48 protein-coding genes (1 of these 48 cut by a window edge) are annotated in these 54,530 nt (G+C 65.6%); 23 read left to right on the top strand and 25 right to left on the bottom strand.

The window, feature by feature from the left end:
- On the top strand, window positions 1-1,322 hold a 1,322-nt coding region (locus tag DY467_RS10725), incomplete at its 5' end, for a M48 family metalloprotease (RefSeq protein ID WP_164635910.1).
- Between the two features lie 79 nt (window positions 1,323-1,401).
- On the opposite strand, the gene DY467_RS10720 is transcribed toward DY467_RS10725, so the two are convergent.
- Window positions 1,402-2,334: a CarD family transcriptional regulator gene (locus DY467_RS10720; RefSeq protein ID WP_349627627.1), complete on the bottom strand. Its 933-nt coding sequence runs from the start codon at window positions 2,332-2,334 to the stop codon at window positions 1,402-1,404.
- On the opposite strand from DY467_RS10720, the gene DY467_RS26785 reads away from it, so the two are divergent.
- Complete coding sequence (locus tag DY467_RS26785) at window positions 2,234-2,569, top strand: hypothetical protein (RefSeq protein ID WP_164635908.1); 336 nt, start codon at window positions 2,234-2,236, stop codon at window positions 2,567-2,569. The genes DY467_RS10720 and DY467_RS26785 overlap by 101 nt on opposite strands.
- 188 nt (window positions 2,570-2,757) lie before the next feature.
- Here the strand turns inward: DY467_RS26785 and fdxA are convergent, their stop codons facing one another.
- The 4 genes from fdxA to DY467_RS10695 all read right to left on the bottom strand — a co-directional run bounded on the left by fdxA (window position 2,758) and on the right by DY467_RS10695 (window position 7,901).
- Window positions 2,758-3,096 carry a ferredoxin FdxA gene (gene fdxA / locus DY467_RS10710; protein ID WP_011156057.1) on the bottom strand — a complete coding sequence of 113 codons (339 nt, stop codon included), beginning with the start codon at window positions 3,094-3,096 and terminating at the stop codon, window positions 2,758-2,760.
- 74 nt (window positions 3,097-3,170) lie between these two features.
- The gene (locus DY467_RS10705) at window positions 3,171-3,440 is read right to left on the bottom strand and encodes an RNA-binding S4 domain-containing protein (RefSeq protein WP_107342705.1); all 270 of its coding nucleotides are present in this window, start codon (window positions 3,438-3,440) and stop codon (window positions 3,171-3,173) included.
- Between the two features lie 29 nt (window positions 3,441-3,469).
- On the bottom strand, window positions 3,470-6,727 hold the full coding sequence (locus tag DY467_RS10700; protein WP_164635907.1) for a helicase-related protein: 3,258 nt from the start codon (window positions 6,725-6,727) through the stop codon (window positions 3,470-3,472).
- Between the two features lie 301 nt (window positions 6,728-7,028).
- The gene (locus DY467_RS10695) at window positions 7,029-7,901 is read right to left on the bottom strand and encodes a DUF3108 domain-containing protein (protein WP_164635906.1); all 873 of its coding nucleotides are present in this window, start codon (window positions 7,899-7,901) and stop codon (window positions 7,029-7,031) included.
- Window positions 7,902-8,202: 301 nt separating this feature from the next.
- Between DY467_RS10695 and rpmB the strand changes: the two genes are divergently transcribed.
- A complete protein-coding gene (gene rpmB, locus DY467_RS10690; RefSeq protein WP_107342708.1) occupies window positions 8,203-8,508 on the top strand; it encodes a 50S ribosomal protein L28 in 306 nt (101 codons plus the stop codon).
- Between the two features lie 322 nt (window positions 8,509-8,830).
- Window positions 8,831-12,055 (top strand): PAS domain S-box protein, encoded by a 3,225-nt coding sequence (locus tag DY467_RS10685; RefSeq protein ID WP_164635905.1) that lies wholly within the window; start codon window positions 8,831-8,833, stop codon window positions 12,053-12,055.
- A gap of 24 nt (window positions 12,056-12,079) precedes the next feature.
- On the opposite strand, the gene DY467_RS10680 is transcribed toward DY467_RS10685, so the two are convergent.
- The 3 genes from DY467_RS10680 to cobS all read right to left on the bottom strand — a co-directional run bounded on the left by DY467_RS10680 (window position 12,080) and on the right by cobS (window position 16,271).
- Entirely contained in the window at window positions 12,080-13,207 is a 1,128-nt protein-coding gene (locus DY467_RS10680; protein WP_164635903.1) for an esterase-like activity of phytase family protein, read from the bottom strand.
- Between the two features lie 24 nt (window positions 13,208-13,231).
- On the bottom strand, window positions 13,232-15,136 hold the full coding sequence (gene cobT, locus DY467_RS10675; RefSeq protein ID WP_164635901.1) for a cobaltochelatase subunit CobT: 1,905 nt from the start codon (window positions 15,134-15,136) through the stop codon (window positions 13,232-13,234).
- Window positions 15,137-15,275: 139 nt separating this feature from the next.
- Entirely contained in the window at window positions 15,276-16,271 is a 996-nt protein-coding gene (cobS, locus tag DY467_RS10670) for a cobaltochelatase subunit CobS (protein WP_164635899.1), read from the bottom strand.
- Between the two features lie 276 nt (window positions 16,272-16,547).
- On the opposite strand from cobS, the gene DY467_RS10665 reads away from it, so the two are divergent.
- On the top strand, window positions 16,548-17,165 hold the full coding sequence (locus DY467_RS10665) for a DedA family protein (protein ID WP_164635898.1): 618 nt from the start codon (window positions 16,548-16,550) through the stop codon (window positions 17,163-17,165).
- Between the two features lie 64 nt (window positions 17,166-17,229).
- Here the strand turns inward: DY467_RS10665 and DY467_RS10660 are convergent, their stop codons facing one another.
- A complete protein-coding gene (locus DY467_RS10660) occupies window positions 17,230-17,874 on the bottom strand; it encodes a J domain-containing protein (protein ID WP_164635896.1) in 645 nt (214 codons plus the stop codon).
- Window positions 17,875-17,995: 121 nt separating this feature from the next.
- On the opposite strand from DY467_RS10660, the gene DY467_RS10655 reads away from it, so the two are divergent.
- Window positions 17,996-18,265: a BolA family protein gene (locus DY467_RS10655; RefSeq protein WP_107342714.1), complete on the top strand. Its 270-nt coding sequence runs from the start codon at window positions 17,996-17,998 to the stop codon at window positions 18,263-18,265.
- A gap of 13 nt (window positions 18,266-18,278) precedes the next feature.
- Here DY467_RS10655 and DY467_RS10650 read toward each other — a convergent pair whose 3' ends face one another.
- Genes DY467_RS10650 through DY467_RS10640 form a run of 3 tightly spaced genes read right to left on the bottom strand, consistent with a single transcriptional unit; the run spans window position 18,279 to window position 21,447 of the window.
- Complete coding sequence (locus DY467_RS10650) at window positions 18,279-19,640, bottom strand: HlyC/CorC family transporter (RefSeq protein ID WP_164635894.1); 1,362 nt, start codon at window positions 19,638-19,640, stop codon at window positions 18,279-18,281.
- 47 nt (window positions 19,641-19,687) lie between these two features.
- Window positions 19,688-20,833 (bottom strand): 3-dehydroquinate synthase, encoded by a 1,146-nt coding sequence (gene aroB, locus DY467_RS10645; RefSeq protein ID WP_164635892.1) that lies wholly within the window; start codon window positions 20,831-20,833, stop codon window positions 19,688-19,690.
- A complete protein-coding gene (locus DY467_RS10640) occupies window positions 20,830-21,447 on the bottom strand; it encodes a shikimate kinase (protein WP_164635890.1) in 618 nt (205 codons plus the stop codon). Before DY467_RS10640 ends, aroB begins: the two co-directional genes overlap by 4 nt.
- 138 nt (window positions 21,448-21,585) lie before the next feature.
- Here DY467_RS10640 and DY467_RS10635 point away from each other — a divergent pair, with 138 nt between their 5' ends.
- Both DY467_RS10635 and xerD read left to right on the top strand, forming a co-directional pair.
- Window positions 21,586-21,732, top strand: a complete 147-nt coding sequence (locus DY467_RS10635; RefSeq protein ID WP_011156073.1) for a hypothetical protein — start codon at window positions 21,586-21,588, stop codon at window positions 21,730-21,732.
- 16 nt (window positions 21,733-21,748) lie between these two features.
- Window positions 21,749-22,762, top strand: a complete 1,014-nt coding sequence (gene xerD, locus DY467_RS10630) for a site-specific tyrosine recombinase XerD (RefSeq protein ID WP_164635889.1) — start codon at window positions 21,749-21,751, stop codon at window positions 22,760-22,762.
- A gap of 6 nt (window positions 22,763-22,768) precedes the next feature.
- Here xerD and DY467_RS10625 read toward each other — a convergent pair whose 3' ends face one another.
- Window positions 22,769-23,344 (bottom strand): cytochrome b, encoded by a 576-nt coding sequence (locus DY467_RS10625; protein ID WP_164635887.1) that lies wholly within the window; start codon window positions 23,342-23,344, stop codon window positions 22,769-22,771.
- Between the two features lie 274 nt (window positions 23,345-23,618).
- On the opposite strand from DY467_RS10625, the gene DY467_RS10620 reads away from it, so the two are divergent.
- A complete protein-coding gene (locus tag DY467_RS10620; protein ID WP_107342720.1) occupies window positions 23,619-24,581 on the top strand; it encodes an acetyl-CoA carboxylase carboxyltransferase subunit alpha in 963 nt (320 codons plus the stop codon).
- 370 nt (window positions 24,582-24,951) lie between these two features.
- Window positions 24,952-26,385: a L,D-transpeptidase family protein gene (locus tag DY467_RS10615; protein ID WP_164635885.1), complete on the top strand. Its 1,434-nt coding sequence runs from the start codon at window positions 24,952-24,954 to the stop codon at window positions 26,383-26,385.
- A 249-nt stretch (window positions 26,386-26,634) separates the two neighbouring features.
- Here DY467_RS10615 and secA read toward each other — a convergent pair whose 3' ends face one another.
- Window positions 26,635-29,475: a preprotein translocase subunit SecA gene (secA, locus tag DY467_RS10610; RefSeq protein WP_164635883.1), complete on the bottom strand. Its 2,841-nt coding sequence runs from the start codon at window positions 29,473-29,475 to the stop codon at window positions 26,635-26,637.
- A 343-nt stretch (window positions 29,476-29,818) separates the two neighbouring features.
- Here secA and DY467_RS10605 point away from each other — a divergent pair, with 343 nt between their 5' ends.
- Entirely contained in the window at window positions 29,819-30,754 is a 936-nt protein-coding gene (locus DY467_RS10605) for a peptidylprolyl isomerase (RefSeq protein ID WP_164635881.1), read from the top strand.
- 106 nt (window positions 30,755-30,860) lie between these two features.
- Here the strand turns inward: DY467_RS10605 and mutS are convergent, their stop codons facing one another.
- On the bottom strand, window positions 30,861-33,581 hold the full coding sequence (mutS, locus tag DY467_RS10600) for a DNA mismatch repair protein MutS (RefSeq protein WP_164635879.1): 2,721 nt from the start codon (window positions 33,579-33,581) through the stop codon (window positions 30,861-30,863).
- A 176-nt stretch (window positions 33,582-33,757) separates the two neighbouring features.
- On the opposite strand from mutS, the gene pcaF reads away from it, so the two are divergent.
- Window positions 33,758-34,966: a 3-oxoadipyl-CoA thiolase gene (pcaF, locus tag DY467_RS10595; protein WP_107354039.1), complete on the top strand. Its 1,209-nt coding sequence runs from the start codon at window positions 33,758-33,760 to the stop codon at window positions 34,964-34,966.
- Between the two features lie 168 nt (window positions 34,967-35,134).
- On the opposite strand, the gene DY467_RS10590 is transcribed toward pcaF, so the two are convergent.
- From DY467_RS10590 to DY467_RS10580, 3 genes are read right to left on the bottom strand one after another with little or no spacing between them, the layout of a single operon-like run.
- Window positions 35,135-36,697 (bottom strand): MDR family MFS transporter, encoded by a 1,563-nt coding sequence (locus tag DY467_RS10590; RefSeq protein ID WP_107342726.1) that lies wholly within the window; start codon window positions 36,695-36,697, stop codon window positions 35,135-35,137.
- 3 nt (window positions 36,698-36,700) lie between these two features.
- Window positions 36,701-37,870 carry an HlyD family secretion protein gene (locus DY467_RS10585; protein ID WP_164635877.1) on the bottom strand — a complete coding sequence of 390 codons (1,170 nt, stop codon included), beginning with the start codon at window positions 37,868-37,870 and terminating at the stop codon, window positions 36,701-36,703.
- Window positions 37,863-38,348: a MarR family winged helix-turn-helix transcriptional regulator gene (locus DY467_RS10580; RefSeq protein WP_107342728.1), complete on the bottom strand. Its 486-nt coding sequence runs from the start codon at window positions 38,346-38,348 to the stop codon at window positions 37,863-37,865. Before DY467_RS10580 ends, DY467_RS10585 begins: the two co-directional genes overlap by 8 nt.
- Window positions 38,349-38,543: 195 nt before the next feature.
- Between DY467_RS10580 and DY467_RS10575 the strand changes: the two genes are divergently transcribed.
- The 3 genes from DY467_RS10575 to ispG all read left to right on the top strand — a co-directional run bounded on the left by DY467_RS10575 (window position 38,544) and on the right by ispG (window position 41,429).
- Window positions 38,544-39,032, top strand: coding sequence for a Fur family transcriptional regulator (locus DY467_RS10575; protein ID WP_107354042.1), 489 nt, complete (start codon window positions 38,544-38,546; stop codon window positions 39,030-39,032).
- A 164-nt stretch (window positions 39,033-39,196) separates the two neighbouring features.
- Window positions 39,197-40,120, top strand: coding sequence for a DMT family transporter (locus tag DY467_RS10570; protein ID WP_164635875.1), 924 nt, complete (start codon window positions 39,197-39,199; stop codon window positions 40,118-40,120).
- 13 nt (window positions 40,121-40,133) lie between these two features.
- Complete coding sequence (ispG, locus tag DY467_RS10565) at window positions 40,134-41,429, top strand: flavodoxin-dependent (E)-4-hydroxy-3-methylbut-2-enyl-diphosphate synthase (protein ID WP_164635873.1); 1,296 nt, start codon at window positions 40,134-40,136, stop codon at window positions 41,427-41,429.
- A gap of 22 nt (window positions 41,430-41,451) precedes the next feature.
- On the opposite strand, the gene DY467_RS10560 is transcribed toward ispG, so the two are convergent.
- From DY467_RS10560 to DY467_RS10550, 3 genes are all read right to left on the bottom strand, one after another.
- A complete protein-coding gene (locus DY467_RS10560; protein WP_164635871.1) occupies window positions 41,452-41,745 on the bottom strand; it encodes a type II toxin-antitoxin system RelE/ParE family toxin in 294 nt (97 codons plus the stop codon).
- On the bottom strand, window positions 41,742-41,972 hold the full coding sequence (locus DY467_RS10555) for a hypothetical protein (protein ID WP_164635869.1): 231 nt from the start codon (window positions 41,970-41,972) through the stop codon (window positions 41,742-41,744). Before DY467_RS10555 ends, DY467_RS10560 begins: the two co-directional genes overlap by 4 nt.
- Window positions 41,973-42,039: 67 nt before the next feature.
- Entirely contained in the window at window positions 42,040-43,647 is a 1,608-nt protein-coding gene (locus DY467_RS10550; protein WP_164635867.1) for a Na+/H+ antiporter, read from the bottom strand.
- A gap of 353 nt (window positions 43,648-44,000) precedes the next feature.
- Here DY467_RS10550 and DY467_RS10545 point away from each other — a divergent pair, with 353 nt between their 5' ends.
- Window positions 44,001-45,584 (top strand): putative bifunctional diguanylate cyclase/phosphodiesterase, encoded by a 1,584-nt coding sequence (locus DY467_RS10545; protein ID WP_502706444.1) that lies wholly within the window; start codon window positions 44,001-44,003, stop codon window positions 45,582-45,584.
- A gap of 16 nt (window positions 45,585-45,600) precedes the next feature.
- Window positions 45,601-46,044: a BLUF domain-containing protein gene (locus tag DY467_RS10540; protein ID WP_164635863.1), complete on the top strand. Its 444-nt coding sequence runs from the start codon at window positions 45,601-45,603 to the stop codon at window positions 46,042-46,044.
- Between the two features lie 9 nt (window positions 46,045-46,053).
- Here DY467_RS10540 and DY467_RS10535 read toward each other — a convergent pair whose 3' ends face one another.
- Together DY467_RS10535 and DY467_RS10530 are read right to left on the bottom strand one after the other, a co-directional pair.
- Window positions 46,054-46,740 (bottom strand): DUF1345 domain-containing protein, encoded by a 687-nt coding sequence (locus DY467_RS10535; RefSeq protein WP_107342737.1) that lies wholly within the window; start codon window positions 46,738-46,740, stop codon window positions 46,054-46,056.
- A 7-nt stretch (window positions 46,741-46,747) separates the two neighbouring features.
- Window positions 46,748-47,674: a polyprenyl synthetase family protein gene (locus DY467_RS10530; RefSeq protein ID WP_164635860.1), complete on the bottom strand. Its 927-nt coding sequence runs from the start codon at window positions 47,672-47,674 to the stop codon at window positions 46,748-46,750.
- Window positions 47,675-47,775: 101 nt separating this feature from the next.
- Between DY467_RS10530 and mtgA the strand changes: the two genes are divergently transcribed.
- The 3 genes from mtgA (at window position 47,776) to DY467_RS10515 (ending at window position 49,702) form a co-directional block, all read left to right on the top strand.
- Window positions 47,776-48,486, top strand: a complete 711-nt coding sequence (gene mtgA, locus DY467_RS10525; protein WP_164635858.1) for a monofunctional biosynthetic peptidoglycan transglycosylase — start codon at window positions 47,776-47,778, stop codon at window positions 48,484-48,486.
- A gap of 161 nt (window positions 48,487-48,647) precedes the next feature.
- Entirely contained in the window at window positions 48,648-48,830 is a 183-nt protein-coding gene (gene rpmF, locus DY467_RS10520) for a 50S ribosomal protein L32 (RefSeq protein WP_011156094.1), read from the top strand.
- Window positions 48,831-49,072: 242 nt separating this feature from the next.
- Entirely contained in the window at window positions 49,073-49,702 is a 630-nt protein-coding gene (locus tag DY467_RS10515) for a hypothetical protein (RefSeq protein WP_107342739.1), read from the top strand.
- A 15-nt stretch (window positions 49,703-49,717) separates the two neighbouring features.
- Here DY467_RS10515 and DY467_RS10510 read toward each other — a convergent pair whose 3' ends face one another.
- Window positions 49,718-50,032, bottom strand: coding sequence for a hypothetical protein (locus tag DY467_RS10510; protein WP_107342740.1), 315 nt, complete (start codon window positions 50,030-50,032; stop codon window positions 49,718-49,720).
- 238 nt (window positions 50,033-50,270) lie between these two features.
- On the opposite strand from DY467_RS10510, the gene DY467_RS10505 reads away from it, so the two are divergent.
- On the top strand, window positions 50,271-52,013 hold the full coding sequence (locus DY467_RS10505) for an EAL domain-containing protein (protein ID WP_164635856.1): 1,743 nt from the start codon (window positions 50,271-50,273) through the stop codon (window positions 52,011-52,013).
- A gap of 146 nt (window positions 52,014-52,159) precedes the next feature.
- Here the strand turns inward: DY467_RS10505 and phaR are convergent, their stop codons facing one another.
- Window positions 52,160-52,750 (bottom strand): polyhydroxyalkanoate synthesis repressor PhaR, encoded by a 591-nt coding sequence (gene phaR / locus DY467_RS10500; RefSeq protein WP_042440735.1) that lies wholly within the window; start codon window positions 52,748-52,750, stop codon window positions 52,160-52,162.
- A 271-nt stretch (window positions 52,751-53,021) separates the two neighbouring features.
- Between phaR and DY467_RS10495 the strand changes: the two genes are divergently transcribed.
- Both DY467_RS10495 and phbB read left to right on the top strand, forming a co-directional pair.
- Window positions 53,022-54,200, top strand: a complete 1,179-nt coding sequence (locus tag DY467_RS10495) for an acetyl-CoA C-acetyltransferase (protein ID WP_164572244.1) — start codon at window positions 53,022-53,024, stop codon at window positions 54,198-54,200.
- Between the two features lie 181 nt (window positions 54,201-54,381).
- Window positions 54,382-54,530, top strand: partial view of an acetoacetyl-CoA reductase gene (phbB, locus tag DY467_RS10490; RefSeq protein ID WP_107342742.1) — the 5' portion only. Its footprint extends 577 nt past the window's final position; the window shows 149 of its 726 coding nt (coding positions 1-149); its start codon is at window positions 54,382-54,384; its stop codon lies off the right edge, out of view.

Below are 54,530 nucleotides of genomic sequence, written 5' to 3'. Positions count from 1 at the left end.
GGGGCTCGGAGATGGGTATAAGAGACACCTATGGGGGCGCCTATGACGACCCCAAGCTCGAAGCGCTGATCTCCGGCATCGTCGACCGGTTGGTAGCGGCGTCGGATCGGCCCGACCTGACCTACAAGGTGACGATCCTCAATTCAGGCGCCGTCAACGCCTTCGCGCTGCCGACTGGTCAGCTTTACGTCACCCGCGGGCTGATCGCGCTTGCCACCGACACATCGGAATTGTCGTCTGTGCTGTCGCACGAGATGGCGCATGTGCTGGCCAAGCACGCCGCCATCCGCGAGGACCAGGCACGCCAAGCGGCGCTGGTCGCACGCGTCGTCACCGACATGGGCAACGACCCGGGCATGACGGCGCTGGCGCTTGCCAAAACCAAGCTGTCGATGGCGAGCTTCTCGCGGCAGCAGGAGCTCGAAGCCGACGGCATCGGCATCGGCATCTCGGCGCGGGCGCAGTTCGATCCCTACGGCGCGGCGCGCTTCCTCACCGCGATGGAGCGCAACGCGGCGCTCAAGGCCAATCGCGCCACCGGCGACAGCCGCACCGACTTTCTGTCGTCGCATCCGGCGACGCCGGAGCGCGTCAGCAACGCCCAGAACAACGCCCGGCAATACACCGCGCCGCAAGGCGGCTGGCGCGGCGAACGCGGCGAGCGCGACCGCGAGGCCTATCTCAACGCGATCGACAACATCGTCTATGGCGAAGACCCGAGCGAAGGCTTCGTGCGCGGCCGGCGCTTCCTGCATCCCAAGCTCGGCTTCACCTTCCAGGTGCCGGACTCGTTCACGCTCGACAACACCGCCCAGGCGGTGATCGGCCTGCGCGAAGGCGGCAATCAGGCAATGCGTTTCGACGTCGTTCGGGTGCCGGCCGAGCAGTCGCTCGCCGACTATCTGAACTCCGGCTGGATGGAGAACGTCGACAAGAGTTCGACCGAGGAGCTGACCGTCAACGGCTTTCCGACCGCGTCGGTGACGGCGCGCGGCGAGCAGTGGCAGTTCAGGGTCTATGCGTTGCGGTTCGGCAGCGACGTCTATCGCTTTATCTTCGCGACCCGGCAGCGCACCGCCGAGAGCGATCGCAACGCCCGCGAGACGGTGAATTCGTTCCGGCGGCTGTCGCTCGAGGAGATCCAGGCCGCGCGACCGCTGCGCATCAAGGTGATCAGCGTGCAGCCCGGCGACACCGTCGAGTCGCTGTCGCACCGGATGTCGGGTGTCGACCGGCCGCTGGAGCGCTTCCGTGTGCTCAACGGCCTCGACGCTCACGCCCAGGTCAAGCCGCGCGAGCTGGTGAAGATCGTCGTCGACTAACCGAAGAACAGGTCTTGGTCCACGAAAAAGGCCCGGCTGGATGGCCGGGCCTTGATTGCTTCAAACCGAATGCGGCTGCTTACGCGGCCTCGTCGGTCACCGCCTCGTCGTCGGAATCGCCGTCGAGATCCGCATCGGACTCGGCTTCGGCTTCCGCCTCGGCCTTGGCGCCGCGGCGCGGGCTCTTGGCGAGCTGGCTCTCGACTTCCTTGACGGCTTCGGTCTCGGTGATGTGCTGCACCACCGCGATCTCGCGCGACAGACGATCCAGCGCGGCTTCATAGAGCTGGCGTTCGCTGTAGGACTGCTCCGGCTGCGATTCCGAGCGATACAGGTCGCGGACGACCTCGGCGATCGCGACGATGTCGCCCGAATTGATCTTGGCTTCGTATTCCTGCGCCCGGCGCGACCACATCGTCCGCTTGACGCGGGCACGGCCCTTCAGCGTCTCCAGCGCCTTCTTCACCAGCGCCGGATCGGAAAGCTTGCGCATACCGACATTGCCGACCTTTGCGGTCGGCACCCGCAGCGTCATCTTGTCCTTGATGAAGTTGATGACGAACAGCTCGAGCTTGGCGCCCGCGATTTCCTGCTCCTCGATCGCCAGAATCTGGCCGACGCCGTGGGCCGGATAGACCACGAATTCGTTGGCCTTGAAGCCCTGACGCTGGGTCACGGCCTTCTTCGGCTCCTCGACGCGCGCCTGCGCCGGGACCGCCGGCTTGGACGCCGCCACCGGCTGCTTCACTTCCGGCTTCACCGCCGCCTTGGCAACGGGCGCCTTCACCTCGGTCTTGACCTCGGCCTTCACCTCCGCCTTGGGAGCAACGGCAGCCTTGGCAGGCTTCGCCGCCGGCTTGGGTGCGGCGACGGGCTTGGAGGCCGCCGGCTTGGCGGGAGTTTTCGCAGACTTGGTTGGCATTTCACTTCTTTTGATTTTCGAGGACTTGAAGGCCGGAGCTTTAGAGGCCGAAGCCTTTGCAGCAGACCCCTTTGCGGTAGCGTGTTTGATGGCGCTCGCCTTGCTGGCGCCCGCCTTGGTCTGGGTCTTGGAAACAGAAGCCTTTGCGGCGGTCGCTTTGGCGGCTGTCCGGGTGTCCTTGACAGAAGCCTTCGAACGGCTCTTTGTGGCTCCGCGGTTGGCCGCAGATGCCGACTTGGCACCCTTTGAAGAAACACTCGTTTTACGCGTTTTCTGTGACACAGCCTGCGCGTGGAACCGCCACGCCCCTGTTCGTTGCTTTTGACGGGGAACCCTTCCCGGCCGCAAAAACGGCATGCCGGAGTTGACGAATGTGCTAAATATAGCACATTCTCCGCAAAAATCAATGATTTATGACGATTCCAGCCCATTCGGGGCAGTGCCCCGGGGCGCATCTCGTCAACAGGGTTAAGCTGGTCGGCCGGCTGTGCCGGCCTTCTCAAGACCTTCGGCTTAGTCGCCCGAACCCGGCTCCGAAGAGAAGTACTTCTCGAACTTGCCAGCCTGACCGTCGAACTCCTTGGCGTCCGCCGGAGCGTCCTTCTTCTGGGTCAAGTTCGGCCACGTCTTGGCGTATTCCGAATTCAGCTCGAGCCACTTCTCGAGGCCTGGCTCGGTATCCGGCTTGATCGCTTCCGCCGGGCATTCCGGCTCGCACACGCCGCAGTCGATGCATTCGTCCGGATGGATGACCAGCATGTTGTCGCCCTCGTAGAAACAATCCACGGGGCAGACTTCAACGCAGTCGGTGTATTTGCACTTGATGCAGTTTTCAGTGACGACGTAAGTCATCCCAACGCTCCGGAACGGTTCTAATTTTGAGTGTTTGCGTACCGCAGGAGCTCCGCAGCCGCAAGTGTCGATGCCTATTCCCGTGGCATTCCGAGATCGGCATAAAGTCCAGTAACCGACTCGGCGTCGCCACGGCGCTCCGTGAACCCAACCACCTTCAGCACCCGCACGCCACGATCCAGCGCAATCGTCAGCACATCGCCGGCTTTGATGCCGTGCCCCGGTGAGGTCTCGCGCACGCCATTGATGCGAACGTGGCCGCGTTCGACCAGAGCCGCAGCGCTGGTGCGCGCCCGCACGACGCGCGCATGCCACAGCCATTTATCGAGACGCTGACGCTCCAAGCCCGAACCACTGGCTGTGCCGGCGCGCCTTAGTCCTTGCGGCCGGCGGTGAGTTGCTCCTTCAGCGCGGCGAGCTTGGCGAACGGCGAATTCGGATCCATCGGCCGGTCGCGCTCACGCGGGGCGCTGGAATGCACCTGCCGGTGCGAGCCGCCCTGGTTGTCGCGGCCACCCTTCGGCCCGCCCTGATACTTGTCCTGGAATTTGTCGCGGCCCTTGAAGCGCTCGCGCGGCGGCCGTCCTTCGCCGGAAGCCTCGCGGCGCCCGCCTTCACCTTCCTGATCGCGCCGATTGCGACGGAAATCACCCTTGCCGCGCCCCCCACCACGGTCACCCTTGGCTTCGGCCGCTTCGCCTTCAGTCGCGCCGGCAGGAGCGCCGTGCTGCGGACGATTGCGATGGCGGTTACGATCGTGACGCGGCCGATGCTCGTCGGAGCGTCCACCCGGACGCCAGACTTCGACCAGCTCCGGCTCCGCCTTGGCGACCGGCGCTGCTTCGGCGCTGGCAGCTTCGGACGAAGCTTCAGCTGTGGTCGCTTCGGTCACGGCGGCTTCGCCGGCTTCAGCAGCGGGTTGCTCCGCGGTCTCGGTGGTGACGGCCTCCGCAACCGGCTCCGCTGCAACAGCTACAGGCTGCTCGGCGACGGGCTGTTCGTCGGCACTCGGCGCAGCCTCGGCAGCCTCGCCGTCGGCCGGCGATGGCTCGAACGCGATTGCGCCGGCCAGGATGGCCTGATCTTCAGCCGACATTTCGGTCGTGCTCGCCGCCTCGGTCGAGGCCGGAGCCGCCGCTTCGGCAGTTTTCGGTGCCTGGGGCAACGCCGGGCGTCGCTCCATGCGGTAGCCGAGCGCCTTCAAGATCGACGCGAAGTCTTCACCAGCCGAACCGGTCAGCGACGTCATCGCCTGGGTGACGACGAAGCTGCGGCCGTCGAACGCACCCGCCGGCTTCTCGCCGGGCGCGCCTTCACGCCACGCCAGCGCGGGCCGGATCAGGTCGGCGAGACGTTCGAGAATGTCGACACGGACGGCGCGTTCGCCGCACAGCCGGTAGCCCAGCGTGCGGTAGGCATCGCGATCCAGCGCCTTGTCGGCCGGGAACGAGGTGCGGCCGCTGCCGGCGAGATGCTGCGCGCTGGACAGCGCGGCAAGGTCGACATTGTCCTGCTTCTGCGCCCACAGCAGCGAGGCAAGCGCTCGCGCCGCCGGCTTCAGCAGCGAGGGGAAGTAGATATGGTAGGCGCCAAACCGCACACCGTATTTGCGCAAAGTCGCGCGCGACGGCTGGTCCAGATCCTTCATCTCGGTCGCGATCTTGGCGCGCTCCAGCACACCGAGCGCCTCGATCAGCTGGAAGGCGATACCGCGGGCAATGCCGCTGACATCCTCGGCTTTGCCGAGCTCGAACAGCGGTCCGAGGATCTTTTCGACATGGGTCTTGAGCCACAGGTCGAGACGGGTCTGCACCGCTTCGCGCGGCGCGCCGGCCAGCCGGTCGTCGGCAATGATGCGCAACCGCGGCCGCAGCACGTCGTCCGAGCCCACCAGCCGCGCGACCGCATCGCCGGTCCAGCGAATGGTCCCGTCGGAGGTCAGGATGAACTGATCGTCCGGTGCGTTCGACAACTTCTCGGCGCGCGCGTCGATTTCGCCGGCTAGCGCCTTTTGCGCCGTCGCCTGCAACGCCTTCGCATCCGAGCCGGCCTCGGCCGCGTCGGGCGCAAAGGTGAAGCCATCGAGCCGGCCAATCACGTGGCCCTCGACGATCACCTCACCAGTCTTGCCAATTTCCGTATTCAACATCGTGTTTTCCCGCAGGCGGCGCATCAATACACTGGTCCGGCGATCGACGAAACGTTCCGTGAGCCGTTCATGCAACGCATCTGACAATTTATTTTCAACGTCGCGCGAGATGCCCTGCCAGTGTTCGGGGTCGGCGAGCCAATCCGGCCGGTTGGCGACGAAGGTCCAGGTGCGGATTTGCGCAATTCTCGCGGAAAGCGTGTCGATACCGCCGTCGGTGCGATCCGCCTGATCGACCTGGGCAGCGAACCAGCTATCCGGTATCCGCCCCTTTTGCATCAAGAACCGGTACAGCGTGATCACCAGTTCGGCATGAGCCGCTGGTGCGATCTTACGGTAGTCCGGGACCTGACAGACATCCCATAGCCGCTCCACCGCGGCTTTGCCCTGCGCGATTTCGCGCACCTCGGGGTCGCGGGCAACGTGGTCGAGCACGCGGAGATCCTCGGCGACCGGGGCGCGCGTCAGCGCCTCGTGCCGGGGCGACTCCGCGAGCGACACTTGCAGCGCGCCGAGCGAGGCGAAATCCAGCTCGGCGTTGCGCCATTGCAGCATTTTCACCGGTTCAAAGCTGTGGTTTTGCAACGCGTTGACGAGCTCGGGCTCGAACGGCGCGCAGCGCCCGGTGGTGCCGAAGGTGCCGTCCCGGGTGGCGCGGCCGGCGCGCCCGGCGATCTGTGCGAATTCAGGCGGGGTCAGGCGGCGAAACTGATAGCCGTCGAATTTGCGGTCGGACGCGAACGCGACGTGGTCGACGTCGAGGTTGAGCCCCATGCCGATTGCATCGGTGGCGATCAGGTAATCGACGTCACCGGACTGAAACATCGCCACTTGGGCGTTGCGGGTGCGCGGGCTCAGCGAGCCCAGCACCACCGCGGCACCGCCGTGCTGGCGCTTGATCAATTCGGCGATCGCATAGACCTCGTCGGCCGAGAACGCCACGATCGCGGTCCGTCGTGGCTGACGGGTCAGCTTGCGGTCGCCGGCATATTCGAGCTGCGACAGCCGCGGCCGGGTGACGATGCTGGCGCCCGGCAACAGCCGCTCGATCATCGGCCGCATCGTCGCGGCGCCGAGCAGCAGCGTCTCGTCGCGGCCGCGCCGGCGCAGAATCCGATCGGTGAAGACGTGGCCGCGCTCGAGATCGGCCGCGATCTGGATTTCGTCGACCGCCAGGAACGAGACGTCGAGATCGCGCGGCATCGCCTCGACAGTCGATACCCAGTAGCGCGGCTTGGAGGGTTTGATCTTCTCTTCGCCAGTGACCAGCGCGACGGCGTTGGCGCCGACCTTGTCGACGATCTTGTTATAGACCTCGCGCGCAAGCAGCCGCAGCGGCAAGCCGATCAGGCCCGACGGGTGCGCGACCATCCGCTCGATCGCCAGATGCGTCTTGCCGGTGTTGGTCGGCCCCAGCACCGCAGTCACGCCGGCGCCGGGGACGCGGTCATTGGTAAACGCCTCAGAGTACAGGTTGGGCATTTCGACTTGATTTCTGCGTGGTCGCGGTCAGATCTGTGTCACATCGCGACGCCGCAGCAATCGCCGATTAAGGGCTGGAACGAGTCCGGAACGAAACGCGGCCGAATCGCTGACTCGTTCTGAGTCGGGAGTGGCTGACGCAATATGTCGTACAGGGCTCAGCTGCGCGCTCAAGATCAGGTGAAAAGACAGGCCATTATCCTCTTCGCCCGGGTGAGTTCGCCGCGGTTCATGCGTTCCGCGATTCCGATGGGAGTCAACATGATTCAACGCCGCCGATCGCAGGCAGGCGGGGCCGCGCCTATTGCGCGCGTGACGCCGACTTCGGCGGTGCGGCCTGGGTGATGAATTGCGTTGCTTCCAGCATCGCGTTACCGACCGGCGTCGGGATCTTCAGCCGGAAGGGCGCAAGCACGCGGGTGCCGGCGATAGGCGCCAGCCAGACTTCCATGTCGCGCTGTTTGATCAGGTATTTGATCGCGGCGCGATCCGGGATGTAGCCCGACACCGGGCTGAAATACACTGCGCACACCAGAGCCGGTCCGCGATAGCCTTTTTCGGCCTTCACCGTCTCGGTGCGCTTGTACTCCATCCGCAGATCGTATCGCATGCGGCCGTCGAAGATCGGCGTCGACACCCGGCAGGAGTCTGGGCTGAGCACGTCGCCGGTGCCCGGCACGCGCAGGAACGACGCCGTCATCGGATCGATCACACCGCGGCGATGCGCGTCCGTCACCGGGATGCGGTCGTCGTCCGGTGGTGGCTCGGGCTCGATGCTCGACTCTTTGACGTTGCCGTTCGCGAGCGTGATGCGGATGGTTTCGGTTTTCTTACCGCCCGTGATGCTGGCCATGTAGTTGCCGGGCACCAGCTGGCCGTTGATCACTCGGCCCTGCGCTTCGCCGCGGCCGTGGCCACTGGAAAACGCCTGCATCACGCCGGAGGTCGTCCCGGTCGCGGATGCCGAATAGAAATCATCGTCGACCTGGATCACCCAGGCGCCCTTGCCGACCTCGATCCCGGCGAGGGAGGCCTCATAGCGGGCGTCGAGCTTGCCCTGAGCAGCCGCAGGAACAGCGGTCAGCACCGCGGCGGCAGCCAGCACCCCGCCCAGACCCGCGTACCGGGTCGACGTGGGAATGACAGTGGCAATGTGGCGGCTGCTGATGTTCACGAACGATGTCCTGCCTGGCGCGGAGGCGCCGTCGATGGGTCAACTCGCACCGGGCCGATTTGTTGGTGTCGGAACCGATTACGTCCTTTATATGGTGCCAGATGCTTGATGGTGCCCGCAAATCCGCGTATCGCTGGGCACCTAGCGGCAGTTCCCGATTCGCCATTTTCGGGTTCCGGCGCAGCCGTCGCTTGACGCTGCGCGCCAGCCCTTTTATAGGTCCGCGGTTCCTGAAAACGGACGAATGATGAAGCCCCGCGCCTGCTGGTGGGCCGGCGGGGGATGACAGAGGATTTTCGCCATGTCTCGGCGCTGCGAACTGACCGCCAAGGGTGCCCAGGTCGGCCACAAGGTCAGCCATTCGAACATCAAGACCAAGCGGCGTTTCCTGCCCAACCTGGTCAACGTCACTTTCCTGTCGGACGCGCTCGGCCGTGCGGTGCGGCTGCGCGTTTCGACCAACGCGCTGAAGAGCGTCGACCACCGCGGTGGCCTCGACGCCTACCTGCTCAAGGCTCGCGATGCCGAGCTGTCGCCGAAGGCGGTGGAGCTGAAGCGCGCGATCGCCAAGAAGACGGCTGGCGCGCCGGTTGCCGCGGCGAGCTGATCGCCGCTTCGCCAGTTCAGGTCTGATTGAGATTTCGGCGGCCGGGTCGTTCGACCCGGCCGTTTTGTCGTGCGTGCTGGTCCGGACGGGCAGCCGCAGGCCCCTGCGTGGCCACCGGCATTCGAGGGTGCGACGTCCCGGTATCACTACCAGGAATATACCTTCGTTCGAATCACGTACTTTCCCGAGGTGACGGAGCGATCGGCCGATCGCACAACTTCTTCACGTCGGTCTGATCGCCCATTCGAGCGCATACCGCAGCATAAGCCGCCGCCGTCGCTCTTCCATGCGCGCCGGTGCGGTCGCCATCGCAGGGGCCTTCATGAAACTGTCGACCCGGCTGACCCTCGCCATGGTAGCGCTGGTTTTGGTGACCACCGCGGTCCTCGGATTTCTCAATTATCAGAACGTCGTCGACCTGGTGATGCCGCGCGCGCTGATGCGGCTCCACACCCACGCCCAGCTCAACGCATTATTGATCGAGACGTCGCTCCAGAGCACCCACGCTGATGCAGTCGGGGCGCAATCCTCCGCGGCGTTGCGCGATCTGCTCACCGCCCGGCGTGACAGCCTGCAAACCACCGGCGAGGAGCCAGCGAACTGGCGCAAGCGGATCGAAGCCCGTTTCATCGCCGAGCTGGTGGCCAAGCCGAGCTGTGCAATTCTGCGCGTGATCGGCCCGGAGGACGGCGGCCGAGAACTGGTGCGGGTCGATCGGCTCGGTCCGAACGGCAGCATTCGGGCTGTGCCGCAGTCCGAGCTGACCCGCCGCGGCGATCGCACGTACGTCAAGGAAGGCATGGCGTTGCCGCCCAACCGGGTGGCGATGTCGAAGGTCGAGCTGAACAAGACTGCGACCGGGCTCGAGACTCCCTATGTGCCGACGGTGCGGACCATGGCGCCGATCGACGGGGCCGATGGCACGCGGCTCGGTCTGCTCGTCATCAATACGGATCTGAGCGGGACGCTCGAGCGGATCCGCGAGAGCTCCGACGGCAGTAATATCATCTACGTCGTCAATGCCGATGGCGATTACCTGCTGCATCCCGATCGGTCGCGTGAATTCGGGTTCGACCTCGGCAAACCAAGCCGTATCCAAGACGACTTCCCGCGGATGTCCGAACTGCTGCTTCTGCGCAAGGGTGGCGATACCCCGACCCTGGTCGCGGATAGCGCCGGCGAACGCTTCGGCGCCGGGTGGGACTGGGCCGAGCTGCCGAACGGGCCGAGGCTCGCGGTGGTGGAAATGCGGCCCTACGTGTCGTTGACGTCGGTGCAAACGGCGGTGCGGAATTCCACCATCCTGGGCGGTACCGTGGCGATCCTGGTGGCGATGCTGATGGCGTTTCCGCTGGCGCGCTCGCTCACCCGTCCGCTGGTGCGGATCACCAATTCGATTGTGGCGTTCTCATCCAGCGGCGTACCGGTCGAGGTGAAAACCGGCGGTGGCCATGAGATCAACATGCTGGCCGAAGCCTTCACCCGGATGGCGTCGGAATCGCAGCGCAAGGCGGTGGCGCTCGCCTCCGAAGTGGAGCAGCGCTCGCGGATCGCCGAGGTGCTGCAGAACACCATCGACAACATGGTCGATCCCGTGCTGGTCGCCGATGCCAATGGCTTGGTGATCCTCACCAACCCGGCGGCACGCGAAACCTTCGGTCAGCTGTCGGGCGTCGGCGTGCTCAACACCACCCGTTCGTTTGATCGCTTCGATGCCGATGGCAATCCGATGGCGCAGGATCAGTCGCCGCTGCTCCGCGCCTTTCGCGGCGAGACCATCATCAATTTCGAGTTCGCGGTGCAGCCGATCGGCTCGGAGCGTCGATCCTATCTGATCGCCAACGGTCGTCCACTGCGGAACGAAACCGGCGAGATACAGGGCGCCGTGATGGTGTATCACGACATCACCAAGACCAAGAAGGCTGAGGACGCGCTTCGCCGCAGCGAGCAGATGTCGCGCGCGATCATCGATACGGCGCTCGACGCGTTCGTGCAGCTCGATGCGCTGGGGCGGATCACCGATTGGAGCCCGCACGCCGAGTCGATGCTCGGCTGGAGCCGCGAGGAAGCGATCGGTCAGGATTTCGGCGAGCTGGCGCTCCCGCCGGATCAAACCAGAGAAATCAAGACCGGTTATCGACGCTTCATCGAAGCGATCGAACACGACATGAGCGTGATTCAGGGGCATCGCATCGAGATCGAAGCGGTCCGGCGTGACGGCTCGCCGATCGCGCTCGAAGTCTCGATGACGGCGCTGCCGGTCGAGGGGCGGTTCGTCGTCAACGTCTTCATGCGTGATCTGACCGAGAAGATCGCATTCGAAGAGCAGCTCCGCCAGTCGCAGAAGATGGAGTCGATCGGTCAACTGACCGGCGGCATCGCTCACGACTTCAACAACATGCTGACGGTGATCACCGGCACCATCGACATCATCAGCGACGGTGTCGCCGACCAGCCGCATCTGGCGGCCATTGCCAAACTGATCAGCGAAGCCGCCGATCGCGGTTCGGAGCTGACCCGTCTGCTGCTCGCCTTCGCGCGCAAGCAGCCGCTGCGACCCGACGAAACAGAGGTCAACGCGCTGCTGTCGGGTTTGCAGAGCCTGCTGCGCCCAACGCTCGGCGAGCCGATCGAAGTCGAGACCGTGCTCGCTCCCGACACATGGTCGATCTATGTCGATCGCGGCCAGCTTGAATCGGCCCTGGTCAATCTCGCGGTGAATGCACGCGACGCGATGCCGAAGGGCGGCAAGCTCACGATCGAGACCAGCAACGTCGTGGTCGATCCGGATCTCGGCAAGCGGTTCGGCGATCTGGCGCCGGGCGACTACGTGATGATCGCGATTACCGATTCCGGCTGCGGTATTCCGGAAGCGATCCGTAGCAAGGTGTTCGATCCGTTCTTCACCACCAAAGAAGTCGGCAAGGGCACCGGTCTCGGCCTCAGCATGGTGTACGGCTTCATCAAGCAGTCCGGCGGACACATCACGCTCGACAGCGAGGAGGAGCAAGGCACGACGTTTCGGCTATATTTGCCGCGAGCCCAGATCCAGGTCGACGCCGAGGCAGCGCCAGCCATCGAGCAGAACGCGGTCGGGGGCACCGAGACGATCCTGGTGGTCGAAGACGACGCCATGGTCCGCAGCTACGTCAACGCCCAGCTCAAGAGCCTCGGCTACACCACGCTGTCGGTCGGCAACGCCGCGGCAGCCTTGTCGATCGGCGAAAGCGACACTGCATTCGATCTGCTGTTCACCGACGTGGTGATGCCCGGCCCGATGAATGGCGTGCAACTCGCGGCCGAGATGATCAAGCGTCGGCCGGGGCTCAGGGTGCTGTACACCAGCGGTTATTCGGAGAACGCGCTGATCCATAATGACCGGATCGATTCCGACGTGCTGCTGCTGTCGAAGCCATATCGGCGCAGCGATCTCGCCCGGATGATCCGCCGTGCCCTGGCGACCGCCCAGGAGGCCGAAGCAGCGCGATCGACCGCCGTCGCCGAGCCGGCCAAGCCGAGCAGGGCCGCAGCGGCAAGGCCGGCGTGAACCGTCGCAATCGCACTCAGCGGCTTAGTCGGCTTCCAGCGTGAATTGCAGCAGCAGGGTTCGCTGCAGCATCGAGAAATTGTCGTCCGACACCATCGTCAGCACGATCGCGCCGCCGGCATCGACATGGACGTCGAGCCCTTCCATGTTGTCGATCTCGTTGCCGAGGTCGGCCTCGAAGATCGCCGGGCCATCCACGGTTGCGCCCGCCACGATCGTGCTCAGTGCGATCCGCCGAATGCGGATATGCACGCCCTCGAACCAGGAGAATTTGCGCTCCAGGATCAACAGCTCGCCGCCCGGGAGCAGTGCGGCGTCGGCGATGTCGTAGTTGGCGGTCCGGCGAACCGAGAACTGACCGGGAGATTTGCCGCCGATCAGGAAGCCGATGGTGTTGCGCTCGGCATCGAGGCCGCGTTCGGAGAGCGCGATCAGCGTGCCGGCCAGCGAATGCGGCTTCGGCACTACCACCAGCGATTCGATGCCCTTGTTGTTGGGCAGCTTGCGCAGCGCCGGTGGCACCGCAATCGGCTGGCCGCGCGCGCGGATTCCGTCGCGGCCGAAGTCGAACTTGACGATCTGGTTGACGCGCTCGAAGCCCACATAGGCTGTGCCGCCGTCAAACGCGAGCGACTCGCTATCATACCACTTACGTGAGCGTAGCGGCATGCCGTCGGGGCCGAGCAGCGGCGCCGCTTCGACGTCGGCGAGACCGCTCAGCGCCGTTCCGTCATAGGCGATGCGCCCGGTGAACCAGGTCGCCTTGTCGCTGATCGCAACGAACCGCTCGCCGCTTGGATCAAGCCGCAACGCCGACAGCCCGCCGAACCCGCGGAAGCCGGACGTGAGGATCAGGCCGCTGCGAAACTGCAGCGCACCGAATTGGCGGTGGGCGCGGTCGCGCAGGTCGAAGTGATCGATAGGGCGGGCCCGCACTTCGATCGAACGCGGTGCAGGCGGTGTCAGCTCGTCGACTTCGACAGGCTTGGCTTGCGCCAACGCCTGGGTCGGCGCGAAACCGGCCAACGCCGCGGCGCCGCCAAGCGACAGCCCGGCCGCAAGCAACTTGCGGCGCGTCGTCGTGGCGAGGTCCGATACGGCTGTCGCCGTGGAATCGCTCCGCTTCCCAGCCTCGCCCTGCGGAGCGTTCATCGGCTCATCTCAGCCCAAGAGCGCTCACGAATGCAGACGGCGGCGGCGCGGACCCGGCGTTGCGGTCGGGGTGGCGGTCTCGCTGAACAGTTCGGCGAGCTTCTCGGTGATGGCGCCGCCGAGCTCTTCGGCGTCGACGATGGTCACGGCGCGGCGATAGTAGCGCGTCACGTCGTGGCCGATGCCGATCGCGATCAGCTCCACCGGCGAGCGGGTCTCAATTTCCTCGATGATGTGGCGCAGATGCCGTTCGAGGTAGTTGCCGGGATTGACCGACAGCGTCGAGTCGTCGACCGGCGCACCGTCCGAGATCATCATCAGGATCTTGCGCTGCTCGGGGCGGCCGAGCAGGCGCTTGTGCGCCCAATCCAGCGCTTCGCCGTCGATGTTCTCCTTGAGCAGGCCCTCGCGCATCATCAGCCCGAGATTCTTGCGAGCCCGGCGCCACGGCGCGTCCGCCGACTTGTAGATGATGTGGCGCAGGTCGTTGAGCCGGCCCGGATTGGCCGGCTTGCCGGCGGCAAGCCAGGCCTCGCGCGATTGTCCGCCCTTCCAGGCACGCGTGGTGAAGCCGAGGATCTCGACCTTGACGCCGCAACGCTCCAGCGTGCGCGCCAGAATGTCGGCGCAGGTCGCCGCCACCGTGATCGGGCGGCCGCGCATCGAACCGGAATTGTCGAGCAGCAGCGTCACCACGGTGTCGCGGAAGGTCGCTTCCTTCTCGCTCATGAATGACAGCGGATGGAACGGATCGATCACCACGCGCGACAAACGCGCCGGATCGAGAATGCCTTCTTCGAGATCGAAGTCCCAGGCGCGGTTCTGCTGCGCCATCAGCCGGCGCTGCAGCCGGTTGGCGAGGCGGGCCACGATCCCCTGTAGATGCGCCAGCTGCTTGTCGAGATAGCTGCGCAGCCGCTCCAGCTCGTCGTGGTCGCACAGGTCTTCGGCGGCGACGATCTCGTCGAACTTCGGCGCGAAGGCGTGATACTCCGGTCCGCGCGGCTCGTTGGCGCCGCGATTGTGCGGACGGGTGGCTTCGCCCGGCGTTTCGTCCTCGCCGAGTTCGGAATCGTCGAAGGCGTCGGAGGTCGATGCCTGGGCGCTTTCCATCTGGCTATCGCTGACCTCGTCGCTGGTCGCTTCGGCCTGCTCGGCGCTCATCTCCTGCGCGGCTTCGCCCTGCGGCTCGCCCTCGGCGCCGGACTGATCGTTCTCGCCTTCCTGCTTGTCGTCCTGGCTCTCGTCTTCGTCGGTCTCGGTATCGCGATCGTCGCCGAGCTCGAGTGCGTCGAGCATGTCGTGGATCACGTCACCGAACTTCGCCTGGTTGTCGGCAAAGTGTTCGAGCTGATCGAGTCGCGACCCAAGCTTGTCTTCCAACACCGGCCGCCACAGGTCGACCAGCTTCTTGGCTGCGGTGGGCGGCGCCAGCCCGGTCAGCCGCTCGCGCACCAGCATCGCCAGCGCGTCCGACAGCGGCGCGTCGGCACGGTCGGTGATCTCGTCGAATTTGCCGCGATGGAAATGATCGTCGAGCATCGCGGTGAGGTTCTTGGCGACGCCCGCCATTCGCCGTGCGCCGAGCGCTTCGACGCGCGCCTGCTCCACTGCTTCGAACACACCCCGGGCCTGCGGATTGCCCGGCATCAGCTTGCGATGCACTTTCGGATCATGACAGGCGAGCTTCAGCGCGATCGAGTCGGCGTGGCCGCGCACGATTGCGGCGTCGCGCTTGCTCATCTTGCGCGCCGGCTCGGGAAGCCGCGCCTTGCCCGGTGCGAGTCCGGGGCGCTCGGCCGCGAAAGTGACCTCCAGCTCCGGAGCCTTGGCGATCGCACGCAGGCACGAGGTGACGGCGCGCTTGAACGGCTCGGTCGGCGCTTCCTTCGATCCGGTGCGGAGTTTGCTGTTGGTCGTGGTGCTCATCGCCGCCTTCTCCCTCTTCCCGTTTGCCAGGAGAGGGTCGCGGTGAGGGGGTTATGCGTCGGTCGCGCGAAGAGGCCCCTCACCCGGCTCGCTTCGGTTGCCGACCTCCCCCCGCGCGCGGGGAGAGGCGAAACGATCGTCAGCTCATCGCGATGTTGACCGAGCTCTCGGGCAGCTCGGCGTTGAAGCAGCGCTGATAGAATTCCGCCACCAGCGGCCGCTCCAGCTCGTCACACTTGTTGAGGAAGGTGACGCGGAACGCGAAGCCGATGTCGCCGAAGATCTCGGCGTTCTCCGACCAGGTGATCACCGTGCGCGGGCTCATCACCGTCGACAGATCGCCGTTGGCGAAGGCGTTACGCGTCAGGTCGGCGAGCCGGACCATCTTGTTGACGATGTCGCGCCCTTCGGCGTTGCGATAGTGCTTGGCCTTGGCGAGGATGATCTCGACTTCCTCGTCGTGCGGCAGATAGTTCAGCGTGGTGACGATCGACCAGCGGTCCATCTGGCCCTGGTTGATCTGCTGCGTGCCGTGATACAGGCCCGAGGTGTCGCCGAGGCCGATGGTGTTGGCGGTGGCGAACAGCCGGAACGCCGGGTGCGGCTTGATGACCTTGTTCTGGTCGAGCAGCGTCAGCCGGCCGGAAACTTCCAGCACGCGCTGGATCACGAACATCACGTCGGGACGGCCGGCATCGTATTCGTCGAACACCAGCGCGACGTTGTGCTGCAGCGCCCAGGGCAGGATGCCGTCGCGGAATTCGGTGACCTGCTTGCCGTCGCGGACCACGATGGCGTCCTTGCCGACCAGATCGATACGGCTGATGTGGCTGTCGAGGTTGACGCGCACGCACGGCCAATTGAGACGCGCCGCGACCTGCTCGATGTGGGTCGACTTGCCGGTGCCGTGGAAGCCGGTGACCATCACGCGTCGGTTCTTGGCGAAGCCTGCCAGAATCGCGAGGGTGGTGGCGCGATCGAAACGGTAATCCGAATCAACATCCGGTACGTGGGGGTCGACCTCGGAATAGGCCGGAACTTCGAGGTCGCTGTCGATGCCGAAGACCTGCCGGACCGACACCTTCATGTCGGGTAAGCCAGTGATCTCCGGAGCGGTGGTCGTAGCGGCGGTCATCAATCCTCCGTGGTCCCGGACGCGCCCGAAACCCGATCTTCGTTGGTGGATGCGGTTGAGTGCGGAATTGAACCTAGCAGAGAGCCGCGATCCGCAGAAGCCCGCCGCGCGATCAAAGTTCCGTCGATGTTTCATTGAGATAGGAGCGTGACGCGGTTTTGTGAAGGCTGTGTTGCGGATTCGGTGGGCGATGCCGAATCGGCGTGCAACTTTTCGGCAGGGCAGGGGTCGTAAGCTGTCGCAACTGCCTGTCCGTCTCCTTGGAGCCCCACCGCCTTGAGTTCACTGCTCGACTCGCTGGTCCATTTTGCCGCGTCGCATTCCGGCCTCGCCTATCTGACGCTATTTCTGGCGGCGCTGCTCGAAGCCGTACCGGTGGTGGGATCGCTGGTGCCGGGCTCGACCGTGATCCTGGCGCTGAGCGTGTTGATTCCCGGCGGCGAACTCAGCCTTGTTGGCGTTCTCGCCTCGGCGATCGCCGGCGCGCTGATCGGCGACGGCGCGGCGTATTGGACCGGCCATCGTGGGCACCGCCGTATTTTGAGCGCTTGGCCGCTGTCGACCTATCCGGACGTGGTGGCGAAGGCAGAAGCGTTCTTCGTGCGTTACGGCACCTGGGCGGTGCTGTTCGGCCGGTTCGTGCCGCCGATCCGCGCCTTCGTCCCGGTCACCGCCGGCGCACTGCAGATGACGCCGCAGCGGTTCTTTGCCGTCGATGTGCCGGCGATCCTGCTGTGGGCCCCGGCGCATGTGCTGCCGGGCGTGATCGCTGCCACCGCGCTCGAGCGCAGCCACACGACGCTGCACCACTGGCTGCCGGTGCTCGCCGGCGTTGCCGGAACGCTGTTGCTGGGGCTATGGGCGTATCGGCGTTGGAAGGGCACGCCGGCTTAGCGTCAATCAAGGTCAACGACGCAAGCGTTATGCGTCAGGGACGGGCAGGTGCCGCCGAGAGCGTTCAGCTCCGCACCACCGTCTTCAGATAGTTGTAGGCCTTGATGATTTCGATCAGGCGGTCTTCGGTCGAGCGATCGCCGCCATTGGCGTCGGGGTGATGCTGCTTCACCAGCGCCTTGTACTTGGCCTTGACCACTTCGAGAGTCGCGTCGCTGTCGAGGCCCATCACCTGCAGCGCCTTGCGCTCGGCGTTGAACACCTTACGCGGCTCGGCGCGCGCCTCGTCGGCCGGATCGGGCCCGCGACGCCGGCGGCGGCTGCCGGTGAATTCGTTGAAAACATTGAACGGATCGGCGGCGCCTTCGAGATCCTCGGGACTGCGGGCGCGGCTCTTGGCGCCATTCTGCCCCATCTTCCAGGTCGGACGATGACCGGTCAGCGCGTCCTTCTGATAGCGGGCGACGTCATCCGGATTCATCCCTTCAAAGAAGTTATAACCCTGGTTGAATTCGCGGACGTGGTTGAGACAGAAGTGCCAGTAATCCTTCTCGTAGCCGCGGCCCTTCGGCGCACGGTGCGCCGCGCGGCTGGTACAGCCGGGCGCGTCGCACATCCGTACCTGTTCGCGCGCGGCTTCACGCGCCACTTCCGCGGCCCGCGGCTTGACGCGGATCTTGTCGAAGAATTTGGACGAGTCGATTGGCATGGGCGGACTTTGACTACGCAACGCTCCGGGCTTCAAGTCTTGACATTCCGAGCAGCCCCCGGGTTGATGCGTCGCAGACGGATTTGACGGAATAACGGCCGAACGGGTGGGGCATCACGGCATGGGCACGCAGGACACTATCACGCAGAAGTTGCGCGAAGCTTTCACGCCCGAAAGCCTCGACGTCATCGACGAATCCAACCTACACGAAGGTCATGCGGGTCACGCCGGTCGCAGCGAGACTCACTTCCGGGTGAATATCGTATCGGCGGCCTTCGCGGGCAAGAGCCGGGTCGATCGTCACCGCATGGTCAACGACCTGCTGGCACCGGAACTGAAAGGCGGCGTGCACGCGCTCGCCATCAAGGCCAAAGCGCCCGGCGAAGCCTGAGCGAACAAATCGCTTAGACTGATCCGGCTCGTGTCTTCCGGCTCTTCTTTTCGATCAGATCGGCCTCGCCGTCGCGCGGCACGGGCGAGATTCGCAGCGCCGTGATGCGGTTGCGCTCGCGGCGTAGAACGCGGAAGCGGAAGCCGTGGAAGGTGAAGTTCTGACCGCGGTCCGGAATCGACCGTGCCTCGTGAATCACCAGGCCCGCCACCGTGGTGGCTTCCTCGTCCGGCAGGTTCCAGTCCATCGCGCGGTTGAGATCGCGGATTGGCACCGAGCCGTCGACCACCACCGAGCCGTCCGGCTGGGTGCGGACGCCGGCGACCACGACGTCGTGCTCGTCGGAAATATCGCCGACGATTTCCTCGAGGATGTCCTCGAGCGTCACCATGCCTTCGACTTCGCCGTATTCGTCGACGACCAGCGCGAAGTGAGTCTTGCGGGTGCGGAACGCCTTGAGCTGTTCGGAGACCGGACGCATCTCCGGCACGAACCAGGGTTGCAGCGCGATCTTGCCAATATCGATCTTGGACGCGTCGCCGTCAGCGGCGCGTAGCGCGCGCAGCAGATCCTTGGCGTGCAGCACGCCGACGATGTTCTCCGGCTTGTCGCGCCACAGCGGCACGCGGGTGTATTCGGTCGCCAGAACTTCCTTCACCAGTTGTTCGCTGGGCTGATCGGCGTTGACGGTGACCATCGCGGTCCGGTGCACCATCACGTCCGACACCACCAGTTCGCCGAACCGGAACACGTTCTGGATGTATTCGGCTTCGCCGCTCTCGATCTTGCCGTGCTCAGCGGATTCGCCGACCAGCCCCTCGATCTCGACGTCGGTCAGGATCTCGTGCTCGGAGTTTTCTTCGACGCCGAGCAGCTTCAACACGCCGCGCGAAGCCTGGTTCAGCAGCCAGTTCAGCGGATACAGCAGGATGAACGAGATGTGCAGCGGATAGGCGATCCACTGCGACACCGGCTCCGGTTGGCGGATCGCCAGCGTCTTCGGCACCTGCTCGCCGATCACGATGTGCAGCGACGAGAAGAACAGGAAGCCGCCGAGAAACGCGATGAAGTGCTGCGCTGATTCCGACAGGCCCATCGGCTGCAGCACCGGTGCAAGCAGCGCCGAGACGGTCGGTTCGCCGACCCAGCCGAGCCCGAGCGATGCCATGGTAATGCCGAGCTGACAGCAAGCCAGATACGCTTCGACGTTGCCGAGGATGTGCTGCACCAATTCGGCGCCGAACCGCTGCTTCTCGACCATCGCCTTGATGCGGAAGCCGCGGCTGCGCACCAGCGCGAACTCCGCCGCGACGTAGAAGGCGTTGGCGATCAGCAGCAGGACCGCGATCAGAACGTTGCTCAGAGTCGAGTTCATGATGCTCTTGGGTTCGCCTGCGTAACCGCAGGGCGCCGCAGCGGCCGTTAGGCTTGCGCCAGTTTCCGCTGCAGGAATTCGCGCACCGGCGCCGGCTCGACCTTATTGGCGATCACAGCGCGGCCGATGCCTTCCATCAGGATGAAGGTGAGTTCGCCGCGCTTGACCTTTTTGTCCTGCGACATCAGCGCCATCAGCCGGTCGGCGTCGGCAAGGCCTTCCTGGGTGAAACCGGCGATGTCCTGCAGCCGGGTCGGCAGGCCGACTTCGGCGAGATGCTTGGCGAGCCGCTGCGCGTCGGCCGCCGGCATCATGCCGCGCTCGGCGGAGAACTCCGCCGCCAGCACCATGCCGATCGCCACGCCCTCGCCGTGGAACAGCCGGTCCGAGAACCCGGTCGCCGCTTCCAGCGCATGGCCGAAGGTGTGGCCGAGATTGAGCAGGGCGCGGTCGCCGGTCTCGCGCTCGTCGCGGGCGACGATGGCGGCCTTGGCCCGGCACGAGGTGGCCACCGCGTGCTCGCGTGCGGCGCCGCCGCTGAACAGCTCGGCATGATTGGCTTCGAGCCAGGCGAAGAACGCCTCGTCGCCGAGCGCGCCGTATTTCGCGACTTCAGCATAGCCGGCGCGGAATTGGCGCGGCGACAGCGTATCGAGAATCGCTGTGTCGGCCAGCACCAGCACCGGCTGGTGGAACGTGCCGATCAGGTTCTTGCCCTGCGGTGAATTGATGCCGGTCTTGCCACCGACCGAGGAGTCGACCTGCGCCAGCAGCGAGGTTGGCACCTGCACGAAGTCGACGCCGCGGCGCAGTAGCGAAGCGGAGAAGCCGGCAAGATCCCCGATCACGCCGCCGCCGAGCGCGATCACCAGATCGTTGCGCTCGATCTTGGCGGCGATCAGCGCCTCGCACACCTGTTCGAGCCCCGCATAGCTCTTGGAGCTCTCGCCTTCGCCGACGATCACCGACGCATGCGCAATGCCAGCCTGGTCCAGCACCTCCTCGGCGCGCTTCAGCCAGGTCTTCGCCACGGTGCGATCGGTGACGATCGCGGTGCGTGCGCCGGGCCGCAGCTTGGCGATCCGTTCGCCCAGCGAGGCGATCACGTCGCGGCCGATCACGATCTCATAGGCGCGGTCGCCGAGGGCGACTTCGACGGTGATCGGGGCGGAGTGTTTCTGCGGGGCGTTCATGAAGTCTCGCTCAAGGTTGGGGCGGGGGCGCCGCACAGATAGTGATGGAGAGCGGCGACGCATTCGTCGACGATCTTTTCGTGCGGCACGTCGCGCGACGCGATGGTGATGTCGGCTTCGCGGTACAGCGGGTAGCGCTCGGCGATCAGGCGGGCGATGGTGCCGGCCGGATCGGGCGTCTTGAGCAGCGGGCGGTCGGCGCGGCGCTTGACCCGGCGCAGGATCACGTCGGCCTCCGCCTCGAGCCACATCGAGATCGCCTTCTCGCGAATCCGGTCGCGGGTCTCCTCGCGCATGAAAGCGCCGCCGCCGGTCGCCAGCACTTTGGTGCCGCCGTCGAGCAGCCGGGCGATCACCCGGGCCTCGCCGTCGCGGAAGTGCGGCTCGCCGTGGGTTTCGAAGATCTCCGGGATGGTCATTGCCGCGGCCGATTCGATCTCAGTGTCGGCGTCGAGAAACGGCAGCCCAAGCCGCAGCGCCAGCCGGCGCCCGACGGTGGATTTGCCGGCGCCCATCATGCCGATGAGCACGACCGGGCGTTCGCCCAGCGCCGCGACGATCTCGGCTTCCTGGGGCGACCTGCCGGCAGCAGCCGTCGGTACGGTTTCAGACATTCGCGGCATCCGTGGGACTGAAAGGGCAAGCTATACTACCCCGGTCGCCGGGCTTGCCAGAGTCTCTTGCAAGGGAAGGGCGAACATGGTCGTAGTCGCGCGTCGCCGCCAAACGCCTGCCGCTGCCGAGATTCGCGAATGCCCACCCTCTTTCGGTTCCTGACGGTGATTGGTGTGGTAGGCGGTATCATTTACGGGACGATTTTCGCGCTGGCCAATTTCGTCGGGCCGAACAGCCGCGAAATGACCGTGACGATCGGCCCGGACAAATTTCTCAAGAAATAGCCGTTAGGCTGGTCGCATGCGTCGACCGCGAACCATATCCAAAGCCGCCGTGCTGCCGGAGCCTCAGGCCGCGCCGCTGCGCCCTGCCTCCTATTCGGACGCCGGGCTGACTGAACTGTTTCTCGACATGATCGCGGCCGAGCAGGGCGCTTCCGCCAACACGCTCGATGCCTATCGGCGCGATCTGGCGGACCTGTCGCACTTTCTGTTCCGCCGCCGGCTCAGCATCGGCTCCGCCGACACCGCGGCGCTGCGGGCCTATTTGGCCGATCTCGACAACCGCGGCTTTGCCACCTCCAGCGTCGCCCGCCGGCTGTCGGCGCTGCGCCATCTGTTCCGGTTCATGCTCAGCGAGCGGATTCGTGCCGACGACCCGGCTGCGATCCTGGCTGGGCCGAAGCGCGGCCGCAGCCTGCCGAAGGTGCTGTCGATTGCCGATGTCGACCGGCTGCTGGCCTGCGCCCGGCAGGAGACCGATGCCGCGGAGGGACCGGCCCGGCTGCGCGCGGCGCGGCTGAACTGCCTGCTTGAAGTGCTGTACGCCACGGGGCTGCGCGTTTCGGAGCTGGTGTCGCTGCCGCTCTCAGCGGCGCGACGCGACGCCCGGATGATCGTGGTCCGCGGCAAGGGCGACAAGGAACGGCTTGTGCCGCTCAACGCCGGCGCCAAGCAGGCGATGGCGCGCTATCTTGAAGAGGTTGCGGCCGCCACCAAAGAAACCAAAGGCGCGCCGGCCTCGAAATGGCTGTTTCCGTCCTTCGGCGAGAGCGGGCATCTGACGCGGCAGCATTTTGCCCGCGATCTGAAGGATTTGGCGGCGCGCGCCGGGCTGTCGCCGCGGCTGGTGAGCCCGCACGTGCTCCGCCACGCCTTCGCCAGTCACCTTCTGCACAACGGCGCCGACCTGCGGATCGTGCAGACGCTGCTCGGTCACAGCGACATCTCGACAACGCAGATCTACACCCATGTGGTCGAGGAGCGGCTGAAGAGCTTGGTGCGTGATCTGCACCCGCTCGGCGAAGGCCGCTGAGCCGCGCTAGCTTTCGGAAGCCCGGCCGGTCATCCGCGACAGCACTTCGTCGCGCTTGACGAACTGATGCCAGCACACCGCGCCGAGATGCACTGCCAGCACCGCGCCCAGCACCCAGGCGCCGCGGTCATGCAGCATCTGGCCCCATTCGGAGAGGGCGTGATCGCGCGGCACCAAGCGCGGCCATTGAAATAGTCCGAACCACGGCAGCGAATAGCCGCCGGCGCCGGAGAACAGATAGCCGCTGAGCGGCATGAACAGCATCAGGCCGTAGAGCGCCAGATGGCCGGCGCGCGCCGCCATTTCGGTGAGATGTCCGAGCGGTTGCCGATACGGCGGCTCGCCGCTGACCAGCCGCCATACGATGCGGACGATGAGCAGCGCCAGGATGGTGAAGCCGATCGATTTGTGCAGTTCGAGCAAACCCTGCCGCGGCTGCTGGCCTGACGGATAGTAGGCCGACACAATTCCGAGCCCGATCGCCGCGAAGATCAGCAGCGCCATCGACCAGTGCAGCCAGCGCTGCGCGCGCCCGAACATGAAGCGATCGGTCGAGATGGGAGCGTCGTCTAAGGCGGTCATGTTGGACTTTCTGGCTAGGGCAGGGGCGGTGCCGAGCCATCAGATCGGCGAGTGAAAATCAACTTACCGAAGCGTCATCGATTTCGACCGCAGCCGGCAGCGCTTCTGCGGTTCAACCGCCGGCTGCCGGCCTCCCGACCGGCGCGAGCCGCGCCGGCTGGTGCACGATCCGGCGCTGCGGCAGTTGTCCCAGCCGCTTGACTTGGCTCCCGGATGGCTTGAAAAGCCGGGCGGCCCTATCGGCCGCAGCTTTCCTCCCCATATCGCCAAAGTCATGTCCGGGCCCATGCGCAGCTATCTCGACTTCGAAAAGCCGGTGGCGGAACTCGATTCCAAGATCGACGAACTGCGCACGCTCGCGGCCTCCGGCAGCGACATCCACGAGGAAATCGAGAAGATCGAAGAGAAAGCGCAGCAGGCGCTGCAGGATCTCTATGCGGCGCTGACGCCGTGGCAGAAGACCCAGGTCGCGCGTCATCCGCAGCGGCCGCACTGCGTCGATTACATCGAAGGTCTGATCACCGAGTTCACGCCTTTGGCCGGCGACCGCAAGTTCGGCGACGACGAAGCGCTGGTGGGCGGCTTCGGCCGCTTCCGCGGCGAAGCCGTCTGCGTCATCGGCCAGGAAAAGGGTTCGACCACCGAAACCCGGCTCCGGCATAATTTCGGCATGGCGCGGCCGGAAGGCTATCGCAAGGCCGTGCGGCTGATGGAAATGGCTGACCGTTTCGACCTGCCGGTGCTGTCGCTGGTCGACACCGCCGGCGCCTATCCGGGCATCGGCGCTGAGGAGCGCGGCCAGGCCGAGGCGATCGCCCGCTCGACCGACGCTTGCTTGCAGCTCGGCGTGCCGAACGTCGCGTTAGTGATTGGTGAGGGTGGCTCCGGCGGCGCGATCGCGATCGCCACCGCCAACAAGGTGCTGATGCTCGAACACGCGGTTTACAGCGTGATCTCGCCCGAAGCGGCGTCCTCGATCCTGTGGCGCGACGGCACCAAGGCGCAGGAAGCGGCGAATTCGATGAAGATCACTGCCCAGGACCTGCTGAGGTTCGGCGTGATCGACCAGATCCTGGCCGAACCGAAGGGCGGCGCCCATCGCGATCCGGAGGCGATGATCGCCACCGCCGGCGATGCGATTGCGGCCGCCTTTGCCGAGCTGAAAGGCCAGGGCCGCGATGCGATCCGCGCCCAGCGCCGGCAGAAATTCCTCGATATCGGCCGCAAGCTGGCCTGATCGGGACCGGTCGCTGCCGGTCCGGCGAATTGATCAAATCTTAACCAAATCCGCACCGCTGGTTCGAAATTCGGCGCTCGGCCGCAGTTTCGCCGCGCGCCGGCGATTCAATGTTCCTTGACCATGATCTCCGGACCGCCCCGCCGCCGGCCTGATCGGCTTGCGACCCCAAGGGCTTAAGGATAATCTTGGCAGACTGCACACGGCCCCAGTGGTTTGGGGCCAACGCGGTGCAGAGTTTGGTAAATGCGAGCGGTCGAATCCGCCGGATCTTGCAAGATCCGGTGCCGGAGATGGCCGCGCGGAAGCTGGACGACTGGATAGCTCGAATGTGGGGTGCGGGTTTGCCGGTCGTCGGGGGAGCTTCGTGGTGACGAAAAGCCCGCTTGTACGCGCGCTGATGCTGACAGCTGCGCTCGCGACGATGCCTTTGCTCGCCGGCTGCAACAGCGATCAGATGGCGCTGGCGACCAATGCCAAGGCCAATCAGCCGGTGCCGCCCAAGCTGGTCGCGGCGATGCAGGAAAAGAACATGGACCTGCAGTCGCCGATCCTGGTGCGACTGTTCAAGCAGGAAGCCGAGCTCGAGGTCTGGAAGCAGGACCGCACCGGCGTTTTCCAACTGCTGAAGTCCTATCCGATCTGCCGCTGGTCCGGCGATTTGGGTCCGAAGATCCGCGAAGGCGATCGTCAGGCACCCGAGGGATTCTATTCGATCTCTCCGGGCCAGATGAACCCGCAGTCCTCGTACTATCTATCGTTCAACACCGGCTATCCGAACGCGTTCGACAAGTCGCTCGGCCGCACCGGCTCGCAGCTGATGGTGCACGGCGATTGCTCGTCGCGCGGCTGCTACGCGATGACCGACGAGCAGATCGCCGAGATCTACGCGCTGGGGCGCGAGTCGTTCTTCGGCGGCCAGCGCGCGTTCCAGCTGCAGGCCTATCCGTTCAAGATGACGCCGGTGAACTTCGCCAAGCATCGCAACAACCCGAACATGCCGTTCTGGAAGATGCTGAAGGAAGGCTACGACCATTTCGAAGTCACCCGGCAGGAGCCGAAGGTCGACTTCTGCGAGCATAAATACGTGTTCGATGCCGCGCCGCCGCCCGGCTCGAGCAGGCCGTTGCAGTTCAACGCCTCGGCCAAGTGTCCGACCTACGAGATCCGTCCCGACATCGCCGAGGCGGTGCGCGAGAAGGACAAGCAGGACAACATCAAGATCGCCGAGCTGGTCGCCAAGGGCACCCCGGTGGCCCGGCTGAACACCGGCATCGACGGCGGCATGAACCACGTGTTCGCCTCGAAGATTCCGGATGCCTCGACCGGCCTGTCGGAAGTGCCCGAGGACAAGTCGCTGTCGGTCGCCTCGTTCGATCGCGCGCCCGGCACCATTCCGCCGACGGTCAATCCGCCGCGTCCCTCGGATAATCTGCTGGTCGCCGCTCCGGCGGAACCGAATGCATCCGCCGCGAAGGCACGCGTCGCCTCGGCGTCGAAGGACGACATCGGCGGACTGCTCGCTGGCAGCCACAAGCTTGGCGAATCCACCGCGGCCGCCCGGCCGGCGCCGTCTGCGCCGGCTAGCACCGCGGCGCGCCACGAGCCGGCGCCGCGTCCGCAAGGTGCCGCGCCGAAGGCTGCCGAAACCAAGCAGGCCGCCGCGTCGCGGCCGCCGCTGAAGCCTAGCGTCGATGCCGAAACCACCTCGTCGGCCCCCGCCAGGCCGTCCGGCATGATCTCCGGCGGCGCGCCGGTGGTGTCGTCGAACTCGTTCGACAGCCGGTTCTCGGCGTTCCGCTGAGGCGGCTCGCCCTTCTTTAGCAAAGTCCATCGGCCAGTCATTCCGGGGCGCTCGCGTCAGCGAGCGAACCCGGAATCTCGCCGTGCCGAGCACCGGCAGGATTTCAACAACCTCTGATTTCGGGTTCGCGCAGCTTTGCTGCGCGCCCCGGAATGACGGCTGCGGCGGCCGATTCTTCAGACATCAAACAGCAAAATGCCCGGCGGTGAGGCCGGGCATCGCTGAGTGTCTTGATCTGCTTCGCCGCGCTTAGGCGTAGCGGCCGTGGCAGTGCTTGTACTTCTTGCCGCTTCCGCACGGGCAGTCCTCGTTGCGGCCGACCTTGCCCCAGGTCTCGGGCTTGTTCGGATCGCGGTCCGCCTTGTCGGTAGGCTGCGCCGGCGCCAGCGTGACGCTGGCCAGCGCCATCTCGTCCTGGCCGGTATCAGGGTCCATTTTGTGGACCTCCATCGGCGGCAATTCCTGCGGCTGATCCGGCGGAATGATCTCGACCCGCATCAGCTGCGCCGTCACCGCCTCGCGCAGGTGCGAGCTCATCTCCTGGAAGAGATTGAAGGCTTCGGACTTGTACTCCTGCAAGGGATCGCGCTGGCCGTAGCCGCGCAGGCCGATCACCTGACGCAGGTGATCGAGCATCACCAGATGCTCGCGCCACAGATGGTCGAGGGTCTGCAGCAGGATGCTCTTCTCGGCGTAGCGCATCACGTCCGCGCCCCACTGACCGACCTTTGCGGCCATATGTTCGTCGAACACCCGCTCCAGCCGCGTGATCAGCTCTTCGTCGGCGATGCCCTCTTCCTTGGCCCATTCGTCGACCGGAATGTCGAGGCCGACCACGCGCTCGACCTCGGCCTTCAGCCCAGCGACGTCCCACTGCTCGGCATAAGCGTGCTCGGGCACGTATTTGGCGACCAGGTCCTCGATGTAGGTGTGGCGCATGTCGGCGACCGTTTCGGCCACGCTGTCTTCCTTCATCAGCTCGATGCGCTGATCGAAGATCACCTTGCGCTGGTCGTTCTGAACGTCGTCGAATTTCAGCAGGTTCTTGCGGATGTCGAAGTTGCGCGCCTCGACCTTCTGCTGCGCCTTTTCCAGCGCCTTGTTGATCCACGGATGGATGATCGCCTCGCCTTCCTTCAGGCCGAGGCGGGTCAGCATGGTGTCCAGCTTGTCGGAGCCGAAGATTCGCATCAGGTCGTCTTCCAGCGACAGGAAGAACTTCGAGCGGCCCGGGTCGCCCTGACGGCCGGAACGGCCGCGCAGCTGGTTGTCGATACGGCGGCTCTCGTGGCGTTCGGAGCCGATGATGTACAGGCCGCCGGGGCGCTTGGCGGTTTTGGCCGGCTTGTTGCCCTTGGCGGGCTCGATTTCGATTTCGTCCTCGGCCTTCAACACGATGTCGCGGAAGCGCTCGATGTCGGCCTTGATCTCGGTGATCTTCGCCGCCCGCTCGGCTTCGTCGGTGATGTGCGCGGCTTCCTGCTGAATCCGCATCTCCAGCGAACCGCCGAGCTTAATGTCGGTACCGCGGCCGGCCATGTTGGTGGCGATGGTGATCGCGCCGGGCACGCCGGCTTCGGCGACGATATAGGCCTCCTGCTCGTGGAAGCGCGCGTTCAACACCGCGAACAGCTTGGCCGGCTTGCCGGCGCGGGCGGCGGCGTACAGCTTGTCCATCCCCTTCGGGTCGGTGAAGTCGATCTGCTTGTAGCCGTTCTTCTTCAGATACTCGGCCAGCACCTCGGACTTTTCGATCGAGGCGGTGCCGACCAGCACCGGCTGCATCCGCTTGTTGGCGCGCTCGACCTCGGCGAGGATCGCGGCGTACTTCTCCTGCTGGGTGCGATACACCTCGTCGTCTTCGTCGAGACGGGCAATCGGCAGGTTGGTCGGAATCTCGACCACTTCGAGCTTGTAGATGTCGAAGAACTCGTCGGCCTCGGTGGCCGCCGTACCGGTCATGCCGGCGAGCTTGTCGTACATCCGGAAGTAGTTCTGGAAGGTGATCGACGCCAGCGTCTGGTTTTCCGGCTGGACGGTGACGTGCTCCTTGGCTTCCAGCGCCTGGTGCAGGCCTTCCGAATAGCGCCGGCCCTGCATCATGCGGCCGGTGAATTCGTCGATGATCACCACCTCGTCGTTGCGGACGATGTAGTCCTTGTCGCGCTGGAACAGCGCATGGGCGCGCAGCGCCTGGTTGACGTGGTGCACCACCGAGACGTTTTCGACGTCGTACAGCGACTCGCCGCGAAGCTGGCCGGCGTCGCGCAGCAGCGTCTCGATCTTCTCCATGCCGGCTTCGGTCAGCGTCACGGTGCGCTGCTTTTCGTCGACGTCGTAGTCCGATTTGTCGAGCCGCGGAATGAAGGTGTCGATGGTGTTGTAGAAGTCCGAACGGTCGTCGAGCGGACCGGAAATGATCAGCGGGGTCCGGGCTTCGTCGATCAGGATCGAGTCGACTTCGTCGACGATCGCGAAATTGTGCCCGCGCTGGACCATGTCCTCCAGCCGGTACTTCATGTTGTCGCGCAGATAGTCGAAGCCGTATTCGTTGTTGGTGCCGTAAGTGATGTCGCAAGCATAGGCCGCCTGGCGCTGGGCGTCGTCGAGCCCGTGCACGATCACGCCGGTGGTCATGCCGAGGAAGCCGTAGATCTGGCCCATCCAGCCGGAGTCGCGCTTGGCGAGGTAATCGTTGACGGTGACGACGTGGACGCCCTTGCCGGCGAGTGCGTTGAGGTACACGGCGAGCGTCGCGACCAGGGTCTTACCTTCGCCGGTCTTCATCTCGGCGATGTCGCCTTCGTGCAGCACCATGCCGCCGATCAGCTGAACGTCGAAGTGGCGCTGGCCGAGCGTGCGCTTGGCGGCTTCGCGGACAGTGGCGAACGCCGGTACCAGCAGGTCGTCGAGGGTCTTACCGTTGGCGAGCTCGGCGCGGAATTCAGCGGTACGGGCGCGCAGCGCCTCGTCGGACAGCGCGGCCAGTTCCGGTTCGAGCGCATTGATCGCGGCAACCCGCGTCTGGTAGCCCTTGACCCTGCGGTCGTTAGCGGAGCCGAAGAGTTTGCGGGCGAGCGCGCCGATCATGCCAGCTTCCTGTTGTTGCGGTGTGACTTCGCAGCCTTGATGCCGTTCGCTCGAGCCACTATCAACTCATCGTGACGCTCAGGCACCTATCAGGATACAGGTGCGCGCGCGAAATGACTTGGTAATCCAGCAATCCGAGGGCCGGCTGCCCAGGGTGCGGTCGCGCGACGACCGCCCGACCCGAGCCTGTGGCGGCACAGATATGGCTGGGCCTGAGGGTTGTCAACGCGCCCGCCTTTCAAGGATTTCATCATTTTGACAGAGTTTTCGCGTTGCCAAGGCACCGCGATTGGGTGACTGTTCCGCCGCCCCGACACCCCGGCTTTCAAGACAAGGATTTTCCATGACACCTGCGTCCAACGCAGTCTCATCCGGCCTGCGCGCCGGCCTCATCAGCGCGGCTGTGACAGGTTGTCTCGCATTTGCGCTGCTGGCCGCGCCGGCTGCGCGCGCCCAGGATGCGAACCCCGTGCTCGCCAAGGTCAATGGCGCCGAAATCCGCCAGAGCGACGTCGACCTTGCCGAGCAGGAGCTCGGCCCGAGCCTCGCCCAGCTCGATCCCGCGACCCGGAAGGAAAACGTGCTCGCCTTCCTGATCGACATGAAGATCGTCGCCAAGGCAGCCGAGGACAAGAAGATCCAGGACAACGCGGATTTCAAGAAGCGCCTGGATTTCGCCCGTAACCGTCTGCTGATGGACGATGTGCTCGCCGCCGAAGGCAAGGCCGCGACCACCGACGAGGCGATGAAGAAGGTTTATGACGAAGCCGCCAAGCAGATCTCCGGCGAGCAGGAAGTTCACGCCCGCCACATCCTGGTCGAGACCGAGGATGAGGCCAAGGCGGTCGCCGAAGAGCTGAAGAAGGGTGCCGACTTCGCCGAGCTGGCGAAGAAGAAGTCCAAGGACCCGGGTGCGTCCGACGGCGGCGACCTCGGCTTCTTCACCAAGGACCAGATGGTGCCGGAATTCTCCGCCGCGGCGTTCGCGCTGGAGCCGGGCAAGATCTCCGATCCGATCAAGACCCAGTTCGGCTGGCACATCATCAAGGTCGAAGAGAAGCGCAACCGCAAGCCGCCGAGCTTCGATCAGGTCAAGGCGCAGATCGAGCAGTACGTCACCCGCAAGGCGCAGTCGGACTACGTCAGCAAGCTGCGCCAGGCCGCCAAGATCGAGCGGCTGGACCAGCCGGCCGCCAAGCCCGACGCGGCTGCGAAGCCGGATGCCGCCAAGCCGGCGGATGCGGCGAAGCCTGCCACCCCGGCGCCGGCCAAGAAGTAAGTCTTTTCAATGAGTTGATTGTCGAAATGGCCGGGCTTGTCCCGGCCATTTTTCGTGATCGGGTGCGGTTCAGTTCGTAGGATGGGTTCGCATGAGCCAACCCATCCTACGATTGTGGCAGCTTGGCCTTCAGGGCGTACAGCGCGTCCAGCGCTTCGCGCGGGGTCATCTCGTCCGGATGCAGCGCCTTGACGGCTTCGATCAGCTGCTCCGCCTCGCTCGGCGGCGCGGCCTCGGCCGGTGCGCGGGCCGTCATCGCAAACAGCGGCAGGTCGTCGATCAGAGTCTTGGGCTGGCCGCGGTCGTTGGCTTCGAGCTTGGCCAGCACCGCCTTGGCGCGCGTCACCACCGAGGGCGGCAGGCCGGCCAGCTTGGCGACCTGGATGCCATAGGAGCGGTCGGCGGAGCCCGGCAGCACCTCGTGCAGGAACACCACCTCGCCCCGCCATTCCTTGACCCGCACCGTGGCATTGAACAGCCGCGGCAGCTTGGCCGACAGCGCGGTCAGCTCATGGTAGTGCGTGGCAAACAGCGAACGACATCTGTTTTGTTCGTGCAGATGCTCGATCGCCGCCCAGGCGATCGACAGGCCGTCGAACGTCGCGGTGCCGCGGCCGATCTCGTCGAGGATCACCAGCGCCCGCTCGGACGCCTGGTTCAGGATCGCGGCGGTCTCCACCATCTCGACCATGAAGGTCGAGCGGCCGCGGGCGAGATCGTCGGCGGCGCCGACGCGCGAGAACAGCCGGTCGACGATGCCGATCCGCGCCCGGCTCGCCGGCACGAAGCTGCCGACCTGGGCGAGCAGCGCGATCAGCGCATTCTGTCGCAGGAAGGTCGACTTACCGGCCATGTTCGGGCCGGTCAGCAGCCAGATCTGACCGCTGGTCTGCGCCGGGCCGGGCGAGAGGTCGCAGGCATTGGCGATGAACGGCTCGCCGGCCTTTTTCAGCGCCTGCTCGACCACCGGATGCCGGCCGCCTTCGATCGCAAAGCTGAGCGACTCGTCGACCTCCGGTCGGACGTAGTTGTCGTCGCTGGCGAGCTTGGCGAGCGCGGTGGCGACGTCGAGCAGTGCGAACGCGTGCGCGGCGGCGCGCAGGTCTTCGCCGGCCGCATCGATCATCGCCGCGAGGCGGTCGAAGATTTCCAGCTCGAGCCCGAGTGCGCGATCGCCCGCATTGGCGATCTTGGCTTCGATCTCGCCGAGTTCGGCGGTGGTGAACCGCACCTGGCCAGCCAGCGTCTGGCGATGGATGAAGGTGGCGTTCAGCGGCGGCGCCATCAGCTTGTCGCCGTGCTGCGCCGAGACTTCGACGAAGTAACCGAGCACGTTGTTGTGCCGGATCTTCAGCGCCTTGATGCCGGTGTCGTCGGCGTAGCGCGCCTGCATCGAGGCCACCACCAGCCGCGAGGCGTCGCGCAGCTTGCGGGTCTCGTCGAGCGCCGGCTCATAGCCTTCGCGCACGAAGCCGCCGTCGCGTTTGAGCAGCGGCAGATCGTCGGCGAGCGCACGGCCGAGCTCGGCGCACAGGCCGCGTGAGGGGCGCTGCAGCGCCGTCATCGCACTCGCGATCTCCTGCGGCGGCGTGGCGAGCTGGCCGAGCTGCGCCAGCACCTCGTCGGCGGCGCGGATGCCATCGCGCAAGTTCGCCAGGTCGCGCGGGCCACCGCGGCCGAGCGACAGCCGCGCCAGCGCACGCGCCATGTCGGGCGCCGCACGCAGCGAGCTGCGGATCTGTTCGCGCAGTCCCGAATCCGCCGTGAAGGCTTCGACCGCGTCGAGCCGCCTTGCGATGGCCGCCGCATCGGTCAGCGGCGCGGCCAGCCGCTGCGCGAGCAGGCGCGAGCCGGCAGCCGTGACGGTGCAGTCGATCGCATCGAGCAGCGAGCCGCGGCGCTCGCCGGCGAGCGTGCGGGTGAGTTCGAGATTGGCGCGGGTCGCAGGATCGATCGCCATCGTGGTGCCGGCGGCTTCGCGCGACGGCGGCGACAGCGGCGGGCGTTTGCCGAGCTGGGTGCGATCGACATACGTCACGCAGGCCGCGGCGGCGGTCGCTTCCAGCCGCGACAGCGCGGCGAGGCCGTCCATGGTGGCGACCGCGAAGTAATCACACAGCCGCCGCTCGGCGGTGGCGGAATCGAACACATCGCGCGTCAGCGGCGTGACGGCGGCGAGTTCGCGCAACGTCGGAGCCAGCTCGGTGTCGCTGTACAGCGCGTCCGGCACAATCGCTTCGTTTGGATTGATCCGCGCCAGCGTCGCGGCGAGCTCGGCGGTCGAACATTCGGTGACGTTGAATTCGCCGGTTGAAATGTCGATCCAGGCGAGGCCAATGCGATCAGCGCCGGCCGAGCCGCGGGCGCGCGCGATCGCCAGCAGGTAGTTGTTGGCGCGGGCGTCGAGAAGGGTGTCTTCGGTCAGCGTGCCCGGCGTGATCAGCCGCACCACGTCGCGCCGCACCACGCTCTTGCGTGCGCGTGCCGCTGCCGGATCTTCGGTCTGTTCGCACACCGCGACGCGGTGACCGAGCGCGATCAGCCGGTGCAGATAATCGTCGGCACGCTCCACCGGCACGCCGCACATCGGGATATCCTGCCCGAGATGCTTGCCGCGCTTGGTCAGCGTGATGCCGAGTGCGCGTGCGGCAATCTCGGCGTCGTCGAAGAACAGTTCGTAGAAATCGCCCATCCGGTAGAACAGCAACAGACCCGGATTTGCGGCCTTGATCTCGTGGTACTGCTCCATCATCGGCGACATTTTGGCGGGCGCTTCCGGAGGCGGAGCGGCGTCGGGCGGCAGAGCGATGTCGGGGCGGATGGTCATGGCCCGATGCATAGCAAAAATCGCACCTTCGTTCCTACCTCGGGCGGCGAGCCATGCACGGGTTTCAACCGGGTGCGCGCCAGCCTGCGGCGGATTGACCTGTTCGGCGGCGCTTCCTACAACCCGGCTTCAAGTCCGGCGCCCCAGCCCGGATCGGCAAAATAGGGAGAGTTTCGATGGCCGACGTGTTTGTCTGCGACGCGGTGCGCACCCCGATCGGCCGTTACGGCGGCTCTCTCGCCAAGGTCCGGACCGACGATCTCGCGGCGGTGCCAATCAAGGCGCTGATGGCCAAGCATCCCGACATGGACTGGAGCGCGGTCGACGAGGTGTTCTTCGGCTGCGCCAATCAGGCTGGCGAAGACAACCGCAACGTCGCCCGCATGGCCGCGCTGCTGGCGGGCCTGCCGGACTCTGTGCCCGGACAGACCCTCAACCGGCTGTGCGCCTCCGGCCTTGATGCGGTCGGTGCGGCGGGCCGCGCGATCCGCGGCGGCGAGATCGATCTGGCGATCGCCGGCGGCGTCGAGTCGATGACCCGTGCTCCGTTCGTGCAGGGCAAGGCGACCGAAGCATTCGCCCGCACCGCCGATATCTTCGACACCACGATCGGCTGGCGCTTCATCAATCCGCTGATGAAGCAGCAATACGGCGTCGACTCGATGCCGGAGACCGGCGAGAACGTCGCCGAAGAATTCCAGATCTCGCGCGCCGACCAGGACGCGTTCGCGATCCGCTCCCAGCAGCGCGCGGGTGCGGCGATCGCGGCCGGTTACTTCGCCGAAGAGATCGCGCCGGTGACCTATGCGGGCGGCAAGGCTGGCCCGATCACGGTTGACAAGGATGAGCATCCGCGTCCCGAAACCACGCTGGAAGGCCTCGCCAAGCTGAAGCCGATCGTGCGCAATCCGGGCACCGTGACGGCCGGCAACGCCTCCGGCGTCAATGACGGCGCCGCGGCGCTCCTGATTGCCTCGGAGGCCGCGGTGAAGAAATACGGTCTGACGCCGCGCGCCAAGATTCTGGGCCTCGCCTCGGCCGCGGTGCCGCCGCGGATCATGGGCATCGGCCCGGTGCCGGCGACCCGCAAGCTGATGGAACGGCTCGGGCTCAAGATCAGCGACTTCGACCTGATCGAGCTGAACGAGGCGTTCGCCAGCCAGGGCATCGCCTGTCTGCGCCAGCTCGGCGTTCAGGACGACGCCGACTTCGTTAATCCGCACGGCGGCGCGATCGCGCTCGGCCACCCGCTCGGCATGAGCGGCGCCCGCCTGGCGCTGACCGCGGTGCACGGCCTGGAAAAGCGCGGCGGCAAACTCGCGCTCGCCACGATGTGCGTCGGCGTCGGCCAGGGCGTCGCGATGGCGATCGAGAAGGTGAACTAAAGAAGATGTTACGTCACTGCCGGGCTTGACCCGGCAGTCCATCCTCTTCGCAAATGCTTTCGTGAGGCGGGCTCGGCGCGCGATGGATGCGCGGGTCAAGCCCGCGCATGACGCTGGGGTGTGGGGCGGCGTCCCCGTGATCTACCTCGCACCGCTAGAGGGGAAGAGCTACTCCATCACCGCGGCATGATCGGCCGCGGCTTCGCTCTGCTTGCGCAGCGCGGCCTTGGTCGAGCCGATGATGATCGCCATCGGCACGGCGGCGGCGGTCAGGAACATCACCATCGCGTAGTCGTGCGAGAACGCGATGATCTGCGCCTGCATGGTGACGATCGCGTCCATCATCGCCTTGCCGGTGGTGGTCGACAGATCGATCATGCCGGTGACGTTGGGCATCTGCAGCGCGTCGTTGAACGGGTTGATGTGCTCGGTGAGGATCGCGTGCGCCGTGGTGGTGCCCGACGAGAGTTTGGCGATCACCACCGAAATTCCGACCGAGCTGGCGACATTGCGCACCAGCGTCAGCATCGCGGTGCCGTCGGTGCGGAGCTGCCCAGGCAGCGTCATGAATGCCACCGTCGACAGCGGCACGAACACCAGACCGAAGCCGAAGCCCTGAATGATGCTGGTGACCACTACGCTCGACACGCTGGTCTGGTCGGTCCAGCCGGTCATCACGTAGAGCGACGCGCAGGTCAGCGACAGGCCGGTGGCGATCAAGGTGCGGGCCTCGATGTAGCGCATGATCCGCCCGACGATCATCATCGCCACGAAGGTGCCGCAGCCGCGCGAGGCGAGTAGCAGGCCGGCGGTCATGATCGGGTAGCCTTCGACGTTCTGCAGGAACGGCGACGACAGCGCCATGGTGGAGAACAGCACCAGTCCCATCACGGTCATGAACACCACGCCGCCGACGAAGTTGCGGTCCTTGAAGATCGCGAACTGGATGAAGGGACGCTCGGTGGTGAAGGAGTGGGCGAAGAAGTAGTAGAACCCGACCACCGAGATGATCGACTCGATGATGATCTCCGGCGAGTTGAACCAGTCGAGCTGCTCGCCGCGGTCGAGCGCGAGCTGCATCGCCCCGATGCCGACCGCCAGCGCCGCGAAGCCGAACCAGTCGAACCGCAGTTCGTGGTTCTTGTCGGTCTCGTCCATGAACATCGCCAGGCCCAGCACCGTGATGGCGCCGAACGGCAGGTTGACGAAGAACACCCAGTGCCAGGAATAGGTCTCGGTCAGCCAGGCGCCGAGCGACGGGCCCATGATCGGCCCCATCATCACGCCCATGCCCCAGATCGACATCGCCTTTGCGCGCTCGTGCAGCGCGTAGCTGTCCAGCATCACCGCCTGTGACAGCGGCACCAGCGCCGCGCCGAACACCCCCTGCAGCAGCCGGAACAGCACCATCTGGGTGATGTCCTGGGCGAGCCCGCACATCACCGACGCGATCGTGAAGCCGGCCGAGCAGATGATGAAGATGCGCTTGCGGCCGAACCGGTTGGCGATCCAGCCGACCGGCGCCGTCATGATCGCGGCGGCGACGATGTAGGAGGTCAGCACCCAGTTGATCTGGTCCTGCGATGCGGAGAGCGAGCCCTGCATATAGGGCAGCGCGACGTTGGCGATCGTGGTGTCGAGCGCCTGCATGATCGTCGCGGTCATGGCGCAGATCGTCACCATGTTCCGGCGGAAGCCGGGGACCGCGTGAGATTGTGCCGCGCCCGCCATCGGTTAGTTGTGCTCCGGCTGGGCCGCGGCGGCGCGGCCGAAGCCGAACAGGCCGGCCAGCGACCGGCGGTGGTGGGTGTCGATCGCGACGTTGACGCTCATGCCGGCCTTCAGCCGCTTGATCATCGGATCGGTCTCGTCGAGCGTGATCCGTAGCGGCACTCGCTGCACCACCTTGACGAAGTTGCCGGTGGCGTTCTGCGGCGGCAGCACCGCGAATTGCGCGCCGGTGCCCGGCGACAGCGACGACACCCGGCCCTTGAACTGATGATCCGGGAAGGCATCGACATCGAGCGTCACGGTCTGGCCGACCGCCACATAGGTGAAGTCGCTTTCCTTCGGATTGGCGTCGACCCACGGCTGCGTCGTGTCGATCACGCTGAACACCGGCGTTCCGGCGGCGACGAAACGGCCGAGCTGAATGTTGTCGACCTGGGTGGCGGTGCCGCTCATCGGCGCCCGCACCGTCGACAGCCGCAGGTTACGTTCGGCGTCGTCGAGCGCCGCCTTGGCCTGGGCGTAGGCGGGGAATTTCTCGAGCGGCAGTTCGGGATCGCCGAGCAGTTGGTTGAGTGCGGTCGACTGCTGCTGCTTGACGAGCTGCAGCTGCGCCTGCGCGGTCACCAGCGCAGCGGTGGAGTTGTCGAGATCGAGCTGCGAGCCGGCGCGGCTCTGCACCAGCGAGGTCTTGCGCTCGACGTCGCGCTGCTTCAGCGCGATGCCGGCATTCACCAGGTCGATGGTCTGGCCGTACAACTTGACGTTGGCGACCAGATTGGCGTGGCTGGTCTTGGCGTCGGCGAGCTTGGCCTGGGCCTGCGCCACCGCGAGGCGGAACGGCACCGGATCGATCTGGAACAGCTCGTCGCCGGGCTGGACGCGCTGACCTTCCTTGACGGTCACTTCGACGATCTTGCCGGCGACGTCCGGCGTGATCAGCACCTTCTGGGCGCCGACATAAGCGTCGTCGGTGGTGACGTAGCGGCCGCCCTCCAGATAGAAGGTGATGCCGCCGATTAGCGCCACCATCGGCAGCACGACCAGCAGCAGCGGCCGCCGATAGCGACGCAGCGTGCCGCCGAGGCCGCGACGCGGACCGCCGCTCGCGGCGACGGACGGGGCGGCCGAAGGCTCCTTCTGCTCGGTCGGAAATTTCAGGGCCGGTTCAGCCATAGTGCTCCTCCCGTCGTTTTTCTTCGCGGTGGCAGTGCTGTTGGATCGCGCCACGCAAGTTTTCCTTGATGATCTGCATCTGCCGCACCAGGCGCTGGGCATCTTCCGGCGTCAGGCCGGCGAGCGCGGTGTCGGTGAGTTCGGCGCGGAGGCCGGCGAGCTTGCCGAGCAGCGGCCGCGCGGCTTCGCGCAGGTACAGCCGCTTGCAGCGCCGGTCGCTGTCGTCGCTACGGCGTTCCAGCCAGCCGTGGTCGCACAGCTTGTCGATCAGCCGAGTCAGGGTGATCGGCTGCAGTTCCATCTGTTCGGCGAGTTCGGACTGCTTCAGCCCCTCGGCGCGTTCCACCTTGGCCAGCACCGCCCATTGGGCGCGGGTGATGCCGTGCCGGGAGGCCTGCCTGTCCGCATAGGCGCGCATCAGGCGCTGCACCTCGGCAAAGGCAAAGATGAAGTTCTGGTCCTCCGGACCCCGGGTCATGGCGCCGCCTCCTAAGCTTTGCATAAGATAAGCAAGCTTATTATTTCTCAAGGCGCCGATTCGCATACGACAAATCCGAATTGCGCATGCCTCTCAAACCTGGGTCGGTCGCGAGACTTGAACGCGGCCCCGGTGTAGGATGTTGCTCGAACATGAGCCGGCCCGGTTGGCCGGCGCGTGAGTGTGATGGGCCCGATGACCGCATTGAAGCCGACCTTCCCCGCGCCGGGGCACGATCACGACCGCTGCTCCGCCGAAGGTCTGGAACACGCCGAGCGGGTCTGTGCCGGCCGCTCGCAAAACCTCACGCCGATCCGCCGCCAGGTGTTGCGCGCACTACTGTCCAGCCATCGGCCGCTCGGCGCCTATGAGGTGATCGAGGAACTGGCCCGGGACATGCCGCGTCCGGCGCCGATTACGGTGTATCGGGCGCTCGATTTCCTGATGCAGAACGGGCTGGTGCACCGGATCGAGAGCCGCAATGCGTTCCTGGCCTGCGGCCACGATCACGACGACGCTGCCACCGTCGCGTTCCTGATCTGCGAATGTTGCGGCTCGGTCGCCGAGGTCCCGGCCTCCGAAGTGACGCAGCGCCTCAACGAAGCCGCTCGTCAGACCGGGTTCACGCCGAAGATGTCGGTGGTCGAGATCACCGGCGTGTGCGGCCATTGCCAAGCCGCCTGACGCAGTTTACGCCTTGATCCATGGGAGGAGCGTGGCGCGCCAGCGCCCGCCACAACACGGCGAAAAGCCGGAGGCACCATGTCGGTCAAGACGTCACGCCGGACCCCGGCGATTCCCGCGCGCCTGATCATGAAGCCCCCGCGACCGCTGCGGTGAGCGGCACCATGGGACGTCCGCTGAGCGCCGGCGCGATCGCGCTGATGCTGCTGTGCTGCCTGTCGTGGGGCTTCAACCAGATCGCCGTGAAGCTGGTGCTGCCGGATATTCCGCCGTTCCTGCAGGCGGCGATCCGGTCGGCCGGCGCCCTGATCGTGATCTTGATTATCGCGAAATCGCGCCGGGTGAAGCTGTTCCAGCGCGACGGTACGCTGCGCGCCGGGCTGTTCGCCGGGGTGCTGTTCGGACTGGAATTCGTGCTGATCTATCACGGCCTGACGCTGACCACGGCGTCGCGCGCGGTCGTGTTCCTGTACACCGCGCCGTTCTTCGTCGCGCTCGGCTCGTACCGGCTGCTCGGCGAGCGGCTGCGCCGGCAGCAATGGGCCGGGTTGGCGCTGAGCTTTGCCGGGGTGGCGCTGGCGATCGGGGTGCCGCAGGCCGATGTCGACGCCAGCGTTCTGCTCGGCGATCTGATGCTGGTCGGGGGCGGTGCCCTGTGGGCCGCCACCACCCTGATCGTCAAGGGGACCCGGTTGCAGCGGGCTCCGGCCGAGAAGGGGCTGGCCTACCAGGTGGCGATGTCGGTGCCGATTTTGACCGGCGCGGCGCTGCTGTCGGGCGAAACCATCACTAAAATGCCCTCGACGCTGTCGCTCGGGCTGATGGCCTATCAGACCATCTGGGTGGTCGGACTGACATTTTTGCTCTGGTTCGGGCTGGTGAAGACCTATTCGGCCAGCAAATTGTCGGCTTTCACCTTCATTACCCCTTTATTCGGGGTGGCGGCCGGCTATCTGATCATGCACGACCCGCTGACCCCGGCATTCGGCGCCGCGGCGGTGCTGGTGATCGCCGGTCTCTATCTCGTGAACCGGCCGGCGCCAGTTCCTGCACCCAACGATCCATTGCTGAATGTCACCAAAACCTGATATTCGGACCGCCATGAACAAGCTCGAAAATCCGCTGCGAGACGACGTCGCCGGCCCCGCGCCGCGGCACCAAACCACCCAGGTCATGGTCGGCGATGTGGCCGTCGGCGGCGGTGCCCCGATCGTCGTTCAGTCGATGACCAATACCGACACCGCGGACATCGAGGGTACCATCAAGCAGATCGCCGCGCTGGCCCGGGCCGGCTCGGAGATGGTCCGGATCACCGTGGATCGCGAGGAGGCGGCCGCCGCCGTCCCGCACATCCGCGACGGCATCCGCAAGCTCGGCCTGACCACGCCGATCATCGGCGACTTCCATTACATCGGCCACAAGCTGCTCGCCGAATATCCGGCCTGCGCCGAGGCGCTCGACAAGTACCGGATCAATCCGGGCAATGTCGGCTTCAAGAACAAGCGTGACACGCAGTTCGCCGACATCGTCGAGATTGCGATTCGGAACAACAAGGCGGTCCGCATCGGCGCCAATTGGGGCTCGCTCGACCAGGAGCTGCTCACCAAGCTGATGGACGAGAACGCCGCGTCCGCCGATCCACGCGACGTCCGCGCCGTCACCCGTGAGGCGATGGTGCAGTCGGCGCTGCTGTCGGCCGCGCGCGCCGAAGAGATCGGCCTGCCCAAGAACAAGATGATCCTGTCCGCCAAGGTCTCGGCGGTGCAGGACCTGATCGCCGTGTACCAGGATCTGGCCTCGCGCTCCGACTACGCGATCCATCTCGGCCTCACCGAAGCCGGCATGGGCTCGAAGGGCATCGTGGCGTCGTCGGCGGCACTCGGCATCCTGCTGCAGCAGGGTATCGGCGACACCATCCGAATTTCGCTCACCCCTGAGCCCGGCGGTGACCGCACCCGTGAGGTCCAGGTCGCGCAGGAACTGCTGCAGACCATGGGCTTCCGCACCTTCGTGCCGCTGGTCGCGGCCTGCCCCGGCTGCGGCCGCACCACCTCCACGACCTTCCAGGAACTGGCGCGTTCGATCCAGGACTTCATCCGCGACGAGATGCCGGAATGGCGCAGCCGCTATCCGGGCGTCGAGAACCTCAACGTCGCGGTGATGGGCTGCATCGTCAACGGTCCCGGCGAAAGCAAGCACGCCAATATCGGCATCTCGCTGCCCGGCACCGGCGAAACCCCGGCGGCTCCTGTGTTCGTCGACGGCGAGAAATTCCGCACTTTGCGCGGCGAGAATATCGCGGCCGACTTCAAGGCGCTGGTGATCGACTACATCGAGCAGCGCTACGGCGCGACGCCGAATCCCGGCGCTGCCCAGATGGTGCCGGCGGCGGAGTAAGTCCCGGCCCCGGTTCGCGCTCTTATGCTGAGCGCGTGGGGTCGTGTCTTGCGGTGTGGCGGACGCTGAGGATGACGACTTCATCCTTTGCGTCGTCCACCTTGTGGAAGATCACGAACGGATAGCGGACGACGGATAGCGCACGGACGTGCGTGAAATCGGTCTTGTGGCCGGCCAGAGGAAACTCGCCCAGCAGGCGTGTTCGCTCCCAAATCAGGTCGGCAACCGCTTCGGCAGCGGATACATTGCGCTCAGCAATGAACGATAAGATCTCGTCGAGTTCATGGACCGCGTTGTCGGACCAGCGAACCTTCATGTCCGAAAGCGATTGAACAGCGCGGCCACCGTTTCATCGCTGGCAAGCCGGTTTTCTCGAAGGTCCGTTAGTCCGCGTTGGACGGCAATCCGATCACCATCGCTCAGCCGGTAAATGAGATCGTGGCGGGACTCGATCTCGGCGATCGAATCCAGCAGGTCCTGCTGGGCGGCCGTAGGCCACGTCGAGACCCGGTCGAGTAATAGTTCCAGCTCAGGTTTTTTCATGCGTGCAGATTAGCACGATTTCGACGATCAGGCAGAATTCGGCCGGCCCGGTCACTGCATGACGGCCTTACAACGGCGCCGGTCCGCTTTCGCGGTTGGCGAGACTGGCCTCCTCGAGGTCGAGGTCGCGCTCGATCCGGCGTCGCGCCTCGTCGGTAATCTTGCCGGCGCGGAGCTGGGCGTGGATGAATTTGCGCTCGACTGCGATCAGCTCGCGTACCAGGGCGATGCCGACTGCCGAGGCCTCATGCTCTGGTGAGCCGATCGGATCGGGCAGCAGGCTGGCGCGGGTCTGGTGCCGGGCGTGCAGCAGCTTCAGCACTTCGTCGGTCAGCTCACGATTGTCGGTAATCTTCTTCAGCGATGCCTGCGCGGCAGCTAGAGCTTCGCGGCGGGCGGTGATCTCGTCGTCGTGCTCGGCGATCTGCTCCCGGTGCCCGACGCGGGTGACGCCGAGCAGCTTCACTACGGCGGGCAGCGTCAGGCCGAGGCCGACCAGCGTGATCAGGATCACCCCAAAGGTGACGAACAGAATCAGATCGCGATACGGAAACGTCTCGCCGTTCGGCAACGCGTAAGGCAGCGCCAGCGCCGCGGCGAGCGACACCGCGCCGCGCACGCCGGTGAAGCCGATCACGAACACCGTGCGCCATGACGGATAGGGATCGCTCGCCCGCAAGCGGCGGCTGAGAAACCGCGGCAGATAGAACGCCGGATAGACCCAGATGAAGCGCGCGGCGATCACGATCGCGGCGACCAGCAGCGTCGCCGACAGGATGTCGCCGAAGGCAAATTCCTTCGACCGCTCCAGCAGCGCACGGAGCTGGAAGCCGGTGAGCAGGAACAGCATCCCCTCGATCAGGTAGATCACCAGATCCCAGAAGAAGATGCCCTGCAGCCGGGTCGCCGCCGAGATCAGCAGCGGGCCGTTCCACGAGATGTACAGGCCGCAGGCGACGGTGGCGATCACGCCGGAGCCGCCATGATGCTCGGGAATCCAATAGGCGATGTACGGCGTCAGCAGCGACAGCGTGATCTCGATCTGCGGGTCGCGCACCCAATGCCGCGCCCGCAGGCTGAGCCAGCCGACTGCGACGCCGAAGGCGAGTTCGCCCGCCATGATCGCCACAAAGGTGCCTGACGCTTTGGTCAGTGAGAACGCGCCGGTCATGATGGCCGCGACCGCGAAGCGGTACAGGATCAGTGCGGTCGCATCGTTGGCCAGCCCTTCGCCCTCCAGCACCACGACGATGCGCCGCGGCAGGCCGAGCTTGCGGGCGATCGCCAGCGGCGCCACCACGTCGGGCGGCGCGACGATCGCACCGAGCAGGAATCCGACCGACCACGGCAGGCCGATCAGATAGTGCGACGCCGCCGCGACCGCGAAGGCGGTGAAGATCACACAGCCGATCGCGAGCAGGCCGATCGCGCGCAGATTGGCGCAGAATTCGCGCCAGCTCATCGCCACGCTGGCCGAATAGATCAGCGGCGGCAGCACCAGCAGCAGGATCAGGTCCGGCGGCAGTTCGATCGCCGGCATTCCGGGAATGAAGGCCAGCGTGATGCCGGCGATCAGCAGCAGGATCGCCGGCGCGATGTTGACCCGCCGAGCCAGCAGCGCCGTTCCGGCCAGCACCGCGAGCAGCGTCAGAAAAATCTGGAACTTGGCTTCCACGTCACCACGCTGATCTCAAGTGCGCTTGCCGGCAAATGCTTGCATCGCGCGGAAGCTTGGTTCGGTCAAGCGGTAGCTGATTACGCATCAGGCGCAGCTCTTCGTAACACTACGTGCGACTTTCGTCTCAAACGCCTGCTGTTCAACTAACCAGCGATTTACCGTCGCTGTGGCGGCCTGAAGGTAATTATGCATTTGGCAATACTCCCCGCGTTTTGTTCAAGGTTATGGGGGTAGTCTCAGTCATCAGAACGGATGATCTGCTGGAGCCACAGGTGAGCGGGAGCGCTTCCGGTGGTGCGGCTGATCACGACCCGTCGCAGCGCACCGCTCAGCTGACGCTGGCGGCGTTCATGGCGATCGACATTGGGCTGGCGTTGATTTCGCCGGACGGCGAGATCGTGATGACCAATCCGACGTTCGATCTGGCGTTCGGCGCGATTCCCCGTGACCAGCTGCTGTCGCGGTTCGGCTTCGACCCCAGCTGCGACGACGGCAAGGCCTCGCGCCCGATCATTTTCCCGGACGAGCGGATCTACTGGATCGACATCACGGCATTTACCGGCGGCTGGCTGATCAGCGCCGCCGATATCAGCGAACGCCTGCGCCAGGGCATCGCCGGTGTCGAGCTGTCGCGGATCGATCGGCTGACCCAACTGGCGAACCGGCTGGTGTTTCACGAGCGGCTCGCCGATCTGCTGACGCAGCCCGCCGAGGTCCGCCGCGACGCCGCGGTACTGACGATCGATCTCGATCGCTTCAAGGCGATCAACGACACGCTCGGTCGCACCATCGGCGATGCATTGCTGTGCCTGGTCGCCAAGCGCATCAGCTCGGCGCTGTCGCCGAGTGACGTGCTGGCCCGGCTCGAGGCCGATGAGTTCGGCGTGATCCAGACCGGCCGTGATCAGCCCGAAGCTGCGGTGATCCTGGCCAAGCGGCTGGTCGATCTGCTGAGCCGGCCGTATCTGCTCGAAGGTCAGCTGATCAATGTCAGCGCCTTCGTCGGCATCGCGCTGGTGAGCGACGACGAGCTCGACGTCGACGGCGTGCTGAAGAACGCAGAATTGGCGCTGCATCGCGCCAAGCAGGAGCGCTACGCTGGTTATCGCGTGTTCGAATCCGCCATGGACGAGAGCATGCGAGCGCGGCGTGCGCTGGAGACCGATCTGCGCCGCGCGCTGGCGCTGCGCGAGTTCTCGCTGGTGTATCAGCCGCAGGTCAATCTTCAGAGCCGCCGGGTGGCCGGCTTCGAGGCGCTGCTGCGCTGGCGCTGCCCGACGCGCGGTCCGGTGTCGCCGCTCGATTTCATTCCGATTGCTGAAGAGACCGGGATCATCGGCCCGATCGGCGAATGGGTGCTGCGCACCGCCTGCCGCGATGCTGCGAGCTGGCCCGGCGACTACACGGTCGCGGTCAACATCTCGGCGATCCAGTTTACCAACCGGTCGCTGGTCGCGACCGTGGTGTCGGCGCTCGCCGACAGCGGACTGGATCCGCGGCGGCTTGAGCTGGAGATCACCGAAAGCGTGATGCTCGATGCCCGCGGCAATGCGCTGGCGGTGCTGCAGCAACTGCGCGGACTCGGCGTCCGGGTGTCGCTCGATGATTTCGGCACCGGCTATTCGTCGCTCGGCTATCTGCGCAGCTTCCCGTTCGACAAGATCAAGATCGATCAGTCGTTCGTGCGCGAGGCCTCGGATGATCGCGGCAACCGCGCGATCGTGCGGGCGATTGCCTCGCTCGGCGCCAGCCTAGGCATGGCGACGGTGGCCGAGGGCGTCGAAACCGAGGATCAGCTGGCGCGCGTCGCGGCCGACGGCTGCACCGACGTGCAGGGTTATCTGATCAGCCGGCCGCTCCCGCCGGGAGACATCGAGCATTTTCTCGCCGAAAGCCGCAACGTGATCGACGCGGCGACCGAAGTCAGCCTCTGAGGGGGAGCATCGGCCGATGCCGAGCGAGCTGTATCGCTGCGTGTATTACAGCAAGAACCTGATTGCCGGTGGCTCGCTGCGGATCGCCGAGGAGATCGAGTCGATCCTGGCGGCGGCCCGCCGCAACAATCCGCCGCTCTCGGTCACCGGCGCGCTGGTGTTCAATCGCGGCCTGTTCGCCCAGGTGCTGGAAGGGCCGTGCCCGTCGGTCGAATCGCTGTTCGAGAAGATTCTGCGTGACGCGCGCCATGGCGACATCCAGGTGCTCGGTTTCGGCGCCGCGCGCGAGCGGATGTTCAGCAACTGGTCGATGGCGTTTCTCGGGCGCTCGCGTGAGGACCAGGATCTGTTCGGCCATTTCGGCCGGCAGACCGGGTTCAAAGCCGAGCGGATCGAGGGCGACCGGCTGCTCGAGATCGTGCGCCATCTCGCTTTCGAAGAAGAAGCCCGCGCCGCCTGAGCGGCCGTGTCAGATCGCGCTGGCCGCGATGTTGACCATCAGCGCCACCAAGGCGGTGTTGAACACAAACGACACCACCCCGTGCGCGGTCGCGGTGCGGCGGATGGTCCGGTCGGTGATGCCGACGTCCGAGACCTGCGCGGTCATGCCGATCACGAACGAGAAGTACACGAAGTCCCAATAGTCGGGCTCAGTGTGCTCGTCGCTGCCCGGAAACGCCAGCCCGCCCTCGCGGTCGCCGCGATAATATTCGTGGGCGTAATGCAGCGCGAAGGTGGTGTGCACCGCCGCCCATGACAGCGCGATGGTGAAGGTGGCCAGCGCCAGCTCGGCGGCGCCGCGATGCGCGTTGCCGAGTTCGGAGACGATCGCCGCGATGCTGGCGTAGGCGCCGAACGCCGTCACCATCAGGATCAGGAAGCGGCCGTCGTCCTGCCATACCGCGTTGCGGCGGATATAGGCGACGCCGCAGCGCGCCATCATCGAATAGGCCAGCACCAGATAGACGACGATCGACACGTCCCAGCCGATCAGCGCCCGCGTCACCGGCCGCAGCCACGCCGGCAGCAGCAGCACCGCGGCGATGCCGACCGCGATCGAAGCGAACAGCCGCGGCCGCGAATACACCAGCCGGACGACGCGCGGCAGCTTTCGAAACCGAAGCAGCCGCGCATCGTCGTCCGGGTGATGGGTCATGCGGCGATCAGTTCTTCCGCTCCGCCACGAACCGGGCGGCGGCGCGCAGCACGTCGCCGCGGTCGCCGAACGGCGCCAGCGCCTGGTCGGCACGCGCGATCAGGTCGCGCAGCCGCTGCTTGGCGCCGTCGATGCCGAGCTGAGTCACGAAGGTGGTCTTGCCGAGCGCGGCGTCGGCGCCGGCCGGCTTGCCGAGCGCTTCCGCGTCGCCTTCGACGTCGAGCAGATCGTCGGCGATCTGGAACGCCTCGCCGAGCGCGCGGCCGTAATCGTCAAGCGCGCGATACTGGTCGGCGTTGGCCTGGCCGAGGATCGCGCCGGCGACGCAGCCATAGCGGAGCAGGGCGCCGGTCTTCATCTGCTGCAGCCGTGCGACATCGACCGGCTCGCGGTCGCCGAACCGGCCTTCGCCGGCAAGGTCGAGCATCTGGCCGCCCACCATGCCGCCGAGGCCCGCGCAACGCGCCAGCACCCGCGTCAGCAGCAGCCGCACCGTCGGATCCTTGTGCACCTCGTCGCGGGTGACGATGTCGAACGCGAAGGTCAGCAGCGCGTCGCCGGCCAGGATCGCGGTGGCGTCGTCATAGGCCTTGTGCAGCGTCGGCCGGCCGCGGCGCAGATCGCTATTGTCCATCGCCGGCAGGTCGTCGTGGATCAGCGAGTAGCAATGGATGCATTCCAGCGCGGCGCCGACCAACAGCGCGGCGTCGCGATCGATGCCGAACACCGCAGCGCTCTCGACCGCCAGGAACGGCCGCAGCCGCTTGCCGCCGCCGAGCGTGGAGTAGCGGATCGCCTCCATCAGCCGGCGCGGCCGGGCGATCTCGTCGGACATCAATTCGTCGGACAACAGCCGGCCGAGCAGCGCTTCGGTATCCTCGGCGGTGGTGTCGAGCCGCTTGGCAAAGTCGATCGTGGAAGTGCCGGTGGCCATTCGGAAGTGCTCCAGATAAAATTCGGCCGGACCATTCATCATGGCACCGGCTTCGTCAATTCGGCGGAGGGCAAGGGGCCAGGCCATCACCGGGAGCGATCGTGTCTGATCCCGTTGCGTTTGCGCCTCGCACCAAGCGTGTGGTTCGCATTGTCATCCTCGCAGGGCTCGCGCTGCTGGCCCTGCCTTATCTGCTCACCATCCTGTATGGCGGCGGCCAGCCGGTTTCGACGCTAATGCTGTGGCGCTGGGCCACCGGCGCGCCGGTCAGCCGGACCTGGGTCGATATCGAAGCCATCTCGCCGGCGCTGCCGCGCAGCGTGGTGGCGGCCGAGGACGCCAAGTTCTGCAGCCATCACGGCATCGACTGGGATTCGGTGCGCGACGTGATCGACGATATGCAGGACGGCGAGGCCAGCCGCGGCGGCTCGACCATCACCCAGCAGGTCGCCAAGAACCTGTTCCTGTGGCCGGGGCGCAGCGTCATCCGCAAGGCGCTGGAGGCGCCGCTGGCGCTGTGGATCGACTTCGTGCTGCCCAAGCAGCGGATCCTCGAAATCTATCTCAACATCGCCGAATGGGGCCCGAGCGGCCAGTTCGGCGCGATGGCCGGCGCCGATTACGCCTTCGGCCGCTCCGCCGCGCAATTGTCCGCCAAGGAGGCCGCGCTCCTGGCCGCGATCCTGCCCAATCCGAAGATTCGCAGCGCTCGCGCGCCCGGCCCCGGTGTCCGCCGGCTTGCCGCCACCTACGTCGCCCGCGCCCGTGCGGCGGAGCTGCGGCAGTGCTGGCGGGAAAATCGCGAGTCGTGACGACGGTTTGGGGCGCATTTTGCGCGCCGACCGCCCTAGCATTCCGATCCGGCTTCCGTTATAAGCCCGGCCTTACGCATTTCGCCTGCGCGCAAGCGGGCCGTCCAAACGCGGACGCCGAGACCGATTTCGCCAGGGAACCTCCGTTAAGGATTACCGATATGGCCGTTCCGAGAAGAAAAACTTCGCCCTCGCGGCGTGGCATGCGCCGGTCCGCGGACGCGATCAAGCGCCCGACCTATGTCGAGGACAAGGATTCCGGCGAACTGCGCCGCCCGCACCATCTCGATCTCAAGACCGGGATGTATAAGGGCCGCCAGGTTCTGAAGAAGAAGGATTCCTGAGCTCTCGCTCGGATCCTTGAGTCGGCGCCGCATGTCGGGTGGTTTCGGCCACGCTCAGACAAGATGCCGCGTCGCGCTCGCGGGAAGGACGCAAGTGTCGGCCGCGCACGCGCGGCGGCACATCGCGCAATGCGATCCGCCCGATGCCTGAATTCGTACCAAGTGTTGCGTTAGGGAGTTGACGTCCGCGTCCGGACGATCGCCCACTCGCGTCCGGTCGTTCTGAACCACAGGCTTCGCCGATGTCGATTATCGGTTTCCCGCTGCTGCTGATCCCGGTCGCGATCTGCAACATCATCGTCTTCCTGATGCCGGGATTGGCGTTCGACGCGGCGATGACCCGTGTCGTGCTGCCCTCCGGCGCCACTTGGACGATCGCGCTCGGCGATATGCTGGTGGCGCTCGGCGTGCTGCTGCTGCTGCCCGAAGTGATGAAGGCGGCCCGGCCCGGAGCCAAATACCTCACCGATCATCTGCTGTCGCTGCTGGTGCTCGCCGGCATCACGGCTGAATTTGTGATGCTGCCGCAGTTTGCCAATGCCACGGTGGCTCTGCTGGCGCTGCTGGCGCTGGTCGATTTTCTCAGCGGCATCGCGCTGCGCAGCCGGCATAGGCGCGAAGCCCGCGCGGCGCGTGCCGCCGCCAAATCGTCTGCCGAGATCATTGAAGACGAGCCGGAGCAGCCAGCGCCGGTTGCCGAGCCGGCACCGGTGGTGGTGCCCGCGACCGAGCTGGCGCCGCAAACGGTCGAGCCGGCTTCTGCATCTGCCGCTTCCGCGGCGTCGATCGCCGAGGCGGTGCTGCTCGATCGCCCCGAGCCGGTGAAGCCGGCCGCGACGGCGAAGGACGAGGAAAAGTCGCCGGCGCGCTGAGCCGCGCGTAGGCGATCAGGACATTCGCTGGGTTCGGAAGCCGGTGGGCGGCGCCGTGAAGGCGTGGCCGGTGGTCGAGCGGTACGCCGCATTGGCGTGGCCGGGCTCGGCCCGATTGCAGTCCCGGGTCTGCGGATAGCCGCCGTCGATCGCCATCAATTGGGCCACGAAATTCGACGACGGCCGCACCAAGCGATCGGTGTAGCGGGTCCGCATCGGCGGCGGCGTCACTGGGATCGGCAACGGCTCGATCAGTTCGCCCTCGGCGCAATCCGGCTCCGCCGAGGCGGCGTGGACGTCGCTTCCATCGTCGATCCAGACCTTCGCCATTGTCGCACCTACGCTTACTTGTCTCGTTTCGGGACGGGTCTCCCCGTCCTGATGGCGTCGTCGCAAGTCGTGTGCCGGAGCCTCCACCTCGTAGTATGCCGAGGCTCGGCTTTCCGTTCCTGCCCCGGAATCCGAATTGGTTTCCAATTTCTTTATATTATCGACCTAGCGTTGGGATGTTCGGCCGACCTATCCTGCACAGGAGAATCACCTGACAGCGTCCCGAAACGAGGCAGTCGTGTCGTCCGCCGCTCCTGCGCCACGCTCATCGACCGCGCAGACCGCGACCGCGTCTGATCCGTCGCTGCTGTCGCTGCTCGGCCAAGCCGCTTTCGTGTGGGACCTCGAGTCCGATGCCTTGAGCTGGACCGGCCGTGTCGGCGAGCTGTTTCAGGACATTCCGGCCGAAGCGCTGGCCTCCGGCGCGAGCTTTGCGGCGATGCTGGAGCCGTCCCGCGCGATCCGGTCTGAAGCTTTGCTCAATGGCGCTGCCGCCGTCGGCCCCGGCTGCGTGCCGTACCGGATCGAATACGGCATCCGGGCTTCCACCTCGGCGCCGGTCAGCTGGATCGAGGAGACCGGGGTTTGGTTCGCCGGTCCCGACGGCCGCCCGGTGCGGGTCGAGGGCATCGTCCGTATCAACAACGAGCGCCACGCCCGCGACGAGCAGCTCCTCAAGCTGTCTCAGCACGATCCGCTGACCGGCGAACTCAACCGCACCCATCTGATCGCCGCGCTCGCCGAAGCGATCGAGGAAGCGTCGCGCTTTCGTACCAACCTGTCGTTCATGCTGGTCGGGCTCGATCATCTGGCGCGGGTCAATGATTCGTTCGGCTTCGACGTTGCCGACGAAGTGATCTCGACCATCGCCGGCCGGATCCGCAGCCGGCTGCGCGCCGGCGATCAGCTCGGCCGGTTCTCCGGCAACAAATTCGGCCTCGTGCTGAAGAACTGCACGGTCGACGACGCGCATATCGCGGCCGAACGATTCCTTGCCGCGGTGCGCGACGAGATCGTGCCGACCAGGTCCGGCCCGGTGTCGATCACCGCGTCGATCGGCGCGGTCAGTGCGCCGCGCCATGCCCGCACCGCCGATGAAGCCATCAACCGCGCCCAGGAGGCGCTGGCCGCCGCCAAGCATCGGCGCGCCGGCTCGTTCGCGATGTGGCGGCCGAATGTCGAGCGCGACACGCAGCGCCGGGTCAACATCCGCGTCACCGACGAGATCGTCACCGCGCTGAACGAGCGTCGCATCGTGCTGGCCTACGAGCCGGTGGTCGACGCAGCCTCGCGGGTGCCGGCCTTCCACGAATGCCTGGTGCGGATGAGGACCGACGACGGCCAGGTGCTGCTCGCGCCTGATATCGTGCCGGTGGCCGAGCGGCTCGGGCTGATCCGGCTGGTCGATCATCGCGTGCTCGAACTGGTGGTGGCCGAACTCGCCTTGGCGCCCGGTGTCGCCCTCAGCCTCAATATCTCGCCCGACACCACCATCGATGCCGATTGGTGGGCCGGAATCGAATCGCTGATGCTGGCGCATCCCGGCATCGCCGAGCGGATGATCGTCGAGATCACCGAGACGGTGGCGATCCCCGACCTCGACGAGGTGCGCGGCTTCGTCAACCGGCTGAAGACGCTCGGCGCCAAGATCGCGATCGACGACTTCGGCGCCGGCTATACGTCGTTTCGCAATCTGCGCGCGCTCGGCGTCGACATCGTCAAGATCGACGGCGCCTTCGTGCAGAACATCGCGCGGTCGGCCGACGACCGTGCCTTCGTGCAGACGCTGATCGATCTGGCGCGCCGGCTCGGGATCAAAACCGTGGCCGAATGGGTGCAGGACGAAGAGTCAGCGCAGCTGTTGCGCGACTGGGGCTGCGACTACATCCAGGGCCGGCTGATCGGACTGGCGTCGCAGCAGCGGCCGTGGCCGATCGTCGCCGAAGCGGCTGCGGGCCTCGCCGGCAAAGCGGTCTATTAGAAAGCCGTCGATTAGCAAGGCTAAGCGAGCGACCGGGCACCGCGAGCGTTGGCCGGCCTGGCTTAAACTCTCGTGAGAGATCATCGAGGGTTTCCGGTTCTGATCCGATCAGAACCGGAAAGATGCCTGAGCAGCAAACCTCGCTGCTATTCGTCTTTCTTCGGCTGCTCGAGCGACATCCGCTCCAGCCGGTCCTGCATCTCTTTCATCTGCCGCCGCAGATCTTCGATGCTGTCGGCGCCGCCGCTGGTTTCGGCCGGTACCTCGTCGGTCGATTCGTGGCTCGGCGGGCGCGGCACGAACATCGAGAAGGTCTGCTGGAACAGCTCCATGTTGCGGCGGACGGTCTCTTCCAGCGGCGCGAACGGTGTCAGGCTGAAGGTCGACGCCATCTGCTTGCGGAATTTTTCCTGCTCGCGCGTCAGCGAATCGATCGACTGCTCCAGATACTTCGGCACCACCATCTGCATGCTGTCGCCGTAGAAGCGGATGAGTTGTCGAAGGAAGGTGGTCGGCAGAAGGTTCTGCCCGGCCTTGTTCTCTTGCTCGAAGATGATCTGCGCGAGCACGCTTCGGGTGATGTCGTCGCCGGTCTTGGCGTCGTAAACGAGGAAGTCCTCGCCGTCCTTGACCATCGTGGCAAGGTCTTCGAGCGTCACGTAAGTACTGGTGCCGGTGTTGTAGAGTCGCCGGTTCGCGTATTTTTTGATCGTGGTCGGTTGGTCTGATTTCGCCATGTCACCCACACACACGGAGGATAAGGAACCCGCCGCCTCCCGACAGCAGGCTGAGACGCAATGCAATAAAGTAAGCACTTTCAATGCACCTCGGCTACCGTTTTGTGCGCCGCCGCCAGGCAGAGTGAATTTATCGGCATCGCAGCACCAACATGCGTGTGCCGGATTGACACGCCGCCGCCGGCTTCACAGGCTGTGCGCCGACACCGGCACGCCAACCAGGCCCCCGCCGTCCAAGAGACCGTCAAAAACTCAAGCCCAGGAGATGTCCATGTCGGACGATGTCGTCATCGTCAGCGCCGCACGCACCGCTGTCGGAAGTTTCAACGGCGCCTTCGCCAATACGCCGGCGCACGATCTCGGCGCGGTCGCGATCAAGGCTGCGCTGGAGCGCGGCGGCATCGATCCGGCGCAGGTTTCTGAAGTGATCATGGGCCAGATTCTCACCGCCGGTCAGGGGCAGAACCCGGCGCGGCAGGCGTCGATCGCGGCCGGTATTCCGGTCGAGAGCCCGGCATGGGGTATCAACCAGCTTTGCGGCTCCGGTCTTCGCTCGGTCGCGCTCGGTTACCAGGCACTGATGAACGGCGACTCCGATATCGTCGTTGCCGGCGGCCAGGAATCGATGAGCATGGCGCCGCATGCGCAATATTTGCGCGGCGGCGTGAAAATGGGCGCGGTCGAACTCGTCGACACGATGCTCAAGGACGGCCTGTGGGATGCCTTCAACGGTTACCACATGGGCAACACCGCCGAGAACGTCGCGCGGCAATGGCAGATCACCCGCGACCAGCAGGACGAATTCGCGGTGGCTTCGCAGCAAAAGGCCGAAGCCGCGCAGAAGGCCGGCAAGTTCAAGGACGAGATCGTGCCGGTTACGATCAAGACCCGCAAGGGCGACATCGTCGTCGACACCGACGAGTATCCGCGCCACGGCGCCACGATCGAAGCGATGGCCAAGCTGAAGCCGGCGTTCGAGAAGGACGGCACGGTGACCGCTGGTTCTGCCTCGGGCATCAACGACGGCGCGGCGGCAGTGGTGTTGATGACCGCCAAGCAGGCGGAGAAGCTCGGCAAGAAGCCGCTGGCCCGCATCGTGTCGTGGGGGCAGGCCGGCGTCGATCCGAAGATCATGGGCTCTGGTCCGATCCCGGCGTCGCGCGCGGCGCTGAAGAAGGCCGGCTGGTCGGTCGGCGATCTCGATCTGATCGAAGCCAACGAAGCGTTCGCGGCGCAGGCCTGTGCGGTGAACAAGGATCTCGGTTGGGATACTTCTAAGGTTAACGTCAATGGCGGCGCGATCGCGATCGGTCATCCGATCGGTGCGTCGGGTGCGCGCGTCCTTGTGACGCTGCTGCACGAGATGCAGAAGCGCGATTCGAAGAAAGGTCTTGCCACGCTTTGCATCGGCGGTGGCATGGGCATTGCGATGTGCCTCGCGCGCGATTGATCGCGCGTGTCGCGACGATGTCGCGATACACGGACTGATCAGTTGCAGTGCAAGAACGATTGTTCAAACGCCCGGCAGATTGCCGGGCGTTTTTGCTTGATGTTCACGAGCGACCATCCTTTTATTCGAAAAGACACAATCGCGTTCTAGACAAAAAAGGAATTGCGGGAGGAGCTTTGCAATGACGCGGGTGGCGTTGGTGACTGGGGGGACGCGCGGTATCGGTGCAGCAATCAGCAAGGCGTTGAAAGCGGCGGGCTACAAAGTCGCAGCGTCTTATGCGGGCAACGATTCGGCAGCGGAGAAATTCAAAAACGAGACGGGTATTCC

The sequence above is a fragment of the Rhodopseudomonas sp. BR0G17 genome (assembly GCF_010907025.1).
Lineage (GTDB): Bacteria > Pseudomonadota > Alphaproteobacteria > Rhizobiales > Xanthobacteraceae > Rhodopseudomonas > Rhodopseudomonas palustris_H.
Note: the sequence above shows the minus strand (reverse complement) of the source record. Positions and strands in the feature narration are given on the sequence as shown.

Bases quoted from the DNA above. Each gene is read 5' to 3' on its own strand.
- fdxA (WP_011156057.1), bottom strand. From the start codon at position 3,096: ATGACTTACGTCGTCACTGAAAACTGCATCAAGTGCAAATACACCGAC.
- DY467_RS10700 (WP_164635907.1), bottom strand. From the start codon at position 6,727: ATGCCCAACCTGTACTCTGAGGCGTTTACCAATGACCGCGTCCCCGGC.
- rpmB (WP_107342708.1), top strand. From the start codon at position 8,203: ATGTCTCGGCGCTGCGAACTGACCGCCAAGGGTGCCCAGGTCGGCCAC.
- DY467_RS10685 (WP_164635905.1), top strand. From the start codon at position 8,831: ATGAAACTGTCGACCCGGCTGACCCTCGCCATGGTAGCGCTGGTTTTG.
- DY467_RS10680 (WP_164635903.1), bottom strand. From the start codon at position 13,207: ATGAACGCTCCGCAGGGCGAGGCTGGGAAGCGGAGCGATTCCACGGCG.
- cobT (WP_164635901.1), bottom strand. From the start codon at position 15,136: ATGAGCACCACGACCAACAGCAAACTCCGCACCGGATCGAAGGAAGCG.
- cobS (WP_164635899.1), bottom strand. From the start codon at position 16,271: ATGACCGCCGCTACGACCACCGCTCCGGAGATCACTGGCTTACCCGAC.
- DY467_RS10660 (WP_164635896.1), bottom strand. From the start codon at position 17,874: ATGCCAATCGACTCGTCCAAATTCTTCGACAAGATCCGCGTCAAGCCG.
- DY467_RS10655 (WP_107342714.1), top strand. From the start codon at position 17,996: ATGGGCACGCAGGACACTATCACGCAGAAGTTGCGCGAAGCTTTCACG.
- DY467_RS10650 (WP_164635894.1), bottom strand. From the start codon at position 19,640: ATGAACTCGACTCTGAGCAACGTTCTGATCGCGGTCCTGCTGCTGATC.
- aroB (WP_164635892.1), bottom strand. From the start codon at position 20,833: ATGAACGCCCCGCAGAAACACTCCGCCCCGATCACCGTCGAAGTCGCC.
- DY467_RS10640 (WP_164635890.1), bottom strand. From the start codon at position 21,447: ATGTCTGAAACCGTACCGACGGCTGCTGCCGGCAGGTCGCCCCAGGAA.
- DY467_RS10635 (WP_011156073.1), top strand. From the start codon at position 21,586: ATGCCCACCCTCTTTCGGTTCCTGACGGTGATTGGTGTGGTAGGCGGT.
- xerD (WP_164635889.1), top strand. From the start codon at position 21,749: ATGCGTCGACCGCGAACCATATCCAAAGCCGCCGTGCTGCCGGAGCCT.
- DY467_RS10625 (WP_164635887.1), bottom strand. From the start codon at position 23,344: ATGACCGCCTTAGACGACGCTCCCATCTCGACCGATCGCTTCATGTTC.
- DY467_RS10620 (WP_107342720.1), top strand. From the start codon at position 23,619: ATGTCCGGGCCCATGCGCAGCTATCTCGACTTCGAAAAGCCGGTGGCG.
- secA (WP_164635883.1), bottom strand. From the start codon at position 29,475: ATGATCGGCGCGCTCGCCCGCAAACTCTTCGGCTCCGCTAACGACCGC.
- DY467_RS10605 (WP_164635881.1), top strand. From the start codon at position 29,819: ATGACACCTGCGTCCAACGCAGTCTCATCCGGCCTGCGCGCCGGCCTC.
- mutS (WP_164635879.1), bottom strand. From the start codon at position 33,581: ATGACCATCCGCCCCGACATCGCTCTGCCGCCCGACGCCGCTCCGCCT.
- pcaF (WP_107354039.1), top strand. From the start codon at position 33,758: ATGGCCGACGTGTTTGTCTGCGACGCGGTGCGCACCCCGATCGGCCGT.
- DY467_RS10590 (WP_107342726.1), bottom strand. From the start codon at position 36,697: ATGGCGGGCGCGGCACAATCTCACGCGGTCCCCGGCTTCCGCCGGAAC.
- DY467_RS10585 (WP_164635877.1), bottom strand. From the start codon at position 37,870: ATGGCTGAACCGGCCCTGAAATTTCCGACCGAGCAGAAGGAGCCTTCG.
- DY467_RS10580 (WP_107342728.1), bottom strand. From the start codon at position 38,348: ATGACCCGGGGTCCGGAGGACCAGAACTTCATCTTTGCCTTTGCCGAG.
- DY467_RS10575 (WP_107354042.1), top strand. From the start codon at position 38,544: ATGACCGCATTGAAGCCGACCTTCCCCGCGCCGGGGCACGATCACGAC.
- DY467_RS10570 (WP_164635875.1), top strand. From the start codon at position 39,197: ATGGGACGTCCGCTGAGCGCCGGCGCGATCGCGCTGATGCTGCTGTGC.
- ispG (WP_164635873.1), top strand. From the start codon at position 40,134: ATGAACAAGCTCGAAAATCCGCTGCGAGACGACGTCGCCGGCCCCGCG.
- DY467_RS10560 (WP_164635871.1), bottom strand. From the start codon at position 41,745: ATGAAGGTTCGCTGGTCCGACAACGCGGTCCATGAACTCGACGAGATC.
- DY467_RS10555 (WP_164635869.1), bottom strand. From the start codon at position 41,972: ATGAAAAAACCTGAGCTGGAACTATTACTCGACCGGGTCTCGACGTGG.
- DY467_RS10545 (WP_502706444.1), top strand. From the start codon at position 44,001: ATGGCGATCGACATTGGGCTGGCGTTGATTTCGCCGGACGGCGAGATC.
- DY467_RS10540 (WP_164635863.1), top strand. From the start codon at position 45,601: ATGCCGAGCGAGCTGTATCGCTGCGTGTATTACAGCAAGAACCTGATT.
- DY467_RS10535 (WP_107342737.1), bottom strand. From the start codon at position 46,740: ATGACCCATCACCCGGACGACGATGCGCGGCTGCTTCGGTTTCGAAAG.
- DY467_RS10530 (WP_164635860.1), bottom strand. From the start codon at position 47,674: ATGGCCACCGGCACTTCCACGATCGACTTTGCCAAGCGGCTCGACACC.
- rpmF (WP_011156094.1), top strand. From the start codon at position 48,648: ATGGCCGTTCCGAGAAGAAAAACTTCGCCCTCGCGGCGTGGCATGCGC.
- DY467_RS10515 (WP_107342739.1), top strand. From the start codon at position 49,073: ATGTCGATTATCGGTTTCCCGCTGCTGCTGATCCCGGTCGCGATCTGC.
- DY467_RS10510 (WP_107342740.1), bottom strand. From the start codon at position 50,032: ATGGCGAAGGTCTGGATCGACGATGGAAGCGACGTCCACGCCGCCTCG.
- phaR (WP_042440735.1), bottom strand. From the start codon at position 52,750: ATGGCGAAATCAGACCAACCGACCACGATCAAAAAATACGCGAACCGG.
- DY467_RS10495 (WP_164572244.1), top strand. From the start codon at position 53,022: ATGTCGGACGATGTCGTCATCGTCAGCGCCGCACGCACCGCTGTCGGA.